This is a genomic window from Micromonospora sp. NPDC053740 (genome assembly GCF_040677775.1).
Lineage (GTDB): Bacteria > Actinomycetota > Actinomycetes > Mycobacteriales > Micromonosporaceae > Micromonospora > Micromonospora alfalfae.
This window is the reverse complement of record NZ_JBFASO010000016.1, coordinates 114,110-164,454: the sequence shown is the minus strand read 5'-3', so window position 1 is coordinate 164,454 and position 50,345 is coordinate 114,110. Positions and strand designations below refer to the sequence as shown.

General features: G+C 71.4%; 45 protein-coding genes and 1 pseudogene (1 of these 46 cut by a window edge). 26 read left to right on the top strand and 20 right to left on the bottom strand.

Annotated features, from left to right (window positions below; genetic code table 11):
- Positions 1-277: 277 nt before the first annotated feature.
- Positions 278-1,447: a galactokinase gene (galK, locus tag AB0K35_RS32840; RefSeq protein ID WP_363890404.1), complete on the bottom strand. Its 1,170-nt coding sequence runs from the start codon at positions 1,445-1,447 to the stop codon at positions 278-280.
- Positions 1,444-2,427 carry a UDP-glucose 4-epimerase GalE gene (gene galE / locus AB0K35_RS32835; RefSeq protein ID WP_238671156.1) on the bottom strand — a complete coding sequence of 328 codons (984 nt, stop codon included), beginning with the start codon at positions 2,425-2,427 and terminating at the stop codon, positions 1,444-1,446. Before galE ends, galK begins: the two co-directional genes overlap by 4 nt.
- Positions 2,428-2,622: 195 nt before the next feature.
- On the opposite strand from galE, the pseudogene AB0K35_RS32830 reads away from it, so the two are divergent.
- From AB0K35_RS32830 to AB0K35_RS32805, 6 genes and pseudogenes are all read left to right on the top strand, one after another.
- Positions 2,623-3,603: pseudogene (locus AB0K35_RS32830) on the top strand (hemolysin family protein); the annotation flags it as partial.
- A gap of 294 nt (positions 3,604-3,897) precedes the next feature.
- Positions 3,898-4,923 carry a tryptophan--tRNA ligase gene (gene trpS / locus AB0K35_RS32825; RefSeq protein ID WP_238671155.1) on the top strand — a complete coding sequence of 342 codons (1,026 nt, stop codon included), beginning with the start codon at positions 3,898-3,900 and terminating at the stop codon, positions 4,921-4,923.
- 25 nt (positions 4,924-4,948) lie between these two features.
- Positions 4,949-5,518: a 2'-5' RNA ligase family protein gene (locus AB0K35_RS32820; RefSeq protein WP_238671154.1), complete on the top strand. Its 570-nt coding sequence runs from the start codon at positions 4,949-4,951 to the stop codon at positions 5,516-5,518.
- 124 nt (positions 5,519-5,642) lie between these two features.
- Positions 5,643-6,569: a YhjD/YihY/BrkB family envelope integrity protein gene (locus tag AB0K35_RS32815; RefSeq protein ID WP_363890401.1), complete on the top strand. Its 927-nt coding sequence runs from the start codon at positions 5,643-5,645 to the stop codon at positions 6,567-6,569.
- The gene (locus AB0K35_RS32810) at positions 6,569-6,955 is read left to right on the top strand and encodes a GntR family transcriptional regulator (RefSeq protein WP_363890395.1); all 387 of its coding nucleotides are present in this window, start codon (positions 6,569-6,571) and stop codon (positions 6,953-6,955) included. The genes AB0K35_RS32815 and AB0K35_RS32810 overlap by 1 nt, the downstream gene beginning before the upstream one ends.
- 81 nt (positions 6,956-7,036) lie before the next feature.
- Positions 7,037-7,474, top strand: a complete 438-nt coding sequence (locus AB0K35_RS32805) for a hypothetical protein (RefSeq protein ID WP_091394593.1) — start codon at positions 7,037-7,039, stop codon at positions 7,472-7,474.
- 4 nt (positions 7,475-7,478) lie between these two features.
- Here the strand turns inward: AB0K35_RS32805 and AB0K35_RS32800 are convergent, their stop codons facing one another.
- The 3 genes from AB0K35_RS32800 to AB0K35_RS32790 form a co-directional block, all read right to left on the bottom strand.
- Positions 7,479-7,850: a VOC family protein gene (locus tag AB0K35_RS32800; protein WP_363890391.1), complete on the bottom strand. Its 372-nt coding sequence runs from the start codon at positions 7,848-7,850 to the stop codon at positions 7,479-7,481.
- Between the two features lie 207 nt (positions 7,851-8,057).
- On the bottom strand, positions 8,058-9,692 hold the full coding sequence (locus tag AB0K35_RS32795; RefSeq protein ID WP_363890389.1) for a glycoside hydrolase family 13 protein: 1,635 nt from the start codon (positions 9,690-9,692) through the stop codon (positions 8,058-8,060).
- Between the two features lie 32 nt (positions 9,693-9,724).
- On the bottom strand, positions 9,725-10,771 hold the full coding sequence (locus AB0K35_RS32790) for a LacI family DNA-binding transcriptional regulator (protein WP_363890386.1): 1,047 nt from the start codon (positions 10,769-10,771) through the stop codon (positions 9,725-9,727).
- A 197-nt stretch (positions 10,772-10,968) separates the two neighbouring features.
- Here AB0K35_RS32790 and AB0K35_RS32785 point away from each other — a divergent pair, with 197 nt between their 5' ends.
- The 11 genes from AB0K35_RS32785 (at position 10,969) to AB0K35_RS32735 (ending at position 23,980) form a co-directional block, all read left to right on the top strand.
- On the top strand, positions 10,969-12,219 hold the full coding sequence (locus tag AB0K35_RS32785; protein ID WP_363890383.1) for a maltose ABC transporter substrate-binding protein: 1,251 nt from the start codon (positions 10,969-10,971) through the stop codon (positions 12,217-12,219).
- Positions 12,219-13,859, top strand: coding sequence for an ABC transporter permease subunit (locus AB0K35_RS32780; RefSeq protein ID WP_363890380.1), 1,641 nt, complete (start codon positions 12,219-12,221; stop codon positions 13,857-13,859). Before AB0K35_RS32785 ends, AB0K35_RS32780 begins: the two co-directional genes overlap by 1 nt.
- Complete coding sequence (locus AB0K35_RS32775; protein WP_238671146.1) at positions 13,856-14,785, top strand: sugar ABC transporter permease; 930 nt, start codon at positions 13,856-13,858, stop codon at positions 14,783-14,785. The genes AB0K35_RS32780 and AB0K35_RS32775 overlap by 4 nt, the downstream gene beginning before the upstream one ends.
- 86 nt (positions 14,786-14,871) lie before the next feature.
- A complete protein-coding gene (locus AB0K35_RS32770; RefSeq protein WP_238671145.1) occupies positions 14,872-15,219 on the top strand; it encodes a hypothetical protein in 348 nt (115 codons plus the stop codon).
- Between the two features lie 277 nt (positions 15,220-15,496).
- Positions 15,497-16,564 carry a BMP family ABC transporter substrate-binding protein gene (locus AB0K35_RS32765; RefSeq protein ID WP_238671365.1) on the top strand — a complete coding sequence of 356 codons (1,068 nt, stop codon included), beginning with the start codon at positions 15,497-15,499 and terminating at the stop codon, positions 16,562-16,564.
- A gap of 190 nt (positions 16,565-16,754) precedes the next feature.
- Positions 16,755-18,389, top strand: a complete 1,635-nt coding sequence (locus tag AB0K35_RS32760; RefSeq protein ID WP_238671364.1) for an ABC transporter ATP-binding protein — start codon at positions 16,755-16,757, stop codon at positions 18,387-18,389.
- Complete coding sequence (locus AB0K35_RS32755) at positions 18,386-19,759, top strand: ABC transporter permease (RefSeq protein ID WP_238671144.1); 1,374 nt, start codon at positions 18,386-18,388, stop codon at positions 19,757-19,759. The genes AB0K35_RS32760 and AB0K35_RS32755 overlap by 4 nt, the downstream gene beginning before the upstream one ends.
- A 3-nt stretch (positions 19,760-19,762) precedes the next feature.
- On the top strand, positions 19,763-21,043 hold the full coding sequence (locus tag AB0K35_RS32750) for an ABC transporter permease (protein ID WP_363890377.1): 1,281 nt from the start codon (positions 19,763-19,765) through the stop codon (positions 21,041-21,043).
- 85 nt (positions 21,044-21,128) lie between these two features.
- Positions 21,129-21,833 (top strand): cytidine deaminase, encoded by a 705-nt coding sequence (locus AB0K35_RS32745; RefSeq protein ID WP_238671142.1) that lies wholly within the window; start codon positions 21,129-21,131, stop codon positions 21,831-21,833.
- Positions 21,834-21,905: 72 nt separating this feature from the next.
- Entirely contained in the window at positions 21,906-23,189 is a 1,284-nt protein-coding gene (locus tag AB0K35_RS32740) for a thymidine phosphorylase (protein ID WP_363890366.1), read from the top strand.
- 110 nt (positions 23,190-23,299) lie between these two features.
- Complete coding sequence (locus AB0K35_RS32735; protein WP_091394559.1) at positions 23,300-23,980, top strand: DUF4272 domain-containing protein; 681 nt, start codon at positions 23,300-23,302, stop codon at positions 23,978-23,980.
- 2 nt (positions 23,981-23,982) lie between these two features.
- Here the strand turns inward: AB0K35_RS32735 and AB0K35_RS32730 are convergent, their stop codons facing one another.
- Together AB0K35_RS32730 and AB0K35_RS32725 are read right to left on the bottom strand one after the other, a co-directional pair.
- Positions 23,983-24,993, bottom strand: coding sequence for a putative RNA methyltransferase (locus AB0K35_RS32730; protein ID WP_363890363.1), 1,011 nt, complete (start codon positions 24,991-24,993; stop codon positions 23,983-23,985).
- Position 24,994: 1 nt separating this feature from the next.
- Complete coding sequence (locus AB0K35_RS32725; protein WP_238671140.1) at positions 24,995-25,492, bottom strand: MarR family transcriptional regulator; 498 nt, start codon at positions 25,490-25,492, stop codon at positions 24,995-24,997.
- A 57-nt stretch (positions 25,493-25,549) separates the two neighbouring features.
- Between AB0K35_RS32725 and AB0K35_RS32720 the strand changes: the two genes are divergently transcribed.
- Positions 25,550-25,972, top strand: a complete 423-nt coding sequence (locus tag AB0K35_RS32720) for a PPOX class F420-dependent oxidoreductase (RefSeq protein WP_363890361.1) — start codon at positions 25,550-25,552, stop codon at positions 25,970-25,972.
- A gap of 52 nt (positions 25,973-26,024) precedes the next feature.
- The gene (locus tag AB0K35_RS32715) at positions 26,025-27,098 is read left to right on the top strand and encodes an adenosine deaminase (RefSeq protein ID WP_363890358.1); all 1,074 of its coding nucleotides are present in this window, start codon (positions 26,025-26,027) and stop codon (positions 27,096-27,098) included.
- Between the two features lie 2 nt (positions 27,099-27,100).
- On the opposite strand, the gene AB0K35_RS32710 is transcribed toward AB0K35_RS32715, so the two are convergent.
- A complete protein-coding gene (locus AB0K35_RS32710) occupies positions 27,101-27,394 on the bottom strand; it encodes a hypothetical protein (RefSeq protein WP_238410792.1) in 294 nt (97 codons plus the stop codon).
- Between the two features lie 502 nt (positions 27,395-27,896).
- Here AB0K35_RS32710 and AB0K35_RS32705 point away from each other — a divergent pair.
- The 4 genes from AB0K35_RS32705 to AB0K35_RS32690 all read left to right on the top strand — a co-directional run bounded on the left by AB0K35_RS32705 (position 27,897) and on the right by AB0K35_RS32690 (position 32,995).
- Complete coding sequence (locus tag AB0K35_RS32705) at positions 27,897-31,523, top strand: sensor histidine kinase (RefSeq protein WP_238671137.1); 3,627 nt, start codon at positions 27,897-27,899, stop codon at positions 31,521-31,523.
- The gene (locus AB0K35_RS32700; RefSeq protein WP_030329023.1) at positions 31,520-31,924 is read left to right on the top strand and encodes a roadblock/LC7 domain-containing protein; all 405 of its coding nucleotides are present in this window, start codon (positions 31,520-31,522) and stop codon (positions 31,922-31,924) included. Before AB0K35_RS32705 ends, AB0K35_RS32700 begins: the two co-directional genes overlap by 4 nt.
- 98 nt (positions 31,925-32,022) lie before the next feature.
- A complete protein-coding gene (locus tag AB0K35_RS32695; protein ID WP_030329021.1) occupies positions 32,023-32,400 on the top strand; it encodes a DUF742 domain-containing protein in 378 nt (125 codons plus the stop codon).
- A 1-nt stretch (position 32,401) separates the two neighbouring features.
- On the top strand, positions 32,402-32,995 hold the full coding sequence (locus AB0K35_RS32690) for an ATP/GTP-binding protein (RefSeq protein WP_007455465.1): 594 nt from the start codon (positions 32,402-32,404) through the stop codon (positions 32,993-32,995).
- Between the two features lie 273 nt (positions 32,996-33,268).
- Here AB0K35_RS32690 and AB0K35_RS32685 read toward each other — a convergent pair whose 3' ends face one another.
- Positions 33,269-35,716 carry a transposase gene (locus AB0K35_RS32685; protein ID WP_238671362.1) on the bottom strand — a complete coding sequence of 816 codons (2,448 nt, stop codon included), beginning with the start codon at positions 35,714-35,716 and terminating at the stop codon, positions 33,269-33,271.
- Between the two features lie 39 nt (positions 35,717-35,755).
- Entirely contained in the window at positions 35,756-36,715 is a 960-nt protein-coding gene (locus tag AB0K35_RS32680; RefSeq protein WP_363890356.1) for a DNA primase, read from the bottom strand.
- A 160-nt stretch (positions 36,716-36,875) separates the two neighbouring features.
- Between AB0K35_RS32680 and AB0K35_RS32675 the strand changes: the two genes are divergently transcribed.
- Positions 36,876-37,214: a helix-turn-helix transcriptional regulator gene (locus tag AB0K35_RS32675; RefSeq protein ID WP_091394524.1), complete on the top strand. Its 339-nt coding sequence runs from the start codon at positions 36,876-36,878 to the stop codon at positions 37,212-37,214.
- Between the two features lie 11 nt (positions 37,215-37,225).
- Here the strand turns inward: AB0K35_RS32675 and AB0K35_RS32670 are convergent, their stop codons facing one another.
- The 10 genes from AB0K35_RS32670 to deoC all read right to left on the bottom strand — a co-directional run bounded on the left by AB0K35_RS32670 (position 37,226) and on the right by deoC (position 48,998).
- Positions 37,226-37,900: a permease prefix domain 1-containing protein gene (locus tag AB0K35_RS32670; RefSeq protein ID WP_363890354.1), complete on the bottom strand. Its 675-nt coding sequence runs from the start codon at positions 37,898-37,900 to the stop codon at positions 37,226-37,228.
- Positions 37,901-37,968: 68 nt separating this feature from the next.
- Positions 37,969-39,759 (bottom strand): thiol reductant ABC exporter subunit CydC, encoded by a 1,791-nt coding sequence (gene cydC, locus AB0K35_RS32665; RefSeq protein WP_363890352.1) that lies wholly within the window; start codon positions 39,757-39,759, stop codon positions 37,969-37,971.
- Positions 39,756-41,432 (bottom strand): thiol reductant ABC exporter subunit CydD, encoded by a 1,677-nt coding sequence (cydD, locus tag AB0K35_RS32660; protein ID WP_363890349.1) that lies wholly within the window; start codon positions 41,430-41,432, stop codon positions 39,756-39,758. The genes cydC and cydD overlap by 4 nt, the downstream gene beginning before the upstream one ends.
- Positions 41,429-42,436, bottom strand: coding sequence for a cytochrome d ubiquinol oxidase subunit II (locus AB0K35_RS32655; RefSeq protein WP_363890346.1), 1,008 nt, complete (start codon positions 42,434-42,436; stop codon positions 41,429-41,431). Before AB0K35_RS32655 ends, cydD begins: the two co-directional genes overlap by 4 nt.
- A gap of 10 nt (positions 42,437-42,446) precedes the next feature.
- Positions 42,447-43,700 carry a cytochrome ubiquinol oxidase subunit I gene (locus tag AB0K35_RS32650; RefSeq protein ID WP_363890344.1) on the bottom strand — a complete coding sequence of 418 codons (1,254 nt, stop codon included), beginning with the start codon at positions 43,698-43,700 and terminating at the stop codon, positions 42,447-42,449.
- Positions 43,701-44,126: 426 nt separating this feature from the next.
- Entirely contained in the window at positions 44,127-45,032 is a 906-nt protein-coding gene (locus AB0K35_RS32645; protein ID WP_357366375.1) for a M56 family metallopeptidase, read from the bottom strand.
- Between the two features lie 10 nt (positions 45,033-45,042).
- Positions 45,043-45,516, bottom strand: a complete 474-nt coding sequence (locus AB0K35_RS32640) for a BlaI/MecI/CopY family transcriptional regulator (protein WP_357287731.1) — start codon at positions 45,514-45,516, stop codon at positions 45,043-45,045.
- A 199-nt stretch (positions 45,517-45,715) separates the two neighbouring features.
- Positions 45,716-46,540, bottom strand: coding sequence for an aldehyde dehydrogenase family protein (locus tag AB0K35_RS32635; RefSeq protein WP_238671128.1), 825 nt, complete (start codon positions 46,538-46,540; stop codon positions 45,716-45,718).
- Positions 46,533-47,963 carry an aldehyde dehydrogenase family protein gene (locus AB0K35_RS32630; protein ID WP_363890341.1) on the bottom strand — a complete coding sequence of 477 codons (1,431 nt, stop codon included), beginning with the start codon at positions 47,961-47,963 and terminating at the stop codon, positions 46,533-46,535. The genes AB0K35_RS32635 and AB0K35_RS32630 overlap by 8 nt, the downstream gene beginning before the upstream one ends.
- Positions 47,964-47,969: 6 nt before the next feature.
- Positions 47,970-48,998, bottom strand: coding sequence for a deoxyribose-phosphate aldolase (gene deoC / locus AB0K35_RS32625; RefSeq protein ID WP_238671126.1), 1,029 nt, complete (start codon positions 48,996-48,998; stop codon positions 47,970-47,972).
- 133 nt (positions 48,999-49,131) lie between these two features.
- Between deoC and upp the strand changes: the two genes are divergently transcribed.
- Positions 49,132-49,764, top strand: coding sequence for a uracil phosphoribosyltransferase (upp, locus tag AB0K35_RS32620; RefSeq protein WP_091394488.1), 633 nt, complete (start codon positions 49,132-49,134; stop codon positions 49,762-49,764).
- A gap of 72 nt (positions 49,765-49,836) precedes the next feature.
- Positions 49,837-50,345: the 5' portion of a GPP34 family phosphoprotein gene (locus AB0K35_RS32615; protein ID WP_238671125.1), read on the top strand. 169 nt of this gene lie beyond the right edge of the window; only the first 509 of its 678 coding nucleotides appear in the window; the start codon lies at positions 49,837-49,839; the stop codon falls past the right edge of the window.

The window sequence follows — 50,345 nt, the reverse complement described above, 5'->3', positions numbered from 1 at the left end:
ATCACCCCTCCACGCCCCGCGGCGCGCCGGCCGCGCCGCCAGCGCCGCAAAATCCCCCAACGCTCCAGGAATTGGCGCCCCCCCCCACCGGCGCGCCCACTACTTCCATGAACAAGCACGATCTCCATCCCCGGCCTTCGCCCGGCCCCCTGCCCGCAGCGGGTGATCAAGAGGTTTGCGTCAGGATTCGGGCTCGAACTGACGCAAATCTCTTGATCACCGGCCGGAGCGGGGGTGGGCGGTGGGGGCAGGGGACCGGGGGCCGGCTGGGGTGGGGTTAGGGCAGGCGGGTGGCGCCGGGGGAGGGGAGGACCGTCACGGTGCCGGGGGCGGTGAAACCTCGTTGCGCGTACGCGTCGGTCACGGCGGCGGCTACCGCGTCGGCACGGTCGGCCTCGATCAGCGCGAGCACGCAGCCGCCGAAGCCGCCGCCGGTCATCCGGGCACCCAGCGCGCCGGCCGCCAACGCTGCCTCGACCGCAGTGTCGATCTCCGGCACGGTGATCTCGAAGTCGTCGCGCATCGAGACGTGGGAGGCGGTCAGCAGCGGGCCGATGTCGCGGACCCGGCCGGCGCGGAGCAGCGCCACAGTGTCCAGTACGCGCTGGTCCTCGGTCACCACGTGCCGGACCCGTCGCCGGGTCTCCTCGTCGTCGAGCCGGGCCAGTGCGGCGTCGAGCTGGTCGACGCCCACGTCCCGCAGCGCGCTGACACCGAGCGCGCTGGCCCCGGCCTCGCAGGAGCGGCGGCGGGCGGCGTACTCCCCGTCGGCGTGGCGGTGCGGCGCCCGGCTGTCGATGACCAGCACAGCCAGCCCGTCGGCGTCCAGGTCGAACGGGATGTGCTCGACCGACTCGTCGCGACAGTCCAGGAAGAGGGCGTGCCCAGCGCGGCAACGGATCGCCGCGGACTGGTCCATGATGCCGGTCGGCGCGCCCACGTAGACGTTCTCCGCCCGTTGCGCCAGCCGGGGTTGAAGTTCCGGGGCGAGTTCCAGCCCGCCGAGGTCGAGCAGGGCAGCCAGCACGGCCGACTCCAGCGCGGCCGAGGAGGAGAGCCCGGCGCCCAGCGGCACGTCGGAGGCGATCGCCAGCCGGGCGCCTGGCACCTGGTGACCGGCCTGGCGTAGCGCCCAGACCACACCCGCCACGTACGCGCCCCAGCCGGTGACTCGACAGGGCTCGGCGACGTCGTCCGCGCCGAAGGTGATCGCCTCGCCGGACAGCTCGGACCAGACCGTCCAGTGCTCCCCGTCCTGCCGGTCGGCCGCGACGACGGTGCGCATCGGCAGCGCGAACGGCAGCACGAAGCCTTCGTTGTAGTCGGTGTGCTCACCGATCAGGTTGACCCGGCCCGGGGCTGCCCAGCGGCCGGCAGCCTCGGTGCCGAACTGCGCGGAGAAGCCGGCCGCAGCCCGCTCGGCGACATCACCGCTCGGGTTGGTCATGACTGCCCCAGGATGTGCGTGCGGTAGAACGCCCAGGCATCGCCGACCATGTCGTGCAGTGTCGGCTTCTGCGGCACCCAGCCCAACTCGTCGCGGGCCAGTGCGGACGATGCCACCAACTCGGCCGGGTCGCCCTCGCGGCGTGGCGCGACCTCGACGGGCAGTTGGTGCCCGGTGACCTCGCGGACCACGTCGACCACCTGCCGGTTGGTGAAGCCGTTGCCGTTGCCCAGGTTGTAGATCCGGTGCTGGCTGCCGGTGGCGGCGTCCAACGCCAGCAGATGCGCGCGGGCCAGGTCGGCGACGTGGATGTAGTCGCGGACGCAGGTGCCGTCCACTGTGGGGTAGTCGTCCCCGAAGAGCTGGAGCTTCTCCCGCCGGCCGGCGGCGACGTCCAGCGCTATCGGGATCAGGTGCGTCTCCGGGTCGTGCCGCTCGCCGAGCGTGATGTCGCCGTCGAGGTGCGCGCCGGCCACGTTGAAGTAGCGCAGAGACACGGCGGCCAGCCCGTGCGCGATCGCCTCGGAGGTGAGTGCCATGTCGACGGCGAGTTTGGTGGCGCCGTACGTGTTGGTGGGTGCCTTGACCGCGTTTTCGGTGATGGGCAGCTCGGTGGGGTTGCCGTAAACGGCGGCGGTGGAGGAGAAGACCATCCGGGGCACCCCGGCGGCCCGGACCGCGTCGATCAGGGCGAGCGTGCCGATGGTGTTGTTCTGCCAGTACAGCTCCGGCTTGACCATCGACTCGCCGGCGGCGATCAGGGCGGCGAAGTGCAGCACCCCGTCGAAACCGGCGTCCGCGGTGATGACCTGGGCGGCGTCGTGGATGGACGCCTCCACGTGGGTGGCGTCCGGGGCGAGGGCCTCGCGGTGGCCGGTACGCAGGTCGTCCAGGATGACCACCTGGTGGCCCGCGTCGAGCAGCATCCGGGTCACCACGCTCCCGATGAAGCCGGCGCCCCCGGTGACGAGCAGTTTCACGTCGTTGCCTCCTGCCTGGCCCGCCCGGGACGTGGCCCTTCGGTGATCACACTAGGGCGGTGGTCGGCGCTCTCGCCGTCGCCACCGTCAACCCCATTCCATCATAATCTTTCATGATTAAACAGAGCCGAACATCTCTCCGCCGCTCCACCTGATCCCCGGCGTGGTGGGCCCACGGTGTCTACCATCTCTGTCATGCGGGAAGCGGCCCGTACCGGGCTCCGGCGACACGCGCGGGCACATCCCCGCCGCGACAGTGGCCCGCTCGCCCGGGCCGTTGCCCGGGTGCTGGTACGCGCCGCAGACGGGGCGACCCGACTCGTCACCGATCTGCTCGGGACCGGTCCGACGGCCGGCCGGGAGCACATCTCCGAGGCCGATCTGCGGGACCTGGTCGCGGCGAACACGGTGCTCGACCCGGACGAGCGGCGGATCATCGACGAGGTCCTGGTGGCCGGCGCCAGTCTGATCCGCGAGGTGATGATGCCGCGCACCGAGGTGGTCTTCCTCCCGGCGCGGCTGACCATCGTCGAAGCCGCTCGACTGGTCCGCGCCGAGACGCACACCCGTTACCCGGTCACCGACGGCACACACGACGACGTGGTCGGCTTCGTGCACCTCCGTGACGTACTGCTGCGCCCGGACGCCGACCCGTGCGTCACCGTCGGCGAGTTGGCCCGGGAGGTGAAGCGGCTCCCGGGCAGCAAACGGGTGCTCGCCGCGCTGACCGAGATGCGCCGGGAGGGTCAGCACCTCGCGGTGGTCGTCGACGAGTACGGCGGCACCGCCGGGATCGTCACCCTGGAGGACCTCATCGAGGAGTTGATCGGCGAGATCCACGACGAGTACGACGCCACCCCGGACCCGGTGTACGCGGGCCTGCCCGCGGTGGTGGACGGCCGCCTCAACCTCGCTGACTTCGCCGAGCGGACCGGGGTGGCCCTACCCGCCGGACCGTACGAGACGGTGGGCGGGTTCGTCATGGCCGCACTGGGCCGACTCCCGGTGACCGGCGACGAGGTGCCGGTGCCGGGTGAGCCCGCCGAGGTCGGCGCACCCGATCCGGCCGAGTTGCCGGCCGGCTGGCTGCTGCGGGTGCTCACGTTGGACCGCCGCCGGGTGGCCCGACTCGCCGTCTCCGCCGCCCGCACCACCGAGCAGCGCCGCGAGCCGGGCACTGAGCAGCGCCGCGAGCAGAGCACCGAGCCGGGCACCGAACAGCGCCGCGGGCAGAGCACCGAGCGGGGCACCGGGCGGCGCTGCGAGTACGACGTTGCGTCGGCCTCGGCGGGCGACCCCGAGCCGGCCCGGGAGGCGGTGGCGGGGCAGTACCGCCGGGTCGCGGTCGGGCCGACGCGCCGGGTCGGCGCGGGCGAAGCGGGCGAGGTCAGCACCCCGGCACCGGCGGGCCGGAGCCGACCCGCCGGCCCGTCATGACGGACCGGGTTGCTTGCTGACAGAATTATCGCCATGTCCGACGTTCCCGCCCGGCCCCGCGTCTTCTCCGGCATCCAGCCGACAGCCGACTCGTTCCACCTCGGCAACTATCTCGGCGCGGTCCGGCACTGGGTGGCGCTACAGGACACCCACGACGCGTTCTACTGCGTGGTGGACCTGCACGCCATCACCGCGGGCCACGATCCGGCGCTGCTGCGCCAGCGGACCCGGGTGGCGGCGGCCCAGCTCTTCGCGGTCGGGCTCGACCCGGAACGCAGCACCCTGTTCGTCCAGTCGCAGGTGCCCGAGCACCCGCAGTTGGCCTGGGTGCTCGGCTGCATCACCGGCTTCGGCGAGGCCAGCCGGATGACCCAGTTCAAGGACAAGTCGCAGAAGCAGGGTAACGAGCGGGCCAGCGTCGGGCTGTTCACCTATCCGGTCCTCCAGGCCGCCGACATCCTGCTCTACCAGGCCAACGCGGTCCCCGTCGGCGAGGACCAGCGCCAGCACCTGGAACTCTCCCGGGATCTGGCCCAGCGCTTCAACTCGCTGTTCGGCGCGACTTTCACGGTGCCCGCGCCGCACATCGTCAAGGACACTGCCAAGATCACCGACCTGCAGGACCCGACCGCGAAGATGTCGAAGTCGTCGTCCTCGCCAGCCGGCATCATCGACCTCCTCGACGATCCGGCCCGGTCCGCGAAGAAGATCCGTTCGGCGGTGACCGACACCGGTCGGGAGATCGTCTTCGACGCCGAGACAAAGCCGGGTGTGTCCAACCTGTTGACCATCTACTCGGCGCTCAGCGGCCGCAGCATCGACGAGTTGGTGGCCGCTTACGCGGGCCGCGGCTACGGCGATCTGAAGAAGGAGCTGGCCGAGGTGGTGACGGACTTCGTCCGGCCGATCCAGGAGCGCACCCGCGCCTACCTCGACGATCCGGCGCAGTTGGACAAGCTGCTCGCGGCCGGCGCGGAGAAGGCCCGCGTGGTGGCCGCGACGACCTTGCGGTCCGCGTACGAGCGGGTGGGGTTCTTCCCGCCCGTGCGCGGCGAGTAATTCCGCGGTACAGGTGGACGGTTCGGTGGTCGGAGGGGCGGCGCGAAGCGTGGATCGCAGTGGCGGGGTGCCGCCGACCGGCGACACCATCCAGATCGGCATCGCGGTGGACATTCCCGAGCCGTGGGGCGCCCTGCTCACCCGGCGGCGTGTCGAGGCCGGTGATCCGCTGGCGGTGCCCGCGCACGTGACGTTGCTCGGGCCCACCGAGATCCGGACGGCCAACCTGCCGGCGATCGAGCGGCACCTGGCCGCCGTCGCCGCCGCGCACCTGCCGTTCACGCTGCACCTGCGGGGCACCGGCACGTTTCGTCCGGTCACCCAGGTGGTGTTCGTCGCGGTGGCCGCGGGGATCAGCGAGTGCGAGCTGCTGGCCGCGGCCATCGCCGCCGCGCCGGGCCTGCACCGCGAGCTTCGCTTCCCGTACCATCCGCACGTCACGGTGGCTCAGGACGTGGCACCGGAGGCCCTGGACAGGGTGTACGAGGATCTGGCCGACTTCTCCGCGATGTTCGAGGTCGACGGGTTCACCCTCTTCTCGCACAGCGGGCAGGCCAGGTGGCAGCCGCGTCGGGACTTCTGCCTCGGCACCTGAAGCGTCAGCAACCGAAGCGCCAGCGACCGAACCGTCAGCACCTGAAGCATCGGCGACGCGCCGGCCGGCGAGCATCGGGAGCCGGTTGCCACCACAGCGCTGGGAGATCGGCGAGGATGATCGCGTGAACGTGATCGGCCGGATTGAGGCGGGCATCGACCGCTGGGTGAGCGCCGCGCGCCACCGTTCGGGGCTCTTCGATCATGTGTGGCGGGCCGGTGTGCTGTACGGCGAGGTGCTGGCCGGCCGACTGGCCGCAGCCATCGCCTACTACGGCTTCTTCGCCGTGTTCGCCCTCGCCCTTGTCGCGTTCTCGATCTTCGGGGCGATCCTGGAGGACAACGACGAGGTCAGCGCGGCGGCGGCCGACTTCCTCAAGGAAAATCTGCCGTTCCTGGACGCCGAGCAGATCGCCAACTCCAGCGGCACTGTCGGGGTGGTCGGCCTTGTCATCCTGGTCTTCACCGGGATCGGCTGGGTGGAGGCCATCCGGTCCTCGCAACGGCTGATGTACCAGCTCAACCAGCAGCCGGGCAATCTGGTGGTGCGGCGGCTCGTCGACCTGGGCGTGATGATCGGTGTCTTCGTGCTGCTCGGCGTCTCGGTCGCGGCGGTGGACGCGTTGGAGTCGCTGCTGCGTTTCCTGCTGCGCAGCACCGGGTCGGTGGGTCTGACCACCATCAGCGCGGTGCTCAGCGTGCTGGTCAACACGGTGCTCGCCACCGCGTTGCTGCTGGCCGTCCCCCGGCTGCGGATGAGCCGGTCGCGGCTGCGCCCGGTGGTGGTGCTGGTGGCTGTCGGCATCACGTTGCTGAACACCGTCGGGCGGTACTACGTGGTGCGGACCGAGCGGAACCCGGCGTACACAGTTGTGGCCGGCGCCGTCGGTCTGCTGCTGTACCTCTACCTGCTCAACCAGTTGGTGCTGTTCGGCGCGGCGCTCCTGGCGACCAGCACCAACGGCCGGGTGGTGGACCTGGCGGAAACCCCCGCGCCACCGAAAGATGTCGACGAGGGCATCGATCCCGGTACGCCGGGCGGTGGGGGCTGATGACGGAAGGCGCGCAGGTGCTGATCTCGGTCGACCCGGACTCGTCGGTGCCCCCGTACGAGCAGGTGCGTGTGCAACTCGCCGAGCTGATCGGCGACGGCCGGTTGCCGGTGGGCAGCCGACTGCCCACAGTGCGGCAGCTCGCCGCCGACCTGCGGTTGGCAGCGAACACCGTGGCCCGCGCCTACCGTGAGTTGGAGGCGGCTGGGCTGCTGGAGACGCGGGGGCGCAACGGCACCTTCGTGGCCCCCGGGCGGGACGACGCCGTCGACCGGTTGCAGCGGGCGGCGGCCGGATACGCGGCGGAGGCGACCCGGCTCGGCGTGCCGCCGGCCACCGCGCTGGCCCTGGTCCGCGCCGCCCTGGACGCGGTCCGCCCCGGCTGACCGGCCGCCGATCGACAGTCGGACGGGCGATAACTGAGAAGAACGGCGTCGGCGCTCGCGTTCGCGGACCATGATGAGCCGGTGGGCGCACTCATGACACTGGACCTGCCGGCGGACTCACCGCTCCTCGGCCTGCCATGGATCATCACTTTCGGTCCGCTCGGTGATCTTGACGAGTGGGAGCCGGTGGTCTGTGGGCCGTACGAGCGACCGCACGCGTTGGCCCTGGCCGAGGCGGTGGTGGCCGAGGAGCAGTTGATGGCAGTGGTCGAGCCGCTGCTGCCGGCGCTGTCCGCCGACGAGATCCGCAGCGAGATCGCCGCCGCGCAGGTCGCCGCCGAGGACGAGGCCCGGCAGGTGGAGGGGGCCGACCTGTACGGGGACTTCGAGGACGTGATCGACGAGGAGTTGGACGCGGCAGCCGACGAGGCCGGCCACGGTGAGCCCGCCGAACCGCCGGACGAGGCCGAGGTGCGCGCGGGCTTCACCCGGATCGCGGCGTTGCTCACCGCGAAGTGAGATGTCAGCGGGTCGGCGCGCGGTCCAGCACGCAGAACTCGTTGCCCTCGGGGTCGGCGAGCACCGTGAACTGTTCGGTCCCGGTCTGCCCGACGTCGACCTGCCGCGCGCCGAGGCTCAGCAGCCGCCGTACCTCGGACCGGGGGTCCGTGTCCGCGACCAGGTCGAGGTGCAGCCGGTTCTTGCCCCGCTTGGCGGTGCCCGAGCCCTGCAACCACACGGTTGGCGCGGCGGCGGACGGCTGCCCCGGCGGCCAGAGCTTGGCGCTGCCGTCGTCGCCCTTCTCGACCTCGTAGCCGAGCGCCGCGGCCCAGAACGCAACCATCAGGTCCAGGTCCTCGACGTCGAGCGTGCACTGGGCGATCCGTACCGCCATGGGGGTCACCTCCGTCGTGATGGTGCCCGATTCGGTACCCCGCCAGCTGCGGATTCAACCACCGGCGGCACACGGACACCGGCGCCACACGGAGCGGACTCCGCGCGGCGCCGGTGGCACCTCACCCCCCACCACAAGGGGCCGGTAGCCCAGTCGCCCGTCGGCGCGGGGCACGACGAACGACCAGGTCGAGAACGGGTTACCCGTTCAGCGGCGTTCCAACCAGACTGCCGCGTCAATTGGCAGCAGCTGACCGGAGCCCTGCTCGGTGAGCTGGTCGCTGGCGACGAGGGGCTGACCGTACCCGTCGATCAGGACCGGCGCGCCGCTGAAGTTGACCACGCAGGTCAGCACGGTCGCGCCGGCGGAGCGGGAGAAGGCCAGCACACCCGGTTCGCTCTCCCGCCAGGTGACCCCGTCGGCGTCGAGGGCGAGCGCGGGATGAACGTGGCGGATCCGCAGCGCGCTCCGGTACAGCTCCAGCGTCGAGCCGGGCACGTCGGTCTGCGCCGTGACGGACAGCGCCTGCCAGAGCGCCGGGGCGGGTAGCCAGCTCAGCTCACTGCCGGCCGGCCCGAAGCCGTACGGGGCCAGCTCGCCGCTCCACGGGATGGGTACCCGGCAGCCGTCGCGGCTCTCGCCGGTGCGCAGGAACGCCGGATCCTGGCGCAGCTCGTCGGGGAGGTCGAGGACCTCCGGCAGGCCCAGTTCCTCACCCTGGTAGAGGTAGGCGCAGCCGGGCAGGGCGAGCATCAGCAGGCTGGCGGCCCGGGCTCGGCGCAGCCCTTCGACGCCGTCGCCGTACCGGGTGACGTGCCGCTGCTTGTCGTGGTTGGACAGCACCCAGGTGGTTGGCGCTCCGACGACGGTAGCCTCTGCCAACGCGGTGTCGATCACCTTGCGGAACGAGTCGGCCGACCAGGTGGCGTCGAGGAAGTCGAAGCTGAACGCCTGGTGCAGCTCGTCCGGGCCGATGTAGCGGGCCAGGCGCTGTGGTGTCTCGGCCCACGCCTCGGCGACAGCCATCCGACCGCCCGGGTAGCTGTCCAGGATGGGCCGCCAGGCCCGGTAGATCTCGTGCACCTCGTCCTGGTCGAAGTACGGCAGCCGGCCCTTGCCGAGCAGTTCGACCTGGCGCTGGCCGGTGGTCGCCGTGCTGAAGCCGACGTCCGGCAGCCCTTCCGCCTTGATCATGCCGTGCGCCACGTCGACGCGGAATCCGTCGACGCCCCGGTCCAGCCAGAACCGCAGCACGTCCTCGAACTCGGCGCGGACCTCCGGGTGCCGCCAGTTCAGGTCCGGCTGGGACCTGTCGAACAGGTGCAGATACCACTGGCCGTCAGGGATCCGGGTCCAGGCGGGGCCGCCGAAGATGCTCTCCCAGTCGTTTGGGGGCAACTCGCCGTGCGTGCCCTGACCGTCGGCGAAGAGGTAGCGGGCCCGCTCCGGTGAGCCGGGGCCGGCGGCGAGCGCCGCGGTGAACCAGTGGTGCGCGCTGGAGGTGTGGTTGGGCACCAGGTCGACGATGATCCGCAGGCCGTGGGCGTGCGCGTCGGTGATCATCGCGTCGAAGTCGGCGAGGGTGCCGAACATCGGGTCGACGTCCCGGTAGTCGGCCACGTCGTACCCGCCGTCGATCATCGGCGAGGTGTAGAAGGGTGTCAGCCACAGCGCGTCCACCCCGAGGTCACGCAGGTACGGCAGGCGCTGCCGGATGCCCTGGAGGTCGCCGGTGCCGTCGCCGTCGCTGTCGGCGAAGCTGCGGACGTACACCTGATAGACGACCGCGGAGCGCCACCAGTCGTCGTCGGTGGCGTGCGGCGGGGTGGCGGTGCTGATCATTCGAGCAATATGCCGGCCCGCCGCTGCAAGAGTCAAGCAGATCTTGCGTAAGACAAGCGGGCGGAACTCGGCGCGACAGCTGTCGAGCCGCGCACCACCAGCTCCGGACGGAACAGATACTCCGAGTGCGGGGCGCCGTGCCCGTTGATCTCGTCCACCAGGGCACGGACGGCGGCCACCGCCATCGCGATGACCGGCTGCCGCATGGTGGTCAGCGGCGGATCGGTGAAGGCCATCAGCGGGGAGTCGTCGTAGCCGACCACGGAGAGGCCGTCGGGCACGTCGAGGCCGCGTTGGCGGGCGGCCCGGATCGCGCCGAGCGCCATCAGGTCGGAGCCGCAGACCACCCCGGTGACGCCGCGGTCCAACAGGCGGCCGGCCGCCGCCTCGCCACCCTCCACTCCGAACAGTGACAGCTCAGCGAGGGGGCCCAGGTCGGCTTCGGCGACGCCGGCCAGCCGGGTCATCGCAGAACGCCAGCCGGCCACCTTGCGCTGCACCGGGACGAACCGGTCCGGGCCGGTGATCAGGCCGATCCGTCGGTGCCCGAGCGCGACCAGGTGGGCGACGGCCAGTTCGGCCGCCTCCCGGTCGTCGCAGGAGACGAAGGGCGCGCCGATGCCGGGCACGTACCCGTTGATCATCACGACCGGCAACGGCCGGGCGAGCAGCGCCCGGTAGCGGTCGTGGTTGGCGGCCGTGTCGGCGTGCAGACCGGAGACGAAGACGATCCCGGAGACCTGCCGGTCCAGCAGCATCTCCACGTACTCGTCCTCGGTCACGCCGCCGGCGGTCTGGGTGCAGAGCACCGGGGTGAAACCGCTCTGCGCCAGTGTGGACTCGATGACCTGGGCGAAGGCGGGGAAGATCGGGTTGTCCAGCTCCGGCACCACCAGGCCGACCAGGCCGGCGCTGCGCTTACGCAGCCGGGCCGGGCGCTCGTAGCCGAGCACGTCGAGGGCGGTGAGGACGGCCTGCCGGGTCTCGGGGGCCACGCCGGGGCGGTCGTTGAGCACCCGCGACACCGTGGCCTCGCTGACTTCGGCCTGCTGGGCGATGTCGGACAGTCGAGCGCGCATGGCGGCACTTTAGCCCACCGGCAAGTTCTTGCGGGGTGCTCTGCAAGCCCTTCCATTACTTGCAACGTCTTGCTAACGTCCCCGCAACATGCGAGAGCAGCGGCGCAGCATCGATGCGCCGGTTGGCAAGAACTTCCAGACTTTCCACTGGTGGGCCGCCCGTCCCCCGGCGACCCGCCATGACGACAGGAGCACCGATGCGCATCCGTACCGCGGGTGTGGTCGCCCTCTTCGCCCTGGCGCTCGCCGCCTCAGGCTGCGGTGGCGACAGCGACGAGCCGGCCGCGAAGGACACCCCCAAGGCCGCCGGCGGCAAACTGGTGATCTGGGCGGACGACAAGCGGACCGCCGCCCTCAAGCCGTTCGCTGAGAAGTTCGGCCAGGAGAACGGCGTCACCGTCGAGGTCCAGGCCGTCCCGAACGAGGACCTCCAGAACAACTTCGTGACCGTGTCGAGCCAGGGCGGCGGCCCGGACGTGGTGATCGGCGCGCACGACTGGATCGGCAACCTGGTCCAGAACGGTGCCATCGACCCGGTCCAGCTGTCCGACGAGCAGAAGGCCGCCTTCAACGAGACCGCCGTCAAGGCCGTCACGTTCAACGGCCAGCTCTACGGCGTGCCCTACGCCCAGGAGAACCTGGCGCTGATCCGCAACACCGAACTGGCCCCCGAGGCACCGAAGACGATCGAGGACCTGGTCGCCACCGGCAAGCAGCTCAAGGCGCAGAAGAAGGTCACCGAGACGCTCTGCCTCCAGGTCGGCCAGAAGGGCGACGCATACCACATCTACCCGCTGTACACCTCGGCCGGCGGTTACCTCTTCGGCACCACGGCGAACGGCGACTACGACCCGAAGGACCTGGGCGTGGGCAAGCCGGAGTCGATCGCCGCGTTCAAGAAGATCGCCGCGCTCGGCGAGAAGGGCGAGGGCGTGCTGAAGCGCTCGATCGCCGACACCAACTCGACCGCCACCTTCACCGGCAAGAAGTGCGCCTTCCTGGTCTCCGGGCCGTGGGCCACCGCCGACGTGAAGAAGGCCGGCATCAAGTACGACGTCTCCGCCGTTCCCGGCTTCGCCGGCGGCAAGGCCGCCGCGCCGTTCGTGGGCGTCCAGTCCTTCTACGTGGCGGCCAAGGGCAAGAACAAGGCTCTCGCCCAGGAGTTCGTCGCCAACCACGTCACCAAGCCGGACCTGGCCGTGGCGCTCTACCAGGCCGACCCGCGCCCACCGGCGCTGACCGCCGCACTGGACCAGGTCAAGAGCAGCGACCCGGACCTGGCCAAGTTCATCGAGGCCGGCAAGAACGGCCAGGTGCTCCCGGCCATCCCGGCCATGGCCGCGATCTGGGACCCGTTCGGCAAGGCCGAGGCCGCCGTCATCGGCGGCGCCGACCCGACCAGCACGGTTACCGCGGCCGGCAAGACGATCGCCGGTTCGATCAAGTAATGAGCACACCGTTGTCCGGCCCGGGGTCTGCCCAGCAGGCCCCGGGCCGGGGGCCCGTCCGCACCGGGTCCCCGCGCACCTCCCGTACCGCGCGGAACCACGCGCCGATCACCGCGGCCGGCCTCGCCGCGAAGGTGATCCTGCTCGGCCTGGTGGCCGGGATCGCGATCTGGGCGGCCTTCCCGCTCGTGGAGGCCGAGAAGTGGGTCGGGCTGGCGGTGCTGGTGCTGACCACCGCCGCACTGTTCTATCTGTACCTGGGTCGCCGGCACGTCCCGGCGAAGTACCTCATCCCCGGCACGCTCTTCCTGATCGCCTTCCAGGTCGTGCCGGTGCTCTACACCGCGAGCACGGCCTTCACCAACTTCGGCGACGGCCACCGCGGCAGCAAGGACGACGCGATCGTCGCGATCCAGAGCTCCTCGGTGAAGCAGGTCCCGGGGTCCACCCAGTACCCGTTGTCGGTAGCCACCAAGGGCGACCCGGCCACCGGCGCACTGGTCTTCCTGATCACCAAGCCAGGAACCGACACGGTCTCCGTCGGCGACGCCGGGGGCCTGCGCCCGCTCGATCCCGGCGCGGCCACCGTCGGCCCCGGCGGGAAGGTCACCGCGGCCGACGGCTACACAGTGCTGAACTTCGGCCAGGCCAGCGCCCGCAGCAAGGACATCACGGACCTGGTGGTGCCGACCGCCGGAGGCGCGCTGCGCTCGTCCGGCCTGTCCCGGGCGTACGAGGGCAAGGCCGTCCGGGCGTACGACGCCGGCTGCGACTGCGTCAAGGACAGCGACAGCGGCAAGACCTGGACCGCGGACGGCGAGGTCGGCGCGTTCGTCGCCGCCGACGGCGAGCGGCTGGCCCAGGGTTGGAAGGTGAACGTCGGGCTGTCCAACTTCACCCGGGTGCTCACCGACGAGCGGATCTCCGGGCCGTTCCTCGGCACGCTGATCTGGAACTTCGCCTTCGCCATCGGCTCCACCGGCGGCACGTTCATCCTCGGCATGGTGATCGCCCTGGCGCTGCACTCGCCCCGAATGCGGGGCACCAACCTCTACCGGATGTTGCTGATCCTGCCGTACGCCATGCCGTCCTTCGCGATGCTGCTGGTCTGGCGGGACATGTTCAACACCGACTTCGGGCTGATCAACAACCTGTTCGGGCTCAGCGTCGACTGGTTCGGGCAGGACTGGTCTGCCCGCGCCGCGGTGATCCTGGTGCAGCTCTGGCTCGGCTACCCGTACATGTTCCTGGTTGCCACCGGCGCGCTACAGGCCATCCCACGGGAGTTGACCGAGGCCACCTCGGTCGACGGGGCGTCGCGCTGGCAGTCGTTCCGGGCGGTCACCCTGCCGCTGCTACTGGTCGCGCTCTCGCCGCTGCTGATCTCGTCGTTCGCGTTCAACTTCAACAACTTCAACGCGATCTACCTGACCACCGAGGGCGCGCCGTTCCCGGCGGACAACCCCAGCAACGGCGCCACCGACCTGCTGATCACCTACACCTACCGGTTGGCATTCGGTGGGCAGGCCGCACAGTTCGGCTTCGCCGCGGCCATCTCGCTGTTCATCTTCGCCATCGTCGCGGTGGTGTCGGCGGTCAGCTTCCGACGGACCCGCCAACAGGAGGAGGTGTACGCATGACCATGCTCACCGGCGCCGCCGTCACGGGCGGCGCGAATGGCCCGGCGGCGGTCAACCGCAACGGGGGCAAGCGGAAGAAGCGATGGTTCGCCGAGGTCGGCTGGCGGCACCTGGTCGGCCTGCTCGGCGTGCTGTTCAGTCTCTTTCCGCTCGTGTTCGTCGTCTCGGCGGCGCTCAATCCGCTCGGCACCCTGTCGTCCACCGAGTTGGTGCCGACCGGCGGGGTGTCGTTGGAGAACTTCGGGAACCTGTTCGCGCGCACCGAGTTCGCCCACTGGTTCCTGAACTCGCTGCTCATCGCCGGTGGGGCCGCGTTCGCCTCGGTCTTCCTCTCCGCGCTCGCGGCGTACGCCTTCTCCCGGATGCGGTTCCAGGGCCGACGGGTGGGGTTGCTGTCGCTGCTGTTGATCCAGATGTTCCCGCAGTTCCTGGCGATCGTGGCGATCTTCCTGATCTTCGGCACGATCACCGACCTGTGGCCGGCCATCGGCTTCAACACGCCGTGGGGCCTGCTGCTGCTCTACCTGGGTGGCGCGCTGGGCGTGAACACCTGGCTGATGAAGGGCTTCTTCGACACCCTCCCCCGGGAGCTGGACGAGTCGGCCACCATGGACGGCGCCTCACACGCCCAGGTCTTCTTCCGGATCATGCTGCCGTTGGTGGCGCCGATCCTCGCGGTGACCGGGCTGCTCGCCTTCATCAACACCATCAACGAGTTCCTGATGGCGAGCGTCTTCCTCACCGACACGGACGCCAAGACCCTCGCGGTCGGCATGCGGGGCATGTTGCAGGGCGGTGAGCGGAACACCAACTTCGGCATTTTCGCGGCCGGCACTCTGCTGACCGCGATCCCGACGGTGCTGGTGTTCCAGTTCCTCCAGCGGTACATCGTCTCCGGTCTCACCTCCGGCGCCGTGAAGGGATAGGTAGTCGACCGTGGCCGGTCGGCCTGGACGCGCCGACCGGCCTACCCACTACTACAAAGTGTCGTTGATGGGAGAGGATGGGCGGCGTGGAAGCTCTCAGACTCATCCTTCTCTACGTCCATCTGATCGGGTTCGCCCTGCTGCTCGGTGGCTCGATCGCCCAGTACGCCAGCGGTCGGCTGCGGATCAACCCGGCCATGCTGTGGGGTGCGGTGATCCAGCTGCTGACCGGGCTGGGCCTCTCCGCGCCGCTGCGCGGCGGCGGCGACGACGAGCCGAACCCGGCAAAACTTGTGACGAAGTTGGTGATCGCGCTGCTGATCTTCGTCATGGTCTTCTTCTCCCGGAAGCGGGACGTGGTCAACCGCGGTCATTTCCTCGCGATCGTCGGTCTGACCCTGGTCAACGCGGCGGTCGCGGTCTTTTGGCGGTAACGTCCGAGGAGGAAAATGCCTCCAGAAAACGGACGTTGCGGACGCCGTGGCGCTCGGTTACCAGCACGAAGAGTGACTTGCCCCACGCAAGGGTTACACCCGGGTAACAGGCGCTCAACAGTCGTGCACGATTGTCGGCCGGTGGGTGGACGCGGGCGTACGCTCCCGTCCGTAACGTGGGACAGCCGGCGGCACACCCGCAGGTCGGCTGATGGGCTGCCACCGCACAAGGCGCGGTGTGCAATGGGAAGGAGACGTCTTGCGCTCGGTGCGTGGGATGCGGATCGCCTCGATCTTCGCGGTGGGTGGGCTCGCGCTCACCGCCGCCGCTTGTGGCGAGGCGCCCAAGGATGACAACAACGCCGGCAGTGGCGCCAAGAAGTTCAGCGCCTGCATGGTGACCGACGTCGGCGGCATCGACGACAAGTCGTTCAACGCTTCGGCCTGGAAGGGCCTGCAGGAGGCCAAGGCCGCCAACGACAACATCGACATCAAGTACGTCGCGTCGAAGGCCGAGGCCGACTACGAGCCGAACCTGACGCAGTTCGTCAACCAGAAGTGCGACTTCATCCTGGCGGTCGGTGGCCTGATGGCCAACGCCACCTCGAAGATCGCCAAGGCGAACCCGAACCAGGAGTTCGGCATCGTCGACGCGAACCCGGGTGACGCCAACGTCTACCCGATGCAGTTCGACACCGCCCAGGCCGCGTTCCAGGCCGGCTACCTGGCCGCCGGGATGAGCAAGAGCGGCAAGGTCGGCACCTACGGTGCTGTGCCGATCCCGCCGGTGACCATCTTCATGGACGGTTTCGTCGATGGTGTGAAGTACTTCAACACCACCAAGGGCAAGAACGTCCAGGCGCTGGGTTGGAACAAGGAGACCCAGAAGGGCTCCTTCTCCAACGCCTTCGACAAGCAGGACGAGGGCAAGAAGGTCTCCGACGCGCTGGTCGCCCAGGGCGCGGACATCATCATGCCGGTCGCCGGCGGCTCCGGCCTCGGCACCACCGCCGCGGCCAAGGCGTCGGGTGGCAAGTACAGCACCATCTGGGTGGACGTCGACGGCTGCGAGAGCACCCCGGACTGCGCGGCGATCATCACCACCGTGGTCAAGAACATCCCGGAGGCCGTCAAGGAGGCCGTGGTCAAGGCCGCCGCCGGTGACAAGCTTCCGGCCAACCCGGGCTTCGTCGGCACCCTGGCCAACAACGGTGTCTCGATCGCTCCGTACCACGACTTCGACAGCAAGGTTCCGGCCGAGCTGAAGGCCGAGGTCGACAAGATCAAGGCGGACATCGCCGCCGGCACCATCACCGTCACCTCGAAGGCCCAGCCGACCAAGTGACAACCGGCCGGCCGCTCCGGTGAGATCATCGGGAGGGCCGGCGGGAGACAGGTACGACCGATCGGCCGCTCCGGCTCTGCGGACACCCCGCGGGGTCGGAGCGGCCGATCGCGCACCACGGCGGCCGGTCCGGTCCGGCCGGTACGACGGCAGCTAGGCTGCACCATCGCTCGCACTCCAGGAGGTTGCGCTGAGACTCGAACTGCGCGGCATCACCAAGCGGTTCGGTGATCTGGTCGCCAACGATCACATCGACCTGACGGTGGAGCCTGGAGAGATTCACGCCCTCCTCGGCGAGAACGGCGCGGGCAAGTCGACACTGATGAACGTGCTCTACGGGCTCTACCAGCCCGACGAGGGCGAGATCCTTGTCGACGGCAAGCCGCTGAAGCTGAAGGGCCCGTCCGACGCGATCGGGGCCGGGATCGGCATGGTGCACCAGCACTTCATGCTGGTGCCGGTCTTCACCGTCACCGAGAACATCATGCTCGGCGCCGAGCAGATCAGGGGCGGCATCGCCGGCTTCCTGGACCGGCGGCGGGCCCGGCGCGAGGTCACCGAGGTGTCCGAGCGCTACAACCTGCGGGTCGACCCGGACGCGGTGATCGAGGACCTGCCGGTCGGCATCCAGCAACGCGTCGAGATCGTCAAGGCGCTCACCCGCGACGTCGACCTGCTCATCCTGGACGAGCCGACAGCGGTGCTCACCCCTCAGGAGACCGAGGAGCTGCTGACGGTCATGCGGTCGCTCAAGGCGGCCGGCAAGTCGATCGTCTTCATCACCCACAAGCTTGGCGAGGTCAAGGCCATCGCCGACCGGATCACCGTGATCCGACGCGGAAAGACAGTCGGCACGGCCTCACCGGAGGCCAGCCGGGATGAGCTGGCCGCGTTGATGGTCGGGCGCAACGTCCGGCTCACGGTGGACAAGACCCCGGCCACGCCGGGCGACCCGGTGCTGGAGGTGGCCGGGCTGGTCGTCGACGACGACCGGCAGATCCGCGCGGTCGACGGCGTCGACCTGACAGTGCGCGCGGGCGAGGTGCTCGGCGTTGCGGGTGTACAGGGCAACGGTCAGACCGAGCTGATCGAGGCGATCATGGGCCTGCGCCCGGTGCTCGCCGGCACGATCAGCCTGACCGGCGACCGGATCAACGGCTGGAAGCCCAAGAGGGTGCTCCGGGCGGGCGTCGGTTACGTACCCGAGGACCGCAGCGTGGACGGCCTGATCAAGGAGTTCAGCGTCGCGGAGAACCTGGTGCTGGACATCTACGACCGGCCGCCGTTCGGTGCCGGGCTCGCGCTGAAGCCGGACGCGATCGCCGCCTCCGCGAAGGAGCGGATCGAGCAGTTCGACGTTCGTACCTCATCGGCCGACGCGGCGGTGGGCACCCTCTCCGGCGGCAACCAGCAGAAGGTGATCGTGGCCCGGGAGCTGTCCCGGCCGCTGAAGCTCCTCATCGCCGCCCAGCCGACCCGTGGTGTCGACGTCGGGTCGATCGAGTTCATCCACAGCCAGGTCATCCGTGAACGAGACATCGGCACCGCCGTCATGGTGGTCTCCAGCGAACTCGACGAGGTGATCGGGTTGGCCGACCGGATCGCTGTGATGTACCGCGGCCGGATCATCGGCATCGTCGGCCCGGACACCCCGCGTGAGGAGATCGGCCTGCTGATGGCCGGCATCAGCCCGGACGCGGCCCACGACGCCATCGCAGCACCCGCCGCCGACGAGCCTGGAGCGGCGACCGCCGCCGACAGCCCCGGCGTGGCAGATGGGAGCCCGGCGAACGACGCAGGCTCCGCGAGCGAGGACGAGGCATGACCAACCCCAACCCGCAGTCGGGCTCCCCGGACAAGGAGCCGGCGAGCGAGGCGCAGGCCGCGCAGAACGCGCTCGGCAACACCGAACGCGCCGAGGTGGCGACCGAGCCGGACCGCTCGGCGGCGAAGCCGGGCCCGGAGCCTGAGCCGAAGCCGAGCCTGGGCCGGTTGTTCCTGGACAACCTCTGGGCGGCCAACACCTTCACTGTGACGCTGTTGTCGTTGGTGCTGGCGATCGTGGTCGGCGCGGTGCTGATGATCATCTCTGATCCCGACGTGCTCTCCACCTACTCGTACATCACCTCGCGCCCGTCCGACGCGATCAACTCCAGCTGGACGCTCGTCAGCGAGGCGTACGCGAACCTGTTCAAGGGCTCGATCTTCGACCCCGAGGCGTTCTCCGGCTGGTTGGACGGCGCCAACGGCTGGCAGGCCGTGCTCGCGCCGATCTCGGAGACGCTGACCTACGCGGCGCCGCTGGTCTTCACCGGCCTGTCGGTGGCGCTGGCCTTCCGGGGCGGCCTGTTCAACATCGGCGCCCAGGGCCAGGCCACCATCGGCGTGATCATGGCGGCGCTGGCCGGCTTCCTGCTGCCCCTGCCGCCCGGCCTGCACCTGCTGGTGGCAGTGCTGGCCGGCGCGCTGGGCGGAGCGATCTGGGGTTTCATCCCCGGCATCCTCAAGGCCCGTGCCGGCGCGCACGAGGTGATCAACACGATCATGCTCAACTACGTCGCCACGTACTTCCTCACCTGGTTGATCGTGCAGAACGGCGTGCAGGACCCGAACCGCACCGACGCGATCAGCAAGGCGGTCGACACCTCCGCCCAGCTGCCCCGACTGCTCGGCGACAACCTGCGGGTGCACGCCGGCATCCTGCTCGCCGTGCTGGCCACCTGGGCGGTCGCCTGGCTGCTCAACCGCTCGACGCTCGGCTTCGAGCTGCGCGCGGTCGGCGCGAACCCGGACGCCGCCCGGACCGCAGGCATCAGCGTCACCCGGACGTACATCCTGATCATGGTCTTCGCCGGAATCCTGGCCGGCCTCGGCGGCTCGAACATGGTGCTCGGCTCCACCGCCAGCGCGTTGACCCCGCTGGTGGTCGCGCAGATCGGCTTCGACGGCATCCTGGTGGCGCTGCTCGGGCGGGTGAAGCCCTGGGGGGTGCTGTTGGCCGCGCTGTTGTTCGGCGCGCTTCAGGCCGGTGGTAACCGGATGCAGTCGTACTCCGGGATCTCGCTGGAGCTGGTGACGGTGCTCCAGGCGCTGATCGTCATCTTCATCGCCGCACCGGCCCTGGTGAAGGCGATCTTCCAGCTCCGGGCCGCGCGCGCCGCCCGGTTGCAGACGAGCCTGGCGAAGGGCTGGTAACTCATGTCCACCATGGCTGTCCCCGACATCGCGGTCGCCCCGGTCGACGAGGGCTTCTGGACCCGCAGCCGGAAGGTCGGTCTCACGCTGCTGGCGCTCGGCCTGCTGTCAGCGGTGCTCTTCGGCGCGCTCGCCACCGACCAGAAGGCCCGGTTCACGCTCAGCGACGACGCGGCCGGCGCCGCACTGGAGATCAACGGCACGATCGGGGCGGTCCTGTTCGGGATCATCACGGTCGCCGCCGGCGCAGCTCTGCTCGCCGGGGTGCCGAAGCGATGGTTCCTACCCGTGCTCGGCGTCGGGCTGGTCGCCTTCGTGCTGTCGTTCCTCTGCTGGCAGGTCTCCGCCGCCCCGACCGGGCAGAACTTCATGCCGCTGGTCAACATCATCCGGGGCACGTTCATCCTGGCCCTGCCGCTGATCTTCGGCGCGCTCGCCGGTGTGCTCTGCGAGCGGTCCGGCGTGGTCAACGTGGCCATCGAGGGCCAACTGCTGATGGGCGCGTTCAGTGGCGCGCTGTTCGGCAGCATCTCCGGCAGCGTCTGGGTGGGCCTCGTCGCCGCCGCCATCGGTGGGGCGTTCATCTCGCTGCTGCTGGCCGTCTTCGCCATCCGCTACCTGGTCGACCAGGTCGTCATGGGCATCGTGCTGAACCTGCTGGCCGTCGGCGTCACCGGCTTCCTCTACGAGCGGCTGATGCAGACCGACGCCGCGAAGTACAACAGCGCGCCCCGCTTCAGCAACTGGGAGATCCCGCTGCTGAAGGACATCCCGGTGCTCGGGCCGGCGTTGTTCCGCGGCAACATCTTCCTCTACCTCGGGCTGCTCCTGGTCCTGGTGATCCACATCGGGCTGTTCCGCACCCGGTGGGGGCTGCGGACCCGCTCGGTCGGCGAGCACCCGATCGCCGCAGACACGCTCGGCGTCAAGGTGCTGCGGGTCCGCTACCGCAACGTGCTGCTGGCCGGTGTGGTCGCCGGCATCGGCGGCGCGTCCTACACGCTGGCGCTCTACTCGTTCACCAAGAACATGATCGGCGGTAAGGGCTTCATCGCCCTGGCCGCGCTGATCTTCGGCCGGTGGAACCCGACCGGCGCGCTGCTCGCCGCGCTCTTCTTCGGCTTCGCCGACCAGCTCGCCACCTACCTGGGGGCGATCAACAGCGTCATCCCCAGCCAGTTCCTGGCCATGCTGCCGTACCTGGCGACCATCCTGGCGGTCGCCGGGCTGGTTGGCCGGGTCCGGGCACCGGCCGCCGACGGCAAGCCGTACATCAAGGGCTGACGACTATCACCACAGACCGCTGCGCGCCGGGCCGGGGAGCGGCCCTGCCCGCCTCTGACCTGGGCTACTTCGGCAGAATGATGGCATGACCGACATTGACTGGGCGCAGTTGCGCGCCGCCGCCACCGACGCGATGAGGCACGCGTACGCGCCGTACTCGACGTTTCCGGTCGGCGCGGCCGCGCTGGTCGACGACGGCCGTGTGGTTGTCGGCTGCAACGTCGAGAACGCCGCGTACGGGGTGACGCTCTGCGCCGAGTGCGGGGTCGTGTCCAGCCTGCACGCCACCGGTGGTGGCCGGATCGTCGCGCTCTCCTGCGTCGACGCGACCGGCGAGCCGTTGATGCCGTGCGGCCGGTGCCGACAGCTGCTCTGGGAGCACGGCGGGCCGGAGTGCCTGATCGAGAGCAAGACCCGGCCACTGCGGATGGCCGAGCTGCTGCCGCACGCCTTCGGCGTGGAGGACCTGGAAGCCGTCACCGGTGAGACACCGGTGCCGGTGGTCCCGGAGCGGCTCGCCGCCTGGCGCGGGCGCGGCACCGTCTTCGTGCACCCGGACATGTCCGCTGGTCAGCAGGTCTGGACGGCGTACTGGGAGCGGTCGGCCGGAGACGACGTCGGCGCCGAAACCGGGGTGCTGGAGGAGGCGCCGAGCTGGGACGACCCGGCCGAGGCGATCACCTGGGGCCTGGCCCGGACGCCCCGGGTGGTAGTGGTGGACGCCACCGGCACCATCTTCTGGGCCGGTGAGGGTGAGCCGCCGGCTGAGATCCCGGTGCGCTGGTCTTGATTGTGGTTGCTGTTTGGGGCCGGGGCCGACCGTCGGGCACGGTTTCTCCAACCGACTAAGAAAGATCTTCTGATGAGTAGTGGTTTTGCTGCTGTTGACGTTATTCGGGTGAAGCGGGACGGCGGGGTGCTGTCGGACGCGCAGATCGACTGGGTGGTCGACGCGTACACCCGGGGGGTTGTCGCCGACGAGCAGATGTCCGCGCTGGCGATGGCGATCCTGCTCAACGGCATGACCGGGCCGGAGATCGCCCGGTGGACCGCCGCGATGATCGCCAGCGGTGAGCGGTTGGACCTGTCGGCGGTACGCCGGCCGACCGTCGACAAGCACTCCACCGGCGGCGTCGGCGACAAGATCACTCTGCCGCTCACCCCGCTGGTGGCGGCGTGTGGCGCGGCCGTGCCGCAGCTGAGCGGCCGGGGTCTCGGGCACACCGGCGGCACGCTCGACAAGTTGGAGTCCATCCCGGGCTGGCGCGCCACAGTGAGCAATGACGAGTTCATCGCCCAACTGGACGAGGTCGGTGCGGTGATCTGCGCCGCCGGCACCGGGCTCGCCCCCGCCGACCGCAAGCTGTACGCGCTGCGCGACGTGACCGGCACCGTGGAGGCGATCCCGCTGATCGCCAGCTCGATCATGAGCAAGAAGATCGCCGAGGGCACCGGGGCGCTGGTCCTCGACGTCAAGGTCGGCTCGGGCGCCTTCATGAAGTCCGTCGAGCAGGCCCGCGAGTTGGCGCGCACCATGGTCGAGCTGGGCGGTGCGCACGGGGTGCGGACCGTCGCCCTGCTCACCGACATGTCCACCCCGCTCGGCCTGGCGATCGGCAACGCGGTCGAGGTGACCGAGTCGGTCGAGGTGCTGGCCGGTGGTGGACCTGCCGACGTGGTGGAGCTGACCCTCGCGCTGGCCCGGGAGATGCTCGACGCGGCTGGTCTGCCGGACGCCGATCCGGCTGCCGCGCTGCGCGACGGCCGGGCCATGGACTCCTGGCGGGCGATGATCCGGGCGCAGGGCGGCGACCCGGACGCGCCGATGCCAACGGCCGCCGAGGTGGAGGTGGTCCGCGCCGAGCGGGACGGTTACGTCGCGGCCATCGACGCGTACGCGATGGGGGTTGCGGCGTGGCGGCTCGGCGCGGGTCGGGCGCGCAAGGAGGACCCGGTCAGCGTGCCGGCCGGCGTGGTGTTGCACAAACGGCCGGGTGACGAGGTGCGGGCCGGTGACGCGCTCTACGAGTTGCGCGCCGACGACGCGACGCGGATTCCGGCCGCGCGGACCGAAGCCGCCACCGCGGTGCGGATCGCGCCGACGGCCCCGGCGGCGACGTCGTTGGTCATCGAACGCATCGGCTGACCGATCCAGCGTCGCCCTGGCGTGGTGCCGGTCACCTGGGAGCGCTATTGTCGCAGGCCAAGGGGGGACAACCGGCCTTGCGCCGGCGCGAGCAGACAGGAAGATCCGCCGTGACCGTTGCTGCCCCCGACCCACGTGAGGTGCGCGAGGCGAGCCTGGACGAGCTGTCCCGGCTCGGCCTGCCGTTGCCGCCGGCCCAGTTCCCCCTCGTCTGGGAGCCGGGTGATCAGATCGACCTGCGTCCGACAGGGGAGATCGAGGCGCGGATCGCGGTGCTGCACCTGATCCTGGCCCGCTGTTTCGGGATGCCACCGCAGGCGGCGATGAGCTGGCTGCTCGGCTCGCACCTGGTCGACATGGTCACCCCACCGGAGTGGCAGTTCGTGATGGGCGGCAAAGGCGACCACCGGTCGTTCGTGCTGCACCACGACGCGCTCTTCGCGCTGGCCTGGGTGCTCGGGCTGAGCAAACAGCTCGACCCGACGCTGGCGGTCGACGAACGGCTGGTCGAGCGGCTGCCGCACATCGCCGAGGGGGAGACCTTCCCGCACTGGCGCTCCCGGATCCTCACGGCGCCGCAGCACCCGGCCGACGCGGCCGCCCTGCTCGACCTGCACTACTGCCTCGACTGGGCGTACCTGGAGACCGAGCGTGGTGGCCGGCGGGCACCGGGCCTTGTCGACGCGAACGCGATCGGGCAGCGGCGTTGGGCGCTGGAGTGGGCGGTGATTCTGCGCGGGCCGTACCACGACGAGCCGCCCGGCTGGGAAGAGGTCGACCTCTCCACCTGAGGTCAGCGAGGTCGCAGGACGTCGAGCCGGACCGCCACGGTGACCCGGACCGGTTCGGGCAGCGCGGCCAGCCGGGTGGTGAACGCGGCCGGGTCGGTGTGCCAGGCGCTGGGGCCCATCCCGACCAGTGTGGCGACCTCCGGCCGGGTCAGTGCCAGCTCGGCCCGGTGCACCGCCGAGCTGACGAGCGTGAAATGCCCGCCCAGGCTGGCGGCCACCCGGTCGGCCTTGTCCGGGTCCACCCGCAGCAGGTCGAGGGCGTCCACCAACTCCGCGAGGTGGTCGGTGTCGGGCGTGACCACCAGCAACGCGCCGGCCGGGTCGAGCACCCGGTGGAACTCCGGGCCGTTGCGCGGGGCGAAGACGTTCAGCAGCACGTCGGTCGAGGCGTCGGCGAGCGGCAGTCGCTGCCAGGTGTCGGCGAGCGTGGCGGCGGCCCGGGGATGCGCGCGGGCCGCGCGGCGCAGCGCCGGCTTGGACACGTCCAGGGCCAGACCCACGGCGTCCGGCAGCGCCGCCAGCACCGCGCCGAGGTACCGGCCGGTGCCAGCGCCGGCATCCACCACCAGGGGGTACGCCCCGAGGTCGGGTGTCGGCGGATCGACCCGTACCTCTGCTGTTGTGTCCTTTGCTCTGCTTACCTCCGCGCTACGGTCCGGCCCGGAAACCGTTTCGTCGGTTGAAGCAGAGCAAAGGGCGGACGGGGCAGCTTCCGGGTGCCTGGCTGCCGACGCGCGGAGCCGACCGACGGCCTCCGTCGCGGCGGCGGAGAGGGCGGCCGAGATGAGGTCGTAGTGCCCGGCGGCGAGGAAGTCCGCCCGGGCGGCGACCATTTCGGCGCTGTCGCCGGCGTGCGGGGCGCGCCCGGCGAGGAGGTTGACGTACCCCTGCCGGGCGATGTCGAAGCTGTGTCGGCGCGGGCAGCGCAGCGTAGCGGTGCTGCCCGCGGTCGCCTCGGCCAGCGACTCGCCGCAGACCGGGCAGCGCAAACGGCCGAGGATGCGGGGATCCACGTCAGGCCTCCGCTGCGGGCTGAGGCCGGGTGGCTCGGAGGCCGGGTGCGGCGAGGTGGTCGACCACCCGGTGGGTGAGCGCGCCGAGGGCGTCGACCTCTGCGGGGGTGAGCAGGTCGATCAGGTGCCGGCGGACGGCGGCCACGTGACCGGGGGCGGCGGACTCGATGGCCTGCCGCCCGGCGGGGGTGAGGACGACGACCGACCCCCGGGCGTCGTCGGCGCACTCCTCGCGGGTCACCAGCCCGCGCTGTTGCATCCGGGTCAGGTGGTGGGAGAGCCGGCTGCGCGACCAGAGCATGCGGTCTGCCAACTCCCGCAGGCGCAGCCGCCCCTGCGGTGTCTCGGAGAGGTCGGACAGCACGTCGTAATCGGCCTCGGAGAGGCCGGCGTCCTGGGTCAGCTCCCGGGCCAGCTCCAGGTCGAGCAGGAGACGCATCCGGCGGTAGCCGCGCCAGGCGCGCTCCTCCCGTTCGTCCAGCCAGCGGGGTGCTTCCACAGGTCGAGTCTAACGCTTTCGTTGACATGTCATCGACTTGCCCCTAGGTTCGATGACATGTCAACCAATTCTCACCGACTGTGGGAGCTGTTCGGTCAGCGAGGGCGCGGAGTGCTTGTCACAGTGCGCCGGGACGGGCGGCCCCAGCTGTCCAACCTCGACTACCTGGCCGAGCCGGAGTTGCTCCGCTGCTCCACCACCGGGGACCGGGCGAAGGTGCGCAACCTGCGCCGCGATCCCCGGGCCAGCTTCCACGTCACCACCCCGGACGGCGGCGCGTACGCGGTAGCGGAGGGGACCGTGACGCTCAGCGAGCCGGCCATGGCCACCACCGACGAGACGGTCGACGAACTGGTGGAGGTCTACCGCCGGATTCGCGGCGACCACCCGGACTGGGCGGACTACCGGGCCGCCATGGTCGCCGACGGACGGCTCGTGATCCGCCTCGACGTGCACCGGGTGTACGGCTGGCGACCGTGACGCCCGGCCGGTCCTGTACCGGTCCGCCCAGGCCCCTGACTAGGGTCTGAGCATGGTCGCAACTATCCGGTACGAGGACATCGTCAAGGTCCCGAAGGCGCTGCTGCACGACCACCTCGACGGCGGGCTGAGGCCGGCGACGATCGTCGACCTGGCCGCCGAGGTGGGCCACGAGCTGCCCACCACCGACCCGGAGGCGCTCGGACGCTGGTTCGCGGACGCGGCGGACTCCGGTTCCCTGGAGCGCTACCTCGAGACGTTCGCGCACACCGTGGCGGTCATGCAGACCGCGCCCGCGCTGCGTCGGGTGGCCCGCGAGTGCGCCCTGGACCTGGCCGCCGACGGCGTGGTCTACGCCGAGGTGCGGTTCGCCCCGGAGCAGCACCTGGAACGGGACCTCAGCCTGGACGAGGTGGTCGAGGCGGTGCTGGCCGGGTTCGCCGAGGGCACCGCCCAGGCGGTCGAGGCGGGCCTGACCATCCGGGTGGGCACGCTGCTCACCGCGATGCGGCACGCCGCCCGTTCCCAGGAGATCGCCGAGCTGGCCGTGCGGCACCGGGATGCCGGAGTGGTCGGCTTCGACATCGCGGGCGCCGAGGCGGGCTTTCCGCCCACCCGGCACCTGGACGCCTTCGAGTACCTGCAACGGGAGAACTTCCACTTCACCATCCACGCCGGCGAGGCGTTCGGTCTGCCGTCGATCTGGCAGGCGATCCAGTGGTGCGGGGCGGACCGGCTCGGCCACGGGGTGCGGATCGTCGACGACATCGCCCCCGACGGCTCGCTCGGCCCGCTGGCCGCGTACGTCCGGGACAAGCGGATCCCCCTGGAACTGTGCCCCTCGTCGAACGTGCAGACCGGTGCTGTGGGCTCGATCGCGGACCACCCGATCGGCCTGCTGAGGGACCTGCGTTTCCGGGTGACAGTCAACACCGACAACCGGCTGATGAGCGGCACCTCGATGTCGCGGGAGATGTCGTTACTGGTGGAAACGTTCGGCTATGGCTGGAAAGAGTTGCAGTGGTTCACCATCAACGCGATGAAGAGCGCCTTCATCCCGTTCGACGAGCGGCTGCGGATCATCGACGACGTGATCAAGCCGGCGTACGCGAAGTTGCTGGCCTGAGCTCAGCCATGTGGGTGGCCGGCGAGCAGACCGGCCACCCGGCGCAGCACCTCCCGGGCCCGGGCCGCCTCCGCGCCGAGGCCCATCTGCCGGCGCAGCACCGCAGGCTCGGCACGGAGCAGCGCCACCCCGCGCCGAATCAGCACCCGAGGCGCCTTGCGCTGCTCGGACAGGTCGCGGGCGAGTCGGCGCAGGAAGGTGGCCCCGCGCGGGCGGCGCAGCGCGTACGCCCCGGCGAGCAGGCCGCGGCGACGGCACTCCTCGACAATCTCGGCGGCGAAGATCCCTTCGGCCACGAAAAGTGGCGATCCGGCGACATCAAATGGCCGGGTGGCTACCCGCCGATCAGCGCCGATCGCATAAACCGGCACATCGGCTCGGCCCTCGCGGGCAAGTTGGGCAATGATTTCCACCGCACTGGGGGCGTCCCAGGAGTGCGGCGATTCCCAATCCACCTGGCCGTTTCGTCTCGGCAACGTAGGGTCATCGCCGTCTTTGTAGAAGTCGTCCAAGCACAGCACCGGCAGGCCGGTTTGCTGCGCTATGTACGACTTTCCGGACCCCGATGGGCCGGCCAGTAGGACAACGCGGTGCGGATGTTCCATTACCTTCAGTTACTCCGGCCAGACAGACTGCTATCAAATCGCATCAACATCTCATCACACCTTCGGTTGGGGACAACCTGGGCTTTCTTCTTGTCGACCGGCGTGATGGAATCTCGGGGGTCCGACCCGCCGGGTCGGTCGCTGGGCGTTGCCCGGGGCAACGCGTTCAAGCTGTAATCGCGAGGGCGGTGACGTGAGCAAACGGCCAAAGACGGCGGGCTCCTTCCTGTCGCGGCTGCGCCGGCCGGCCAGCCGGCTCCGGGACATGCCGATCTGGTCCAAGCTCGGTCTCATCATGATCGTGCCGACCATCGCCACGGTCGTGGTGGGCACCAGTGGTCTTATCGACCACGTGGAGACGCTCAACAATGCCAACCGAGCTGGCGACCTGGCGAATCTGTCGAGCTATTCAGGTGATCTGGTCGACAGCCTGCAGGACGAGCGGACCGCCGCCGTGCTGCTGCTGGGCGCGGACGGGACGCAGCCGACGGCGCAGTACCAGGAGGCCTACAACCGGGTGAACTCCCGGGTGGATCAGGATGCGATCCCCTACCGGCAGCAGCGGACCGAGATCGAGGACCTGCCGAGCAGCCTCGAGAGTCTGCTCGACGGCATCGACCAGAACCTGCAGGACCTGTCGGGCGTCCGCAGCCAGGTGTTCAACGGAAAGCTCGCGCTGACCGAGACCGTGCAGGCGTACGAGGGTCTCATCAGTGACCTGCTCGCCATCCGCGACTCGTCCACGCAGCTCGCCGGTGACAACCAACTCAGCGACCGGATGCGCGCCGCCGCGGCGGTCGCCCGGGAGAAGGAGTTCCTCGCCGTACGCCGGGTCGTGGTGCACCGCGCGCTGGGCGTGAAGGGCGGACAGCGCCTGACCCCCGCACTGCGCAGGGACTACGTCGCCAGTGACACCGGCCAGCAACAGGCCCTGCAGAGCTTCAAGGCCGTCGCCACCCCGGACGACGCGAAGTTCCACGACCAGACGGTCGCTGGCGGCGACCGTCGGCAGGCACAGAACTACACAGGCTGGATCGACGGCAACACCACCGGCAACATGCGCGGTGCGCCGTTCGGCCCGGACCAGTGGGAAGCCGCCATGACGGCCAACGCCAAGCTGATCCGCACCGTCGAGCGGAAGCTCGACAGTGAAGTGGTCGACCAGGCCGACACCCTCCGCTCGGACGTCCAACGCCAGGTCTTCCTGGAGACCGGCCTGCTGCTCAGCATGCTGCTGCTGGCCATCCTCTTCGCCTACCTGGTAGCCCGCTCGATGGCCCGCTCACTCCGTGAGCTGCGGCAGGGCGCGCTCTCCGTGGCCCAGTACGGGCTGCCACAGGCGGTGGCCCGTCTGCGCGACCCGCAGGTCGTCGGCCAGCTCTCCCCGGTGCAGCTGGCCAACCAGATCGCCGAACCACTGCCGGTGCGCAGCAAGGACGAGTTCGGCCAGGTGACCGAGGCGTTCAACGCCGTCCACCTGGAAGCCGTCCGCACGGCCGCCGAGCAGGCGGCACTGCGCGCCTCCGTCGCGACCATGTTCGTCAACCTGGCCCGTCGTTCCCAGATCCTGGTCGACCGCCTCATCGGGCACCTGGACCGGTTGGAGCGCGGCGAGGAGGACCCGGACCGGCTGGCCGAGCTGTTCCAGCTCGACCACCTGGCCACCCGGATGCGCCGCAACGACGAGAACCTGCTGGTGCTCGCCGGTGCCGACTCCACCCGCGTGCAGCGTGAGCCGGCCGCCCTCATCGACGTGCTGCGCGCCGCGCAGTCCGAGGTCGAGCACTACACCCGGATCGAGTTCGGTGTCATCGACCGCGACATCGAGGTCGCCGCGCACGCGGTCAACGACCTGGTGCACCTCGTCGCGGAGCTGTTCGACAACGCCACGGCGTTCTCCCCGCCCGACTCGCAGGTCATGGTCGAGGCCCGGCGCGTCGGCGACCGCTCCTCGCTGTACGTCGAGGACCGCGGTATCGGTATCAGCGCCGAGCAGTTGCACGACCTCAACGAGCGGCTCGCGACGCCGCCGCAGGTCGACGTGGCGGTGTCCCGGATGATGGGCCTCGTCGTGGTCGCCCGGCTGGCGTCCCGACACGGTGTCCGGGTCGAGCTGCGCCCCGGCAACGATCGCGGCACTGTCGCCGACGTGACCCTGCCCACCTCGGTGCTGGTGCCCCGGGCGCTCTCCGGTCGGGTGCAGCAGCCTCCGGCGCTGCCGGCGGCCGGTGCTCCCCAGTTCGGTGGCCCGCAGTCCAATGGGCCCGCGCCGGTCTTCGGCGCGCTGCCCGCGCTGGGCAACGGCCCCCGTCCGAGCGAGTCCGGCAACCAGGTCACCCTGGGCGGTCGCCCGTTCGACCCCGCGACGCGCAACGGTGCCGGCACGCCCGCCAACGGTGGCGCGTACCGGTCGATGCCGGCGTGGTCCGATCTGACCGGCGCGGCCGGGGCGAACGGCGGTGACGGGTTCACCCCCCGGTCGGCCAACGGCCAGGGCATCGACCCGCTGCCGCAGCGCCGGGGCGGGGACGAGACCCCGGGCACCGACCAGCAGCCGTCCATTCCGCGTCAGCTGCCGAGCAGCCCCGAGGCGCACCCGTACTCGGCACCGCCGGTCTCCGCGCAGCCCTACTCCGGTGCGCCGGTCTCCGCCTCGCCGGCCTCCGGCCAGCCGTACTCCGGGCAGCCCTACTCAGGTGCGCCGTACGGCGGCGCGCCGGTGTCCGCCGCTCCGGCCTCCGGGCAGCCGTACGCCGGTCCGCCGGTGTCCGCGTCGCCGGTCTCGGCCTCGCCGGCGTCCGGTCAGCCGTATTCGAACCAGCCGTACTCGGCGCCGCCGGCCTCCAGCCAGTCGTTCAGCGGCTTCGCGCCCCGATCCGCCCCGCCCGCGCAGGCACCCAACGCCCCGGCGCCGCCGGCCTGGCCGCCAGTGCCGGGTAGCGACCGGGACACGGCCACCCCGCCGGTGCCCGAGCGGCTCGCCGCCGCACTGGACATGACGACGGAACTGCCGCGGGTCCCGCGACCCGGCGAGCAGCCGGCCGCAGCCCAGCCTCCGGCTCCTGCGCCGACCCCGGCGGCAACGCCGGCTCCGGCTCCGCAGACTCGGCCAACGCCGCAGACTCGGCCGACGCCGCAGCAGCCGCAGGCGCAGAACCGTCAGCGGTACGCGGATGAGACGATGGAGCTGCCGATCTTCCGGGAGCTCGAGTCGGCCTGGTTCCGTACCCGTCGCCCGGGCTCCGAGGAGACCGCGGCCGGCGCTCAGCCAGCGACGAACGGCGACTCCGCTACCCAGCAGTTCGCCACGGTCGAGGCCACCGGTCGGGCAGTCCACAAGACACCACCCGGGACGACAGGTAACACACCGATGGCAGACACTCCGACGGTCGGAGGAGCGCCGCGGGACAACGGCTCCACAGCGAACGAGGGCACCCGCCCCAGCCTCGCCGAGAGCCTGCCGAACCGCCGGCCCCAACCGCAGAGCAACGGCTGGCAGACCGCCGCCGACGACGGCTGGCGTGCTGCCTCCGCGGCGGCCGGCGCGGCGCCGGTGAACGAGACCACCACTACCGGTCTGCCGAAGCGCAAGCCGATGGCGCAACTGGTACCCGGTGCGGTGGAGAAGCCCACCACCTCGGTCCAGCGGCGCTCCCCGGAGGCGGTTCGTGGCCTGCTCTCCGCCTACCACCGGGGCGTGCAGCGAGGGCGTAGCACCTCGGACAACCCGACCAGCCCGGAGGCAACTCCGGGAGGGCAATCCTCGCAGTCTGGCTCAGGCCCGGTGGCCGGGAGCGGGCAGAAGGAGCAAGAAGGATGACAACTACGCAGGATCTTGGTTGGCTGCTGGCCAACTTCGCCGACCGGGTGCCCGGCGTCGCGCATGCGGTCGCCGTATCGGCGGACGGCCTACTCCTCGCGTCGTCACGGGATCTGCCGCGCGACCGGGCAGACCAGCTCGCCGCGATCTCCTCGGGTCTGGTCAGCCTGACCCAGGGGGCAGCACGCTGCTTCGAGGGAGGCGCGGTGTTGCAGACCGTCGTGGAGATGGACAATGGCTTCCTGTTCCTGATGTCCATCTCGGACGGCTCGTCCTTCGCCGTGCTGGCAGCCCGCAGCTCCGACGTGGGCCAGGTTGGCTACGAGATGGCGCTGCTGGTCGACCGGGTGGGCGACGCACTGACCCCGCAGCCGCGTGCGGCTGCGGGCATGCTGGGCTGACGTCTCGCCGATCGTGAGGTCGGCACGACTGCAACAACGACAACGACGGGTTTCACCGGTGGGAGCCGGTAACGGGTGCGAAGGAGGTGAGCGGCGAGATGGCCGATCGTGACGAACCAACCGGAGCGTTGGTCCGTCCATACGCCGTGACCCGTGGTCGCACCCGTCCCCGGCTCGACATCGCGCTGGAGGCGCTCGTCGAGACGACGGTGCGCGGCCGGGCCGCTGCCAATGGCAACGGCGGCCAGGGCCGCGAACACCAGTACATCGCCGCGCTGTGTGACGGTCGCGTGCAATCGCTCGCGGAGATCGCGGCGCGGATGCAGCTCCCGCTCGGTGTGGCCCGGGTGCTCATCGCCGACATGGCGACGGACGGCCTGGTCGCGGTCCACGAGCCGACCATTTTGGACGACTCCGACGACGCGGTGGGCACTGAACTGCTGGAGAGGGTGCTGAGTGGACTTCGCAGGCTCTGACATGTCGCACCGCCCGCCGAACCCGAGCGGCCGCGTGACGTCGGCGAAGATCGTTATCGCCGGTGGATTCGGCGTCGGTAAGACGACGCTGGTCGGCTCGGTCTCGGAGATCACGCCGCTGACCACTGAGGCCATCATGACCTCCGCTGGCGTGGGCGTCGACGACACCCGGCAGGTGCCGGGCAAGACGACGACCACGGTGGCCATGGACTTCGGCCGGATCTCGATCGACCGTGACCTGATCCTGTACCTGTTCGGTACGCCGGGTCAGACCCGTTTCTGGTTCATGTGGGACGAACTGGTGCGGGGTGCGATCGGTGCGGTCGTGCTGGTGGACACCCGCCGGCTGGCCGACTGCTTCGCGGCGATCGACTTCTTCGAGCACCGACGCCTGCCGTACCTGGTGGCGATCAACTGCTTCGACGGGATGCAGTACCACGACCCGCAGGACGTCCGGGACGCCTTGGCGATCTCGAGCGACGTGCCGGTGGTGGCCTGCGACGCCCGTAACCGGGAGTCGACGAAGCACGTGCTGATCTCGCTGGTCGAGTACGTGCTGACCATGCGCCGTACGCGCGCCGTCGCCCCGGCCTGATCCGGGACGCTGCACGCCCCGGTGGTGGCTCCGGCCGCCACCGGGCGCTGCCAGCCGCCCCGGTGAGTGTCTTCGCGTTGGCTCGTCGCTCAGACGACCCAGCGCGCCGCTGAGCCGCCTCCTGACGACCTGGAAGCTGTCAGCCCCCTCTCGGGGCAGGCCCCCACCCACGGTCCTCGCGAGGCGGCTTCTGCGTGCCCGGGGGATCGCCCTGCTGACGCGGAAGCGCCCCCAGCCAGTTGGCTGGGGGCGCTCACGCGTGTGAGAACGGGGTCAGGACTGGTAGCCCGCCGAGCGGTACTCGTACTCCCGGTCGTCGTCGCGGTCCCCGTGGTCGCGGCTGAAGTCCCAACCGCCGGCCGCCTCGCGACCGGGCCGACCACCCACCGCGAAACCGCCGATCTCCTGGCCGCGACGCCAGCCACGGAAGTAGCCGGTGGTGTTCTCCGCGAGGCTTGCCGCATCACGCACTATCCGCAATGGGCGCTCCTCGCGCAGCGGCGAACCCGGCACCAGGTTGGCCTGCGGCACGCGCTTCGGCAGCCCGGCGTTGGTCTCGGCGCCCACGGCCGGGCGGGCCGCCTGCTCCGCGGCCTGCCAGCCGGTGTCGGCGGTGGTCGACCAGTCCAGGTCGGACTCCTCGGGCTGCCCGACGAACCAGGCCGACTTGGCCTGCGCGAAGATCAGCAGATCACCGTCGCCCTCGTCGGCGACCGGCGGCGGCCGGTGCTCCATGGGCGGCGGCCGGTGCTCGACAGGGGGCGACGGCCGGTGCTCGGCGGCGCGCTCGGTGCGGGCGGCCGCCCGACCGTTGCGAGCGGCCTGCTCGCGGTCGACCAGGCGCAGCGGCGGCGTCTCCAGGTGTTGGTCCGCGGGAGGGGTGAGCCCCTCGCGCAGCGCCCGGTCGGCCAGCGGCGGCGGCTCCACCAGCCGCAGCATCGGCGGCTCCGGTGGCAGGTCGTCCGCCAACCACGGCGGGGTGACCCGACCGTCGGCCCGACCCGGGTCGGTCGGGGCGTCGACACCGCGGCTGCCGCCGTACGAGTAGGCCACCGGGTTGTTCGGTGAGCTGTCGGACGGGTCCTCCGGGTTGTTCACCAGCGGCCAGTTCGCCCGGGAGCCGGGCGGTGCGGCCTCCTGACCCGGTCGGGGGGTCGGCACCGGAATGCTGAGATCGGTGGCGCTGAACCCGCCGGTGGGTGGCTCGTCGACAGGGGGGCGTTGCAGGTGGCTCGGCCGGGGCTCGCCGTTGGTCTTGGGGCGGGGCGGAATGACCGTCCGCTGCCGCTCGGCCCGCGCGTTGTTGATCGCGGCAGTGGTCAGCGTCGGCCGGAACGGCTCACCGGCCTCGGCCGGCGGCACCATGCCACGCTGCGCCGGCGCGATCGGGGTGATCCCGGGCGGCGGAGGCGGCGGCGAGGAGACCGGCCGGTTGGTCGGGCCGTCGATCCGGCTGGGAAGCGGCTCGCCGCGACTGGGCAGCGTGGACTGCGGCGGACCAGCCATCGCCGCCGGAGTCATCGGCGCGGGTGCGACCGGCGGCGGCGTGACCGGCGCGGGTGCGACCGGCGGCGGCCCGAGCGGGCGGGGCGACGCCAACGGCGCGTTACCGGGGACCGGCTCGGGACGGCTGCGCCGCCCGACGGCGGGTGCCGGGTCGGCGGCTGGCGGGGTGGGTCGCACCGACCGCAACCCGGCGTTGGTGCCGGCGAGGCCGGTCAACCCGGCGTTGGTGCCGGCCAGGCCGGTCAATTCGCCGACGGACTCGCCGCGGCGCGCCGCGGCCCGGCGGCCGGGTGCCTGGGCAGGCGTGCTGACCCGCGAGCTGAGCGCGCTGACCAGCGCCTCACACCCGGCGTCGCAGGCCCGCACGGAGGCGACGGCCTGACGGACCGTCTCGGCTACAGCGGACGTGAGCGCCCGGTTGACCGAGGCACGTCGGGGTGTCTCGGAGATGGCGACCCGCAGGGCGGTGACCGCCTCGTTGATCTCCTCGGCATCGGCTACCCCGTCGGCGGCGAGGTGCGCCGCGATGGCATCCGCCGCTACCGACACCTCGCGGCCCCGGGCCACGGTGCCGCCGAGCATGCCCGGCTCGGGCAGCGCGTCCAGCACGGCCAGAGAGACCGGCTCGGCCGGGTCCGGGTAGGCGCGCAGGGCCGCCGGGTAGAGCTCACGCAGAACCTCGCGCAGTGCCACGGCGGCGGAGTGCCGGCCACTGGCCAGCGCGGCGTGCGCGGAGAGCACCTGCTTGTATCCGGCGAGGTCCCGGGGCGCCGGCAGGGTGACGGCGGAGAGCGCCCCCGCCTGCAACGCGCGGGCGAGGCCGACCGCCCGCCGTTCGGCCGGAGGTGACTGCATCTCCTCAAGGGAGTCGTCGTCGGCGAACCGCTCGGCGAAGTCGTCCACCGAGTCGTCGTCGGCGATCGCCAGGGGTCGCCCCGCCGCGCTCAGCAGCGAGGTGACCGTGTGGTCGTCGCTGTCGGCGGCGATGGCCGCACCGCTCGGCCCGCCCGACCGCTCCACGAGCAGCGCGACGAGCTGGGCGTAGCCAGCGGCGTCATCGCTGATCTCGCAGACATGCAGCAGACGGCCTGCGTCGTCGACCACAGCGGACGTCAGCGTCGAACCGGCGGAGGCCGGTCGGTCAGCCGGATCCGCCGAGGCCAGACCGCAGTAAACGCGCACGAGCGCCACGGCGTCGTCCTCCTCCCGGGACAGGTCTTTCCTCTGCCAGCAACTGATGCTCCCCGGTACGGGTCAGTCGCGCCAGTCCACCACCGCAGAGATCTTGCCGACAATGGTGCGCCAACCCAAACTCGCGGTCTGCGCCCCGATCTTCTTCAGCCGTCGCCGAGCCATGAACGCGCCGATCCCACCGTTGGCGGTGCCACGCAGAGCCTCGTCCAGGTCGTCGAGGCTGGAGCCGGCGGAGAGCATGTCGAGTACCGCAGGCAGCCGCAATGCGTACGAGAGGTCACGCGCGGCCTCGCCCGCCTCGATCAGCAGGGTCGAATCCCAGGTGTCGTGCCCGCCGCGCAGGTTCTCCACGACCAGGTCGAGTTCGTAGGTGTCCTCGTCGAGCGGAGCAATATCTGCCGGCTCCACCCGTTCGGACAATTCATTCCAGCTGTCCAGTTGGGACAGATCGTTGGGCGCACCGGATCGGATGAAACTGACAAGCGACTCGGGGGTCTTGAACAGCAGCAGCTTGCCTTGGTTGCTGAGGAAGACCGGCACCTCCTCGTCGTCCGCCTCGTCCGCGACGGCCTCGTCCGACTCTTTGTCGGTCTCGTCGTCGGTGTCGGTGGCGGCGCCGTCCCGGCGGCGCGTCGACTCGTCGTCCTCGTCGGCGAACTCCTGGGCCAGCTCCTCGTCGAGGATGACGACGGTCTCGTCGTCCTCCTCCTCCTCGACGGCCTGGCGGCGGGCGAGGAACGGGTCGTCCTGGTCGCGCTCGGTCACGTCGGTGGGAGTCAGCGAGCTGGCCGGCCGGTACGCCCGAAGCGTGAAGCCGGTGCCGGCGGGCAGGGCGATCTCCACTGGGTCGATACGCAGCTCGTCCCAGAGTGAGCGGTCGATCGACGCCGACGGGGGGTCGGTCTCGGTCTCGTCTGGCTCGGCCGCGCCGGTGGTGTCGTCGAGCTCGGGCTCGTCGGCGTCGGGCCGTTGGGGCGACTGGCGGGCCACGCTGACCTCCGTGTGCTTCGGGTTGCCCACCCACCGGGGTCTCTGACCGGCGAGTGACTCTGGGCACATACCCTAGTCGGCGGCCCTGGGTGACCGATGCCCGCACCCCGGTGGCCGGTTGGCGCACGGGTCCGACCTGCTGGTCGTCGCCGCTGGCGAAGTGACGGTTCGACAAGTAGCGTAGCTACGTATGAAGGCCCAGGCGCTGCACGGCCATCTCGACGCTCTGCTGCTCGCCGTGCTCGAACAGGGCGCGCTGCACGGCTACGCGATCATCGAGGCGCTGCGCGCCCGCAGTGACGGCAGTCTGGATCTGCCCACCGGCACCATCTATCCGGCGCTCCGTCGCCTGGAACGCGCCGGTCACGTGGCGAGCACCTGGAGCACTGTCAGCGGCCGGGAACGGCGGACGTACCAGCTCACCGACTCCGGCCGGCGGGCGCTGGCGGGGGAGCGGGCCGGTTGGCGCGAGTTCCAACTGACTGTCGGCCGGTTCCTCGACCCGGGCAGCCCGCCCACCCCGGCCTGAACCGCCGCCGATCAGCGGGTGGTGGCCAGCAGCCAGCCGCGCGCCGCGCGGGTGAGCGAGAAGTAGGCGCCGCCCACCAACACGGCGCCGATGATCATCGGGGGCCAGTGCAGCGCAGCGTCCCAGAGGTTCAGCGACCAGGTGAAGAGGGCGCCGCCGGTCACTATGCCGAGGACCAGCAGGCCGGTCAGACCGGTGCCCACCGCACGCTGGGCCAGAGCCAGGCCCGGCCGGGGCGAACGGGCGCTGGCCCGGACCACCAGCAGACCGACCACGGCGAGCAGCAGCGTGCTCATCCAGATCCAGTCGACCGAGTTGGAGAGCAGCAGGTAACCGGCCGGCGGACGGGGGCCGTCGCTCCAGCTCGCCCCGCGCCAGGTCAGATCACCGGCGACAACCCCGACCCCGGCGATCGCCAGCATCCGCATGGAGAGCCCACGCAAAGCGCCCACCGCCAGCTCGGCCTGCCAGGACGGGAGCACCTGCGCCGGTGAGCCGAACTCGACCACCGCCCGGCGCTGCGCCTCGGTGGGTGGCACCCCGCTCTCGCGATACGCCTCGACGGCGTCCAGCAACCCGTGCCGGGCCTCGGTCAGCAGGTCGGACTTGAGTCGTGCCGGCCCCTGCAACCGAGCTGCCAGCTCCCGCAGGTGCTCGTCGACCATCACGTCCTCACCGCGCCGCATGGCACCACAGTGCCACGGACTCCGGCCGGTCGACGTCCGGGAGAACCCTGGTCCGCCCCCGAGGCGGATCAGGGGGCGAGCGCCAGGTAACCCCGTTCGGCAGCGGCCTGGAGCAGCCACTGGTCCCGGTACCAGCCCGGGGCCGCTACCAACTCGGCGTGCCGACCGCGCTGGATCACCCGGCCGCCGTCCAGGACCACTATCTCGTCCAGCTCGGCCAACCCGCTGAGCCGGTGGCTGATCAGCAGCACCGAGTGCCCGGCGGGGGTGGCGGCCAGGGCGGACGCGAGCACCGCGTCCGCGGCGGTCGGGTCTAGACCTTCGGTGGGCTCGTCGAGCACCAGCACCGGCGGCGCGGCGAGCAGGGCCCGGGCGAGCGCCAGCCGCTGCCGCTGCCCGCCGGAGAGCTGCCCGCCCTCCTCGCCGACCAGCGTGTCCCAGCCCGCCGGCTGAGCGCGGACCCAGTCCAGCAGGCCGGCGGCGGCGGTGGCCGCGGTCAGCTCCTCCTCGCCCGCTCCGGCCCGCCCGAGCAGCAGGTTCTCCCGCACCGTGGCATGGAAGACGTACGCCTCGGCCAGCAGCCCGCCGACAGCACGCGGCAGCGCTTCCTCGGCGTACGCCGAGAGGTCGTCACCGTCCAGGGTGACCCGGCCGGACGCGGGCCGGACGGTGCCGGTCAGCACGGCGGCCAGTGTGCTCTTGCCGGCGCCGCTCGGGCCGACGACGGCGATCCGGCGTCCCGCCGGCAGGTCCAGGCTGACCCCGTCCAGGGCGGGTGCCGCGCCGGCCCGGTATCGCACTGTCACGTCGACGAAGCGCAGCTCGTGCGGGCCGGTCAGGTCCGTTGGACCGGTCGCCGGCGGCGCGGCCGGCGGGTCGGCGTCGAGCAGGTCGGCCACCCGGGTCAGGCCGGGCCGAAGCTGCGTCCACTGCCGGGCCGCCGCGACCAACGCCAGCGTCACCTCGACGGCGGCCAGTGTGCCGACGGCCAGGACGCCCACCAGCACCCCCGACACGTCGGCGGCGAGCGCGACCAGCACCACCGCTGCGGCGGTCACGCCGGCGGCCAGCACGCCGGCCGCGTCCACTGCGAATCCGGTGGCGGCCAGCCGACGTTCCAGCCGGGCCAGCCGGTGGGCGCGCTGCTCGGCGGCGCGCAGCGTGACGTCGGTCGCCCCGAACGCGGCCAGGTCGGCCGCGCCGTGGGTGAGGTCGATCGCGTCGGTGGCCAGCGCGCCCCGCAGGGGGGCCACCTCGGCCGCGCTGCGGCGGGTGACCGCGGTGGCCAACGCGGGCAGCGCCACCCCGGCGACCAGCAGCCCGACGGCGAGCGTCCCGGCGGCCGGTGGTGAGATCAGCGCCGCCACGGCGACCGCGGACACACCGACCACCGCCGCCGCCGAAGCGGGCACCAGCACCCGCAGCAGCAGGTCCTGGACGGCCTCCACGTCGGAGACCAGTCGGCTCAGCACGTCCCCCGAGCGGTGCGCCGTGCCACGGCGGGCCGCCAGTGTGGCGAAGACCCGGGCCCGGACGTCGGTGATCATGCGGAGCACCGCGTCGTGCCCGGCGAGCCGTTCGGTGTAGCGGAACACGCCCCGGCTGATCGCCAGCGCCCGGACCGCGACGATCGCCACGGTGAGGCGGTCCAGTGGAGGCTGACCGGCGGCGCTCATCAGCAGCCAGGTGGCGGTGGCCATCAGGGCCAGGCCGGCGAACTCGGTGGCGGCTGCCAGCAGCCCGGCTCCGACCAGGCGGCCCAGGTACGGCCGGGCCAGTCGCAGCACGGCCCGCTCGGCGGCGGCCCGCCCGGCCGGTGCCGCGTCGGCCACCACCGCCGGCCCGTGTTCGGCGGTCATCGGGCGGCCTTCCCGGTCGGTTCGGGCGTCAACTCGGTGACCCGACCGTCCTCGATGCGCAGGATCCGGTCGGCGTCGGCCAGCAACGCCGGTCGGTGCGCGACCAGCAGCGCCGTCCGCCCGGCGACCAGTCGACGGGTGGCGTCGAGCACCACCGCCTCGGCTGCCGTGTCGAGTCGGGCGGTGGGTTCGTCGAGCAGCACCACCGGGGCGGAGCGCAGGAACGCCCGGGCCAGTGCGACCCGCTGCCGCTGCCCACTGGACAGCCCGTGACCGCGCTCACCGAGCAGCGTGTCCAGGCCGTCGGGCAGGCCGGCCACCACGTCGTCCAGGGCGGCGTCGTGCACCGCGGCGGTGAGTACGTCGTCCGGGGTGTCCGGCGCGCCGAGGCGGATGTTGTCGGCCAGCGAGGCGGCGAAGAGGTGGGCCCGCTGCGGCACCCAGGCGAGCTGCCGGCGCCAGGCGTCCGGGTCGGCGGTGGCGAGGTCGACCCCGTCCACGGTGATCCGCCCGCTGGTCGGTGCCACGAAACCCAGCAGCAGGCCGAGCAGCGTGCTCTTGCCGGCGCCACTGGGCCCGATGATGGCTATCCGCTCACCGGGCCTGATGGTCAGTGTCACGTCGCGCAGCGCGGTGGTCCGCTCGTACGCCACTGTGACCCCCTCGAACCGGATCACGGCCCGCGCGTCCGGGACGGAGGCGCCCTCGGCGGCCCGGGGCGCTGTGGGTGCGGCGGAGACTGTCAACGCCTCGTCCAGCGCGGCCAGCCCCTCCATGCTGGCGTGGAAGCGGCTGCCGGCGGCCCGCAACGGCAGGTACGCCTCCGGGGTCAGCAGCAGCACCAGCAGCGCGGTCTGCAGGGCCAGCCCACCGCCGAGCAGGCGGATGCCGACCGGCACCGCCACCAGCGCCACCGAGAGGGTGGCGACGAGTTCGAGGACCAGCGCGGAGAGGAACGCGATCCGCAGCGTCTTCATTGTGGCGACGCGGTGACCGTCGGCCATCCGGCGTACCACGTCGGTCTGCGCCCGGGCCCGTCCGAACGCGCGCAGCGTGGGCAGCCCGGCGACCATGTCCAGGAAGTGCCCGCCGAGCAGCGCGAGCCGCCGCCACTGCCGCTCGGTGGCGGCCTGCGCCTGCCAGCCGAGCAACGCACCGAAGACCGGGATCAGCGGCAGGGTCAGGGCGATGATCACCGCCGAACTCCAGTCGGCGAAGACGACCCGCGCCAGCACCGCGAGGGGCACCGTCACGCTGAGCACCAGTTGCGGCAGGTACCCGGTGAAGTACGCGTCCAGCGCGTCCAACCCACGCCCGGCCAGGGTGGCGATCTCACCGGCCCGCTGCCCGGCCACCCACCCGGGCCCGTGCCGGCCCACAGCGCCGAGCAGGTCGGCCCGCAGCGTGGCCTTGACCGTGGCGGCGACCCGCGCCGAGACCGTGCCCTGCGCCCAGACCAGTGCAGAGCGGGCGGCGACAGCTACCACGAAGCCGGCCAGCGCCGGTCGATCCAGCCGACCGTCGATCGCGGTGGCCAGCAGCGACGCGAGCGCTGTGGCCTGCGCGACGATCAACCCGGCGGCCAGCACCCCCAGGAGCGCGAGCACGGCAAGATCGCCCCGGGCCGCAGGGACCCGGCGCAGCAGACGCCTGTCGAACGGACGGCGGCTCACCAGTACACCGGTGCCCTACCGTCGGTCCGTCCTCGGAAAACCCACCAGCACATCGCCTGGAAGCCTAGTAGGGCCGGAAGTAGCGGCAGCGCCACCCAGCCCAGCAGCCGCAGTGTCGGCGCGCTGGCGGCGGCGTCGGCCACCCGCAGCGAGGCGTCCGGGTCGGTCGTGGACACCAGCACGTAGGGCCAGAGCGCGGCTCCGACCAGCAGCACCGGCAGCGCCAGGGCCGCGCCGGTGGCGACCAGAGCCCACCCGGGCCGCCGCCGGGCGAGCGCCGCGCGGGCCGCCAGCAGCGCCGCCACGAGCAGCACCGGCAGGAGTACGGCCACCGCCGGACGCTGCACCGCGTCGCGTACCCGGGCGGAGAGCAGGCCCACGACGGTGGTCAGGGCGACCGCGGTGAGCGCCACCGGCACCAGCCGGCGGGCGGTCCGGCCGACCACGGCGGCGGCCTCGGCGGGCAGGCGCAGGGTGAGGAAGGTCGCCCCGTGCACCGCGACCAGGGCGACCATGGCCAGCCCGGCGGCAGCCGCGAACGGGGTGGCCAGGTGCGTCACCCCGGCGACGTGCCCGTCGGCCTGGAGGGGCACACCCTGCAACAGCGCGGCGAGCAGCACACCCCACCCCAGCGCGGCGAGGGCGCTGCCGATCACCACGACGCGGTCCCAGCGGGCCCGGATCCGCTCGTCGTCGGGTCGGCTGCGCAGTTGCACCCCGACGGTGACCAGGATGACGCCGACCAGGGCACCGGCGACGGCCGGATAGCAGCCGGCGAGCAACTCGCCCTCCAGGAGGGGGAACGCGCCGAAGAGGATGCCCATGGCGGCCACCAGCCAGACCTCGTTGCCGAGGAAGAACGGGCCGAGCGCGGTGAGCGCCTCCCGCCGCCCCGCCGGACCGACGCCGCGGGCGAGCAGCAGCCCGACGCCGTAGTCGTAGCCGGCGAGCACGAGGTAGCTGGCGAAGAAGAGGCCGAGCGCTGCGTACCAGGCGAGGTCCACTGTCTACTCCTCAGAGGAGGGCGGGTTCGGGGTGGGCCGGCTCGCTGGACGGTGCCGGTGGGCGGCCGAGCGCCGGGTCGGCCGCGCCGCGCCTGGCGTGCCGGGCGAGCAGCACCCAGTTGGTGACGGCGAGAGTGCCCAGCAGCAGGCTGAACCCGATCAGCGAGGCGAGCATCAGCGGTGCGCTGACCGGGGAGACGGCCTGCTCGGTGGGGAGCAGCCCGTACGCCACCCAGGGTTGACGGCCGACCTCCCGGGAGATCCAGCCGAGGATCACCGCGATGAACGGCAGCGGCAGGGCGAGCAGGATCAGCCAGAGCGGGAAGCGCAGTCGGATGATCCAGTCCCGGAAGAGCAGGGGCAGCAGCAGCCAGACGCAGCCGAGGGTGAAACCGATCAGGATCATGAAGCCCAACCCGACGCTGGCCAGCACCGGCGGTGTGTAGTCGCCGGGGCCGAACCGCGTGGTCCACTCGGCGATCAGCGCCTGGCTCTCCGGGCCGTCGCCGCCGAACTTGGTCGGCTGCACCGCGCCCACCGGGCCGAACTGGGCGAAACCGAAGCCCTGCACCATCGTGATGGCCAGTGCCGCGGTGACCAGGCCGATCCGCAGCGAGGTGCGGAAGAGCGCGAAGTCCGGGGTACGCCGGATCAGGTGCCCGGCGCTGACCGCCGCCATCAGCATCCCGCCGACCAGCAGCGCCGCCGAGACCACGTGCCCGAAGGCCATGCCGAGGCTGGGGTTGGTGAGCAGCGCGCCGAAGTCGGTGAGGTGGGCGATTCCGTCGCGGACCTCGTAGCCGACGGGATTCTGGAGCCAGGAGTTGGCCACCATGATCCAGAACGCCGAGGCGTACGCGGTGATCGCCACGCCCCACAGCAGCGCGAGGTGGACGCCCTTTCCGAGCCGATGCCAGCCGAAGATCCACATTCCGAGGAACGTGGACTCCAGGAAGAACGCCACAAGCGTCTCGATGGCCAGGGGTGCGCCGAAGACGTTGCCGACGTAGCGCGACAGGCCACTCCAGTTCAGCCCGAACTGGAACTCCATCACGATTCCGGTGGCGATGCCGAGCACGTAGTTGATCACGTAGAGCTGGCCCCAGTAGCGGGTCAGCCGCTCCCACTGCGGGTTGCCGGTGAGCACCCACGCGGTCTGCATGCCGACCAGCAGGGTGACCAGCCCGAGCGTGACGACCACGAACAGGAAGTGGATCGAGGTGGTGGTGGCGAACTGTAGGCGGGCGAGGAGCAGGGTGTCCATGACCAGCCCTCCGTAGCGTTGGCTCCCTTGTCGTAGCCACCCTACACGTAGCATCGCTACATGTCCGCCTACTACGCCCTGTCGTAGGCAACGGTACTACGCCACGTAGTAGTAGAGCGAGATCGCGCTCGTTCCTGGATGTAGTGGTCTCGCGGCCCCGGAATGCCCCTCGATCCTGGATCGAGCGCGATCCTGCGAGGGGGTGCCGGGCGTGCGGGGGCGGGCGCGCAGCGCGGGGCGTGAGGGCGCGGTGCGGGGCGCGAGGGCGCAGCGCGGGGCGTGAGGGCGCGGTGCGGGGGGCCGCGGGCCGCGGGGCAGCGCCTTCCACGCGGTGCGCGGTCCGGAGGCCCGTGGGGCCGCGCGCCGCAGGGCAGCGCCCTGCGCGCCGTTCTGCGGCGTGGGCTCAGCGCCGCGTTGGGGGCGGCGTCAGCTCAGGAAGAGGGTGACCGGGAGGGCGACCAGGGTGGTGGCGACCGCGAGAGCGGTGGCACCGAGCACCCGGGGCGGCCGGTCGCTGACCAGCAGGCGCTGCACCCGTACATCGAGATCCCGGTCGCCCATGCCGAGCGCGCCGGCCGGGGTGATCCGGTGCCCGGCGGCGGCGAACCGGCGTAGCGCCCCCGCCAGCGGGGCGTCGGCGTGCAGCTCGCGGGCCTTGTCGTCGGCGCGCATCTCGACCAGCAGGGCGACCCGCTCGTGCGCGTCGCGCACCCAGCCGAACCACGGCAGCGCCCGGCACAGCGCTGTGAACGGCAGCAGCACCAGGTCGTGCCGCTCGTGGGCGTGCGCACGCTCATGGCTGAGCACCGCGGCCAGCTCGGCCCGGTCCAACAGGCTCAGGGTGCCGGCGCTGACCACCACCTGCGGCTTCACGCCCGGCAGGCAGTACGCGGCGGCGCTCGGATGATCCAACACCAGCGCGCCCGGCGCGGCCGGGTCGTTCCGGGCGACCAGGGACAGCAGGTCCCGGTGGCGACGCTGGGCGCGTACGGTGCCGTGGATGCTGCGCACCGTTGTCGTGACCAGCACCGCCCCGATGCCGAAGCCCACGCCGACGCCGGCCAGGTGGAACGTGCCCACCCCGATCGGCAGGGTGCCGTGGGCGAGGTCGTTGGCCAGGGCGAGCAGTGCGCTACCGGTCGGCCTGTCGTACGCGCTCAACCCGAGCGCCATCGGCAGGCCCATCGCCGAGAGGCCCAACGCCAGCCCGACAGCCTGCCAGCAGATGATCGCCACCCGGGGGCTGCGCCACGTCCAGGTGGAGCGGGCCAACACCTGGGCGGTCAGATAGCAGGCCAGCATCGTGGCGGCGAAGTGCACGGCGTAGGCCATGGCGCGCGCCCTACCGCTCCGCTGCCTCGCCGGCGGGTCGTCTGCCCGCCGGCCCGTCCACCCGGTCGGTCAGGGCGTCGGCCCCGCCCGTGTCGCCGCCGGTGGAGCCCGGCCCGGTCAGGCCGGCCTCGCTGCCCAGGGCCGCTCGCAGCACCTCGGCCTCGGTGCCGGTCACCGAGCGGGCGAAGCGCACCAGCGCGGCGTCCCGGCTGCCACCCAGGTCGAGGGCGTCGAGCATGAGTTGAGCGATGTGCGCCTCGCGGCTGGCCGCCGGACGGTACCGCCAGGCCCGCCCCTCCCGCTCCCGTTGCACCATGCCCTTGCCGGCGAGCCGGTCCAGCACCGTCATCACAGTGGTGTACGCCAGCTCACGGCCATCGAGCGCGTCGGCCACCTCGCGCACGGTCACCCCGTCCGACGTGCCGGGAACCACGTCCCACAGCACGTCCATCACCGCACGCTCAAGATCGCCCAACCGAGTCACACCGCAATCCTACCCCCGGTAGTAGACCCTGGCGTGCCCGCGCCGACCGGCAACCCAACCCAAGGCAGCACCCGCAAGCGGACCCACCCGACGACCCCGGCCCAGGTCAGGTTTTCCGGGGGAGCCCGCCCACGCAGGGATCAAGCCCGACCGCCCGGAGTGGGCGGGCTCCCCCGGAAAACCAAAGGCCGGGACCGAATCACACCCCCTTGGGGTGCCACACCGTCTTCGTCTCCAACAGCGCGGTCATCGGCGCCACCCCCGGGTCGGCGGTCCAGTCGTGGTCGGCCGGGGCCGGCCGGAGCACCCGCTTGAGGTTCTCCGCCGCCTTGACCTCCAGGTCGGTGGCGAGCGCGGCGTCGGTGACCCCGGTCAGGTCGATCGCGTTGACGTCCATGTGCGCGGCCAACGTCGGCGCGGTCTCGGTGATCGCGCCGGTGAGGATGTTGACCACACCGCCGGGCAGGTCGGAGGTGGCCAGCACCTCGGCCAGCGTCACCGCCGCCAGCGGCTCGGTCGCCGACGCCGCCACCACCACCGTGTTGCCGGTGACGATCGCCGGTGCGATCACGCTGACCAGGCCGAGCAGCGCCGGGCGCTCCGGGGCGACAACAGCGACCACACCGGTCGGCTCGGGCGCGGAGATGTTGAAGTACGGGCCGGCGACCGGGTTGGCGCCGCCGTACACCTGGGCCAGTTTGTCGGCCCAGCCGGCGTACCAGACCCAGCGGTCGACGGCGGCGTCCACCTCGTCGCCGGGGATGCCCAGGGCGACGAACTGTTCGCGGCGGCCCTCCAGCATTTCGGCGGCCCGGTAGAGGATCTGACCCCGGTTGTACGCTGTCGCGCCGGCCCAGCCCTTGACGGCGGCGCGGGCGGCGACCACCGCGTCCCGGGCGTCCTTGCGGGAGGCCAGTGACACATTCGAGGACTGCACGAGATACGACCGTCCCGACTCGCTGCGCGGGAACTTCCCGCCGATGAAGAGCTTGTACGTCTTGCGTACCGCGACCCGCTCAGACATTGAGGTAGCCCTCCAGCCCGTGCCGGCCGCCCTCGCGACCGTAGCCCGACTCCTTGTAACCACCGAACGGCGAGGTGGGGTCGAACTTGTTGAACGTGTTGGCCCAGACCACGCCGGCGCGCAGCCGGTCGGCCATCCACAGGATCCGGGAACCCTTGTCGGTCCAGATCCCGGCCGACAGCCCGTACGGCGTGTTGTTGGCCTTCTCCACGGCCTCGGCCGGGGTGCGGAAGGTCAGCACCGACAGCACCGGGCCGAAGATCTCCTCGCGGGCGATCCGGTGTGCCTGGGTGACGCCGGTGAAGATCGTCGGCGCGAACCAGAAGCCCCGGTCGGGCAGGTCACACGGCGGTGACCAGCGCTCGGCGCCCTCGGCGGAGCCGGCGTCGGAGAGCTCGCGGATCCGCTCCAGCTGGGCGGCCGAGTTGATCGCGCCGACGTCGGTGTTCTTGTCCAGCGGGTCGCCGACCCGCAGCTGGGCCATTCGTCGCTTCAGCGACTCCAGCACCCGGTCGGCCACGTTCTCCTGAACCAGCAGTCGGGAGCCGGCGCAGCAGACGTGCCCCTGGTTGAAGAAGATGCCGTTGACGATTCCCTCGACGGCCTGGTCGATGGGTGCGTCGTCGAAGACAATGTTGGCGGCCTTGCCGCCCAGCTCCAGGGTGAGCTTCTTGCTGGTGCCGGCGACGGACCGGGCGATGGCCCGGCCCACGTCGGTGGAGCCGGTGAAGGCGACCTTGTCCACGCCGGGGTGCTCGACCAGCGCACGGCCGGTGTCGCCGGCGCCGGTGAGGATGTTGACCACACCGGCCGGCAACTCGGCCTGCTGGCAGATCTCGGCGAAGAGCAGCGCGGTCAGCGGGGTGGTCTCGGCGGGCTTCAGCACCACGGTGTTGCCCGCAGCGAGCGCCGGGGCGATCTTCCAGGCCAGCATGAGCAGCGGGAAGTTCCACGGGATGACCTGCGCTGCCACGCCGATCGGCCGCGGGTTGGCACCGAAACCGGCGTGCTCCAGCTTGTCGGCCCAGCCCGCGTAGTAGAAGAAGTGCGCGGCGACCAGCGGCAGGTCGACGTCCCGGGACTCGCGGATCGGCTTGCCGTTGTCGAGGGACTCCAGGACGGCCAGCTCACGGGAGCGTTCCTGGATGAGCCGGGCGATGCGGTACAGGTACTTCGCCCGGTCGCGGCCCGGCATCGGGCCCCAGACCTTGTCGTACGCCTTGCGGGCCGCGCGTACCGCGCGTTCCACGTCCTGGGCGCCGGCTTCGGCGACCTCGGCCAGCACCTCCTCGGAGGCGGGGTTGATCGACTTGAAGCTGCCACCGTCGGTCGGGTCGACGAACTTACCGTCGATGAACAGCCCGTACGAGGGTTTGAGGTCCACCACCGAGCGGGACTCGGGGGCGGGGGCGTATTCGAACATCGGCTATCAGTCCAGGGTGAAGTAGTCGGGACCGGAGTAGGTGCCGGTCGTCAGCTTGGTGCGCTGCATCAGCAGGTCGTTGAGCAGGCTGGACGCGCCGAAGCGGAACCAGTCCGGGTCGAGCCAGTCCGGGCCGACGGTCTCGTTGACCATCACCAGGTACTTGATCGCGTCCTTGGTGGTCTTGATGCCACCGGCGGGCTTCACGCCCACCTGCCGCCCGGTCGCTTCGCGGAAGTCGCGGACCGCTTCCAGCATCACCAGGCTCACCGGCATCGTCGCCGCGATCGGGACCTTGCCGGTGGAGGTCTTGATGAAGTCGCCACCGGCCAGCATGGCCAGCCAGGAGGCCCGCCGCACGTTGTCGTAGGTGGCCAGCTCGCCGGTCTCCAGGATCACCTTGAGGTGGGCATCCCCGGAGGCCTCCTTGGTGGCCACGATCTCGTCGTAGACCTCCTTGTACCGCCCGGCCAGGAACGCACCTCGGTTGATCACCATGTCGATCTCGTCGGCGCCGGCCGCGACGGCGGCCCGGGTGTCGGCCAGCTTGATCTCCAAGGGCGCCTGCCCCGACGGGAACGCTGTCGCCACGCTGGCCAGGTGCACAATGCCAAGTCCGGCCGGCGCGGCGCCGTGCGGCTGTCCCGGCCCGCCGGGTGGCCGCCCGGACCCGGCACCGGATCCGCGCAGCACCTCTGCCACGTAGGGGACCATCGCCGGGTAGACGCAGACCGCGCCGACGTGCGGGCAGGACGGGTCGGCCGGGTCCGGACGCAGGGCCTTCGCGGCGAGCGCGCGCACCTTGCCCGGGGTGTCCGCCCCCTCCAGGGTGGTCAGGTCGACCATCCGGATCGCCAGGTCGATCGCCTGGGCCTTGGCGGTGGTCTTGATGGAGCGGGTGCCGAGCTGTGCCGCCCGCTGCTCCGCGCCGACCTGGTCCACGCCGGGCAGGCCGTGCAGGAAGGTCCGCAGAGCGGTCTCGGATCGTCCCAGCTCGGAGAGCTCCGACCGGGCCGACGTCGTTGTCGCCGTCATGCCGAGAAGTCTACGCACGAGACCGCCGAGTGATCTTGCTCACGACCGCTCGATGACGTGCTGACGTGAGCGGCGTCCCTGGTCCGACCGCACCCGCACCGCGCCACGGTACGGACCGGTAGGTTGAGCGATCGTGGACGTACACGTCATTGACCACCCGCTGGCCCAGTCCAGGTTGACTGCCATGCGGGACGCGCGCACCGATTCCTCGACGTTCCGGGCGGCGCTGCACGAACTGACCACCATGCTGGTGTACGAGGCGGCGCGCACCTTCCCCGTCGAGCGGTACCCGGTGCAGACGCCGGTCACCGGCACCGAGGGCACCCGGCTGGCCAACCCGCCGCTGCTGGTCCCGGTGCTGCGCGCCGGACTGGGCATGGCGGACGCCGCGCTGGGCCTGCTGCCCGAGTCGTCGATGGGTTTCGTGGGCCTGGCCCGCGACGAGGTGACCTACGAGCCCCGCGCGTACATGGAGTCGCTGCCCCGCGATCTGGCCGGGCTGCCGGTGCTGGTGCTCGACCCGATGCTGGCCACCGGTGGCTCGCTGGAGCACTCCTGTCGGCTGCTGGCCGACCGGGGCTGCACCGACATCACGGTGCTCTGTGTGCTCGCCGCCCCTGTCGGCATCGAGCGGCTGGAGCGCTCCGGTCTGCCGTTGCGCCTGGTCACGGCCTCGATCGACGAGGGGCTCAACGACAGCATGTTCATCGTCCCCGGCCTCGGCGACGCCGGCGACCGCCAGTTCGGTGGCATGCCCCGCTTCTGAGCTGATACCCGGTCGGTGCCGGGTCCGGCGGGTCCGTGCGCGCGGTGCGCGGACCCGCTACCGTCTCCGGCCATGACTGGTGTTGCGCTCGCCGAGGAGTTGCTGCTCCTCGCCTACGACGACACGACCGGCAAGGCGACCATGCCACGAATCAGCCTGGACCTGGGCATGGCCGCCGCGGTGCTGGTCGAGCTGGCTCTGGCCGGCCGGATCGCGTACGCCGACGGGTCCCTGGCGGTGATCGACCCGACGCCGATCGGCGAGCCGTTCAGCGACGATGTCCTCAGCCGGATCGCCGCCGACACCCCGCACACCCCGGCGTCCTGGGTGCAGCGTCTGCGGCACGGCCTGCGCGACCGGATCCTCGCCGACCTGTGTCGGCAGGGCGTCGTCCGGGACGTCGACGAGACCGAGCTGGGCTTCATCCACGTGCACCGTTACCCGGTCGTGGACACCTCCGTCGAGGCGGAGACCCGGCAGCGGCTGGCCGAGGCGCTGACCGGCGCGGCAGCCCCGGACGAGCGGACCGCCGCGCTGGCCACCCTGGTGGTGGTGCTCCGGATGGAGTCCGCGCTCGGGGT

What these genes read in the sequence shown, in the direction of transcription:
- galK (WP_363890404.1), bottom strand. Translation starts at nt 1,447, where the DNA reads ATGACCAACCCGAGCGGTGATGTCGCCGAGCGGGCTGCGGCCGGCTTC.
- trpS (WP_238671155.1), top strand. Translation starts at nt 3,898, where the DNA reads ATGTCCGACGTTCCCGCCCGGCCCCGCGTCTTCTCCGGCATCCAGCCG.
- AB0K35_RS32810 (WP_363890395.1), top strand. Translation starts at nt 6,569, where the DNA reads ATGACGGAAGGCGCGCAGGTGCTGATCTCGGTCGACCCGGACTCGTCG.
- AB0K35_RS32800 (WP_363890391.1), bottom strand. Translation starts at nt 7,850, where the DNA reads ATGGCGGTACGGATCGCCCAGTGCACGCTCGACGTCGAGGACCTGGAC.
- AB0K35_RS32795 (WP_363890389.1), bottom strand. Translation starts at nt 9,692, where the DNA reads ATGATCAGCACCGCCACCCCGCCGCACGCCACCGACGACGACTGGTGG.
- AB0K35_RS32790 (WP_363890386.1), bottom strand. Translation starts at nt 10,771, where the DNA reads ATGCGCGCTCGACTGTCCGACATCGCCCAGCAGGCCGAAGTCAGCGAG.
- AB0K35_RS32785 (WP_363890383.1), top strand. Translation starts at nt 10,969, where the DNA reads ATGCGCATCCGTACCGCGGGTGTGGTCGCCCTCTTCGCCCTGGCGCTC.
- AB0K35_RS32780 (WP_363890380.1), top strand. Translation starts at nt 12,219, where the DNA reads ATGAGCACACCGTTGTCCGGCCCGGGGTCTGCCCAGCAGGCCCCGGGC.
- AB0K35_RS32775 (WP_238671146.1), top strand. Translation starts at nt 13,856, where the DNA reads ATGACCATGCTCACCGGCGCCGCCGTCACGGGCGGCGCGAATGGCCCG.
- AB0K35_RS32765 (WP_238671365.1), top strand. Translation starts at nt 15,497, where the DNA reads ATGCGGATCGCCTCGATCTTCGCGGTGGGTGGGCTCGCGCTCACCGCC.
- AB0K35_RS32755 (WP_238671144.1), top strand. Translation starts at nt 18,386, where the DNA reads ATGACCAACCCCAACCCGCAGTCGGGCTCCCCGGACAAGGAGCCGGCG.
- AB0K35_RS32750 (WP_363890377.1), top strand. Translation starts at nt 19,763, where the DNA reads ATGTCCACCATGGCTGTCCCCGACATCGCGGTCGCCCCGGTCGACGAG.
- AB0K35_RS32745 (WP_238671142.1), top strand. Translation starts at nt 21,129, where the DNA reads ATGACCGACATTGACTGGGCGCAGTTGCGCGCCGCCGCCACCGACGCG.
- AB0K35_RS32740 (WP_363890366.1), top strand. Translation starts at nt 21,906, where the DNA reads ATGAGTAGTGGTTTTGCTGCTGTTGACGTTATTCGGGTGAAGCGGGAC.
- AB0K35_RS32720 (WP_363890361.1), top strand. Translation starts at nt 25,550, where the DNA reads ATGTCAACCAATTCTCACCGACTGTGGGAGCTGTTCGGTCAGCGAGGG.
- AB0K35_RS32715 (WP_363890358.1), top strand. Translation starts at nt 26,025, where the DNA reads ATGGTCGCAACTATCCGGTACGAGGACATCGTCAAGGTCCCGAAGGCG.
- AB0K35_RS32700 (WP_030329023.1), top strand. Translation starts at nt 31,520, where the DNA reads ATGACAACTACGCAGGATCTTGGTTGGCTGCTGGCCAACTTCGCCGAC.
- AB0K35_RS32695 (WP_030329021.1), top strand. Translation starts at nt 32,023, where the DNA reads ATGGCCGATCGTGACGAACCAACCGGAGCGTTGGTCCGTCCATACGCC.
- AB0K35_RS32690 (WP_007455465.1), top strand. Translation starts at nt 32,402, where the DNA reads ATGTCGCACCGCCCGCCGAACCCGAGCGGCCGCGTGACGTCGGCGAAG.
- AB0K35_RS32675 (WP_091394524.1), top strand. Translation starts at nt 36,876, where the DNA reads ATGAAGGCCCAGGCGCTGCACGGCCATCTCGACGCTCTGCTGCTCGCC.
- AB0K35_RS32670 (WP_363890354.1), bottom strand. Translation starts at nt 37,900, where the DNA reads ATGCGGCGCGGTGAGGACGTGATGGTCGACGAGCACCTGCGGGAGCTG.
- cydC (WP_363890352.1), bottom strand. Translation starts at nt 39,759, where the DNA reads ATGACCGCCGAACACGGGCCGGCGGTGGTGGCCGACGCGGCACCGGCC.
- AB0K35_RS32650 (WP_363890344.1), bottom strand. Translation starts at nt 43,700, where the DNA reads ATGGACACCCTGCTCCTCGCCCGCCTACAGTTCGCCACCACCACCTCG.
- AB0K35_RS32645 (WP_357366375.1), bottom strand. Translation starts at nt 45,032, where the DNA reads ATGGCCTACGCCGTGCACTTCGCCGCCACGATGCTGGCCTGCTATCTG.
- AB0K35_RS32635 (WP_238671128.1), bottom strand. Translation starts at nt 46,540, where the DNA reads ATGTCTGAGCGGGTCGCGGTACGCAAGACGTACAAGCTCTTCATCGGC.
- AB0K35_RS32630 (WP_363890341.1), bottom strand. Translation starts at nt 47,963, where the DNA reads ATGTTCGAATACGCCCCCGCCCCCGAGTCCCGCTCGGTGGTGGACCTC.
- deoC (WP_238671126.1), bottom strand. Translation starts at nt 48,998, where the DNA reads ATGACGGCGACAACGACGTCGGCCCGGTCGGAGCTCTCCGAGCTGGGA.